We start from the raw sequence: 55489 nt of genomic DNA on the forward strand, positions 1-55489 counted from the left end.
GTTCAACGGGAAACGGGTACTGCTTCTTGGTTTTTGGCTTCTTAGTGGTCATTACGTCGGTCATGGAAAATCCCTTTCGGTATTATTTCATGACCCCGGATTCACACAAAAATTCTGACAGGCTCCGCGCCGGTCCGCTTCGCTGGCGATGCACAGGGCGGAAAAATCCTGCAGGCCGTAGCTGAGGATGGACGTTTGCAGCGCCGGATGACGGCTGAGCAGTGTATCGGCGAGTGCCTGCCGTGTATTCAGCAGATCTTCCAGCGCGCGGGCGATGGCGTTTTTCTGTTGCTGCCGGTTCCACGTGTGGTCGTCTGGCGCTGCGCCATACAGCACGGCCCAGAGATCTGCTGTACTAGTGTTCGCCATCCGTTCTCTCTCCCCGAAACGATGTTGCACCGAGCCAGAGACAGATTATTCGCGTTGTTTCCTCTTTTTAAGTTGTGCTTGCTCAACAAATCAGCTTGCCGCATCAGCGGCGTGCCGTCAGCAGCACCAGTGCAATGCCGCCCAGGATGGCCAGCGAAGCGGCAGTCAGCCGGAAGGTAATGGATTCACCCAGAAACAGGATGCCGCCGGCGGCTGCAATCACCGGTACGCTTAGCTGTACGGTAGCTGCTGTGGTTGACTTCAGAAGCGGCAATGCCGTGTACCAGATGGCGTAGCCGACACCGGACGCTAGCGCACCCGAAAGCAGGGCGTAAGCGTAGCCATCGGCATCGTAGCGGGCATCTTGCAGGAATACCAGACTAAGCAGGAGCGCCATGGGAGCAGCCCGCAGGAAGTTGCCTGCCGTGACTATGAGCGGGTCGCCGCCCCCTTTGCCGCGCAAGGAATACACCCCCCATGCAATGCCGGCGCCCAGCATTAGTAAAGCTTCGCAGAGAGGCGGTGCCGACAGGCCCGGCAGCAGTAGCCCGAGCAGTCCTGCCGCCGCCAGCAGCAGGCCAGCCATCTGGGTTGGGCGCAAGCGCTCACCGCGCCATAGGCCGTAACCGATCATGGTGGTCTGCACGGCGCCGAATAGGATCAGCGCACCGGCAGCAGCAGGCAGCTGGCGATACGAGAAGGAGAAGCCGACGGCGTAGGCAAACAGAGCCAGCGCCGAACGCCAGTTGCCGCGGCCTTGCTGTTGGCCTGCGCGTAGGCGCACCAGCAGCCACAACATGAGGGCACCGGACAACATACGCAGGGTAGTAAAGCTGGCGGCGTCGATCTGGGTACGCGCCAGTGCGGCGCGGCATAACAGGGAATTGCCGGCGAAAGCGGCCAGAGCCAGCAGGGTGAGGATGGCGAGACGGGCAATAGGCATGGGCGAATTCCGGAGTCGGCAATTCGCCCAGTATGGCTTGCCTATTGCGTTAGCACAATAGAGCGCTGCGGGCTTTACTAGCTAGCGGCCAGCACATCATGCGCCTGCACATCAGCGTGATAGGAGCTGCGCACCATGGCGCCCACGGCGGCATGCTTGAAGCCCATCTTGTAAGCCTCTTCTTCGAACATCTTGAACACGTCCGGATGCACATAGCGGCGCACCGGCAGGTGGCTGTTCGATGGCGCCAGATACTGGCCTATGGTCAGCATGTCGATATTGTGCTCGCGCATGTCGCGCATCACCTGCAGGATTTCTTCGTCCGTTTCGCCCAGACCCACCATCAGGCCCGACTTGGTTTTCACGTCCGGATAGCGCTCTTTGAATTCCTTCAGCAGCTGCAGCGAGTGCATGTAGTCGGAACCGGGACGGGCTTCCTTGTACAGACGTGGCACGGTTTCCAGATTGTGGTTCATCACGTCCGGCAGGCCATCGGCGAAGATGGTCAGAGCCTTGTCGAGACGGCCGCGGAAGTCCGGCACCAGCACTTCGATCTGGGTTTTCGGCGACAGCTTGCGCGTCTCGGTGATGCAGGAGACGAAGTGGCCGGCACCGCCGTCGCGCAGGTCGTCGCGGTCCACCGAGGTGATCACCACGTAGTTCAGGCGCAGATCGGCAATGGTTTTGGACAGATTGATAGGCTCGTTCTCATCCAGCGGATCAGGACGGCCATGGCCCACGTCGCAGAACGGGCAGCGGCGGGTGCACTTGTCGCCCATGATCATGAAGGTGGCCGTGCCCTTGCCGAAGCACTCGCCGATGTTGGGGCAGCTGGCTTCTTCGCATACGGTGACCAGTTTGTTTTCGCGCAGCACGTCCTTGATTTCGTAGAAGCGCGATGAGGTGGAAGCCGCCTTGACGCGGATCCACTCAGGCTTTTTCAGGCGCTCGACCTGTTCGACCGGCACGATCTTGATGGGAATGCGCGAAGTTTTGCTGGCGCCTTTTTGCTTTTCGCTCGGGTTGTAAGCGGGGGCAATCTTGGTATCGGTCTCAGAGGTCATAAGCTGCGTGCCCTCGCGGGCAAAGTGGGGTTATTCGGTTGCTGCGGGTTGCGTAGGCTGGGCCAGTACGCGGATTAATTCTTCGGCCAGTTGCTGCTGGACGTCGGCCAGTTGCGCCGTCACGCCGACGCTGCGCATATCGACCGTTTCCAGCCCGGCATAGCCGCACGGGTTGATCCAGCTGAATGGCGCCAGATCCATGGCCACATTCAGCGACAGGCCGTGATAGGTGCAGCCGTTGCCGCGCACCTTCAGGCCCAGCGCGGCAATCTTGGCGCCCTTTTTGGCACCGTCGGCCATGTAGATGCCGGGCGCGCCTTCGACGCGCATACCGTGCAGATTATACGCCGCCAGCACATTGATGATGGCTTGCTCGATGCGGTAGACAAACTGGCGCGCATACAGCTTGCCGCCCGGTTTGTTGCGGCGCAGGTCCATCAGCATGTAGATCACCACCTGGCCGGGGCCGTGATAAGTCACTTCGCCGCCGCGATCGGTCTGCACCACGGGGATGGCGCTGGCGCCGGCCAGCAAATGGCCCCGGTCGGCGCCCAGCCCCAGCGTGAAGACGGGCGGGTGCTCGACTATCCACAGTTCGTCGCGGGTGTCCGGCGTGCGGGCATCCGTGAAGCTGCGCATGGCGGCAAACGTGCTGTCGTAATCGGCTAGGCCGAGGTGGCGTATCAGTGCCGGCTCGGTGGAGGTTGGAGACGTCATCCCGCCATTATAAATCACGGGGCCGCAAAACGCCCCGCAGGGCGCAGCCTGTCTGGCTTTGCGGTCGGGCGCGACCAGCTGCTCAAAAAAGCAACGGGAACGGCGCAAAGTGAAATTTATTCACAAGCGTTAACTTGCTGTTTACCTGAGTATAGAAGTATATTCGGACGTCTTTTGCTAATTTTATTCACAAAGTTATCCACAGCATGCCAGCCTGATGAGCGCCTCCCGCTTGCCTAATTTTTCCGCACTGCGCGCCTTCGAGGCGGCGGCCCGGCACGAGAATTTCTCGCGGGCGGCGGAGGAATTGCATCTGACCCATGGCGCTATCAGCCATCAGGTGCGGGCGCTGGAGCGCGAGCTGGGGCTGGCCCTGTTCGAGCGCTACGGCAAGCAGGTGCGGATTACCCCGGAGGGCGCGCAGTACGCGCGCCAGTTGGCCAAGGCCTTCGCCGACATAGCGGCGGCCAGTGCGGCACTACGCCGCAGCCCCCTTCATCAGCGGCTGACGATTGCGGCGGTGCCGGTGTTCGCAGCACGCTGGCTGACGCCGCGGCTGGGGAGCTTCATTGAACGCCATCCGGCTATCAATGTGGTGCTGCAGACGGGCGAGCAATGGTTGGCTGACGGGGTTGATGTGGCAATACGGCGCGCGGAAGGCGCCTATCCGGGCTGGCTAGTGGTGCCGCTGACGGTCAAGCTGGAGGGGCGGAAAGTGAGTCCCCACTACCACGGTGATGACTCAGGATATGCGGTATTGCTGCCCGCCGTTGCAGAGCAGCGACCGCAAGTGCAAGCTTTTCGTGACTGGTTGCAGGAACAGGTGGCGCAGACCGGGGCGTAGCCTGCGCCTGCGGCAGAATTACATGACGATTTTGACCATAGGGTGACCGGACAGCTCGGTGTACAGCGCATCGAGCTGTTCGCGGCTGGTGGCGCGCACGACCACGGTGAGACCGGTGTAATTGCCTTTGGCCGATGGACGGACTTCCATCTTGCCTTCGTGGAAGCCCGTGTCGTGTTTCTGTACTACCTGCACGATGGTGGCGGCGAAATCGATATGAGTCGGCCCCATCACCTTGATCGGGAAGTCGCTCGGGTATTCGATGAGGGACTCTGACGGCGGGATCGCTTGCATAGGTATTCCAATCAATAAAAAACCGGCCACACCAACGCGGTGCCGCCAGCCTCTATTGTAGCCAATTCGGCGTAAGCGTTATTGCTGGATCTGATTTCGCTTTTCGCCCCGCTCGCGCCCCTCTTCCTTGCGTCTTTCCTCGCGCTGGTGCTGGCCGTTTTCCTTGGGCGCGGCAGCCGGTGCCGGTGGCGGCGTAAAGACCGGACGTGCCGGCGCGGGGGCTGCCGTAAGTGGCGGGCTAAAACTTGGCCGTACCGGAGTCTGCGCAGGCGCAGGCTGGGCCTGCACCGCCACGGGCGCATCGCGCCGCTCGTCCTGCTGGCGCTGCGCGCGGCGGGCCTCATCCTGCTGGCGGGCGTCACGGTTAAAGTTGTCGATCCGATTGATCCTTTCGTTGCGCTGGAAGCTGTCGGCCCTGTCGTTGCGTTCGTTGAGGTCCGTGCCGTAACGTCGTTCGCGCTCATTGCCGCTGCCGGACAGCTGGGACGGCGGCTGGCCAGCCTGATTCGACGGGCCGCCCACGCCTGTGGCTGGCCGGCTCACCCCTGCTGGCGGGTTGATGGCAGGGGCCGACGGCGTTGCCAGCGGAATAGCCGGTATGGCCGGCGCTGGTCCGGTGGCGGGACCGATGTTGCCGCGGTTGCGGCCATCGTCGCGATAATCGGTCCGGACACCTCGGTTATCCGGCCCTCGCTCCGGCCAGTGGTTACGGCCATAGTCGGGCGCGCGCGGCGGCAGGCCATTCGCCGGCTGGGTGCTGGCGGGGCCGCCGGCATTGGCTGGCAGAGCATGATTGCCCGGCTGATTCAGTGGCAAGCCCGGTGCAGCGCGCGGCGGCACCGCATGGGGCACCTGCCGTTCAAATTGTTCGCGTGGCAGTACGCTTAAGCCATCGCGCCTTGGCGGCATGCCATTATTGATGGACAGTGGCGCTAGCGGGCGGCCGTTGCGCAACCAGCTCAGGCGCTGCTCCCGTTCCGCCGAGATGCGGTAGCCGGGCACATAATGATCGCGCGGCGTCAGCGGATACCAGCCTATGCCGGGCCGGTGGTTGGGGCCGGGCCCGTGGCCGTCCACCCAGCCCACCAGTGCCGGCGCCCACACCGGGCGGCCGTGCAGCTGGCCCGGGGCCCAGCACCAGCGCCGGTTGACCATGACCCAGCGGCCATAATGGGAGGGTGCATAGCCCCAGGGCGCATTGTCGATCCAGGTCCAGCCCCATGGCGCCAGCCAGATCCAGCGGCCATCGCGGTACGGCGCCCAGTCGGCGGCCACATTGCGCGGCGTCCACAGGGGGCCGTATTCCACGCTTTCCGTCCAGCTGCCGTTGCGGTCCAGCTCTTCGTAGCCTGTGATGCCGCTCGATACAAAGCGCGTGCTGACACTGCCGTCGCCGCTGCGTTCGCGTTCATCGGCCCAGCGGTCGAAGCCGTCCGTCTGTGCCAGCAGGGTACGCACATCGTTGCTGTTGATTTCTGCGGCGCGGCCGCTATTGAGCGTGAGCGACGCGCCGGCGCCATTGACGCGGGCGCTGCCGGCCAGCACGCGGATCTGGCTGGTGTCGGCCTGGCGCTCCGCGTCCACCCGCAGCAGCCCCGGCTCCAGCAAGGTGATGCGGGCCTGCGGCGTCACCAGTTCGAAATTGCGCACCTGCTCGGGACTGCGCAGGCGGATGCTGACGCTGCCGTAATTCAGCCGCAGCCGCAGAATGTCGTCATCGAGATCGAGAATTTCTACATCGGAATCGCCATCCACCCGTATGGCGGTGGAACCTGCGCGCACATCGCTACGGGCGCCGCTGGCAGTGTGGATATGGTTGCCGGCCACTACCGGCCAGTTCAGTCCGGCTGGTACGGCGTCGTCATCGCCCGTCAGGGTGACCAGACCCTGCACGGCGGCGACCCGGCCCACCAGCGCGGGCAGGTCGTCCTGGGCGTAGACGGGGCTGGCCAGCGCGGCCAGCAGCAGAGTGGGGATGATGCGACGGTTCATGACAGCGCTCCTGGGTAATATCGGGATTAAACGCTGCGGCAGGAATTCCGCCTACTGCGATTACAAGGCCTTACAAATTTGCCATGGCCTCAGGCGCTGGCGCCGCCCCGCTTGACGAAAAACAGCGCCGTGCCCACGGCCATCAGCAGGCCGCCGAACACGCGGTTCTGCTTTTTCACAGCATGGGCGTCGCGGAAGAAGCGCTGCATGGACGAGGCCAGAAAGGCGTAGCTGTGCATCACGATCAGATCGATGCAGCACATGGTCACGGCCAGTATCAGCAGCTGCGGCAGCAGCGGCGCTTCGCGGGTAATGAACTGCGGCAGCACGGCCACCATGAAGATGATGCCTTTGGGGTTGGTGGCGTTGGTCAGAAAACCCGTCAGCAGGCGCTGCTTCACCGACGGTATGCGCAGTTCCGCATGGGCGGCCTCGCCGCTAATGCTGACTTTGGCGCGCCACTGGCTCAGGCCAAGATAGATCAGGTATAGCGCACCCACAGTCTTGACGATATTGAACGCCACTTCGGAGGCCAGCAGCAGCGAACCGACGCCCGCGCCGGCAATGAACAGCACCATCAGCAGGCCGGCCTGCAGCCCCAGGATAGTGACGCTGGCGCGTTTCAGGCCATACGACAGGCCGTGCGACATCGACAGCACGGCACCGGAACCGGGCGAGATGGCGATAATCCAGGCAGCAACGAAGAAAGTGAACCAGGTAGTAAAACTCATGTCATGTCCATAGCGTCAGGGCAGCCGGCGGCCGCAGCAAGTGGTCCTATTTTAGCGGTCTGCACGCCAGCCTGCTTCGGTTAATATGTGGTGATCTGGGCAAGCTGTTAGGCATGCTGTAACTTTATTCAATTGATAATAAGGAGCCTCTATGGCCGCAAGCAGTCTGCTGGCGCTGATCGACGATATTGCCAGCATCCTCGATGATGTGGCGCTGATGAGCAAAGTCGCGGCCAAGAAAACCGCCGGTGTGCTGGGCGATGATCTGGCGCTTAATGCCCAGCAGGTGGCGGGGGTGCAGGCCGAGCGCGAACTGCCGGTGGTGTGGGCGGTGGCCGTGGGCTCGCTGAAGAACAAGGCCATCCTGGTGCCGGCGGCGCTGGGCATCAGCGCGCTGGCGCCGTGGGCCATCGCTCCGCTGCTGATGCTGGGCGGCTTGTACCTGTGCTTCGAAGGCTGCGAAAAAATTGTGCATACGCTGCTGCATCGGGCGCCGGAGGCGCCGGCCGGCACGCTGGCGGCCGTGCTGGCCGAGCCGGAGACGGATCTGGTGGCGCTTGAACGCGACAAGATCCGCGGCGCCATCCGTACCGATTTCATTCTGTCCGCAGAAATCATCGTGATTGCACTGGGCACGGTGGCCTCGGCGCCGTTTGCCCAGCAGGTGACGGTGGTGATAGGCATTGCGCTGGCCATGACGGTGGGCGTGTACGGCATTGTCGCTGCCATCGTCAAGCTCGACGATGCCGGTCTGTACCTGAGCCGGCGCGCCGGTGCCCTGTGGCAGGCGCTGGGGCGGATACTGCTGGCGGCAGCGCCCAAGCTGATGAAGCTGCTCTCGGTGCTGGGGACGGTGGCCATGTTCATGGTGGGCGGTGGCATCCTCACCCACGGGATTACCCCTGTGCATGAACTGATCGAGCATGCGGGCAGTGCCGCCGCTGCATGGCCGGCACCGGCCTCCTGGCTGGCTGCGCTGCTGCCCTCCGCCCTGAATGCGCTGGCGGGACTGGTGGCGGGCGGCGTCGCGCTGGGGCTGCTGACGCTGGTGGGTAAGTTGCGCGGCAGCAACAATTCATAAACACAAACCCCCACAACCCTGGGCACTCGCGCTATAAATTCGGGGCTGCTTCTGTCCGCAGAGTATCTATACTGAACTCATGAAGGGCGCGGGTGGCGGTTTTACTCCCCTTATTTGTCCATGTCAAGAAACTAGCCACGGCCTGCCGTGACCGAGCGGTTTATTGAAAGGGAGTAACACAAGCAATCTGGGGAACTTTGATCTAAATCAATCAAATATCTGGGCAATTTCCGTAAACTGACAGGACTATAATTGCGGTAGAGCAATATATCCATCTGGAGAGACAATATGCGCAATAACCAACCGGTGACCAACCGCGAAGTGGAAGTACAGGAAGATCAGGCGATCGTATCGAAAACCGACTTGAACGGTAACATCGTCTATGTAAATCCGTATTTCTGCCATGTGAGCGGTTACAGTGAAGCCGAGTTGATGGGCGCTCCCCAGAATATTGTGCGCCACCCTGAAATGCCGGCCGAAGCATTTGCCGACATGTGGCGCTCCATCCAGTCCGGCACGCCGTGGACGGGCATCGTCAAGAACCGCGCCAAGAGCGGCGACTTTTACTGGGTCAAGGCCAACGTCACGCCCATCCGCGAAGCGGGCAAGACCATCGGCTATATGTCGGTACGCACCAAGGCCGAGCGCAGCCAGATCAACCGTGCCGAAGAAGCGTATCGCGCCATCCGCTCCGGCGGCAAACATAACATCCGCATCAAGAACGGCCAGCTGATTCATGGCCGCAGCGGTTCGCTGGCCGCCCGCCTGACGCGCCGTCTGATCCACTCCTCGCTGGCGCTGCGCATCTGGGCCTCGACCAGTCTGGTTAATACCCTGCTGGCCGGCGTGGGCGCAGCAGCCCTGCTGGGCGGCGGCAGCGGCCATAATTACGTCATCTTTGCCGCCACCGTGATTGGTCTGCTGATCAACGTCTTCCTCTGGTACACCCTGCGTGTCTCGGTGCTGCAGCCGCTCGGTCAGGCCGTGCTGGGCGCGCGCGCGATTGCCGCCGGCGACCTGTCGGGCAGCTTCGAAACGGAAGCCACCGATGAAGTGGGCCAGCTGTTGCGTGCGTTGCAGCAGATGAACAGCAACCTGATCGCCACCATCCGCGATGTGCGCACCAACGTGGAGACCATGGCTGTGGCTACCCGCCAGATCGCGGCCGGCAATGCCGACCTGTCGGGCCGTACCGAAGCCCAGGCCGCCAGTCTGGAAGAAACCGCCTCCAGCGTGGAGCAGTTCTCCTCCACCGTGAAACAGAATGCCGATAACTCGGCGCAAGCCAACCAGCTGGCGCTGAACGCTTCCAACGTGGCCGTGCACGGCGGTGAAATCGTCGCTGACGTTATCGCTACCATGGACGAGATTAATACTTCCTCGCACAAGATCGTCGACATCATCGGCCTGATCGAAGGCATCGCTTTCCAGACCAATATTCTGGCGCTCAACGCTGCGGTGGAAGCGGCCCGCGCCGGCGAACAGGGCCGCGGCTTCGCCGTGGTGGCCGGCGAGGTACGCAATCTGGCCCAGCGCAGCGCAACGGCGGCCAAGGACATCAAGAATCTGATTAACGTGTCGGTGGGCAAAGTCAGCGCCGGCATGGAGCAAGTCGGCCGCGCCGGGGCCACCATGAAGGAAGTGGTGGCCTCGGTGCAGCAGGTGACGTCGATCATGCAGGAAATTACCGTCGCTTCGCAGGAGCAGAGCATCGGTGTGGATCAGGTCAATGCGGCCATTGCCCATATGGATACTGTGACCCAGCAAAATGCCGCGCTGGTGGAACAGGCCGCTGCGGCGACCGCCAGTCTGGCGATCGAAGCAGGTAACCTGACTCAAGCGGTAAGTCTGTTCAAATTCGGCAGCGCACGCACTTCGCGCGCGGCACTGGCCGTCCGTAAACCCCAGTCTATGAAGCGCATTGCAGCCTGATTATGTATAACCACGCAAGTAGCACCGGCTCTGCTTTTCCAGCCGTAGAATTTGATGCCGAAATTATTGGCAAGCTGAGCCAGTCGGGCCCGCGCTATACCTCCTACCCGACGGCCGACCGCTTCCAGTCCGAATTCGGCTATGGCCAGTTCCTCGAAGCCGTGGCGGGTCTGCGCATGCGGCGCAGCTCGCGCCCGCTGTCGCTGTACATCCATATTCCGTTCTGCGATACCGTGTGCTACTACTGCGGCTGCAACAAGATCGTTACCAAAGACCATAGCAAGGCGGCCACCTACCTCGATTATCTGAAACAGGAAATCGATATGCAGGGCCGTCTGTTTGCCGGCATGGGCAAGCTCGAACAGCTGCACTTCGGCGGCGGCACGCCCACCTATCTGAGCGACCGCCAGATGGGCGACCTGATGGCCCACCTGCACGCCAGCTTCGATTTTGCGCCCGACCAGCAGGGCGAATATTCGATCGAGATCGATCCCCGCACGGTCAGCGTGGAGCGCGTGCATTCGCTGCGCAAGCAGGGCTTCAACCGCATCAGTCTGGGTGTGCAGGACTTCGATCCGGACGTGCAGAAAGCCGTCAACCGCATCCAGCCGGAAGCGGAAACCCGCGCCGTGATCGATGCCGCCCGCGAGGCCGGTTTCCGTTCCATCAGCATCGATCTGATCTACGGCCTGCCCAAGCAGAGCATGACCAGCATGGAGCAGACGCTGGACAAGGTGATCGCTGCTAATCCCGACCGTATCGCACTGTACAACTACGCCCACCTGCCGCACCTGTTCAAGCCGCAGCGCCGCATCAGCGAAGATGATCTGCCGACCCCGGCCGTCAAGCTCGATCTGCTGGCGCTGTGCATCCGCCGCCTGTGCGCGGCCGGCTACGTCTACATCGGCATGGACCACTTCGCCAAACCCGATGACGAACTGGCTGTGGCCCAGCGTCAGGGCCGCTTGCAGCGTAACTTCCAGGGCTATTCCACCCGCGCCGAATCGGAGCTGATTTCGTGCGGCGTGTCGGCCATCAGCGCCGTCGGCGCCACCTACAGCCAGAACGAGAAGACGCTGGAAGGCTATTACGAAAAACTCGACGAAGGCCGGCTGCCGGTGGTACGCGGCATCAAGCTGGAAAACGACGATCTGCTGCGCCGGATTCTGATCCAGAAGCTGATGTGCAATTTCGAACTGTCGATAGGCTCGATCGAGCAGTCCTTCCCTATCCGCTTCGGCGAATACTTCGCCACCGAACTGCAGAAGCTCAAGGCGTTCGAAGCAGATGGCCTGCTGATCGTGGAGCCGGACTGGATTACCGTCACGCCGAAAGGCCGTCTGCTGATCCGTAACATCTGCATGGTATTCGACCGCTACCTGAGTCAGCCGCGTCTGGGCGAAGCGCAACCGCTGCGCTACTCCAAGACCATCTGAGCCCGCCATGAACGCATTGCAGCTGCTGCCAGTACTGGTAGTTGGACTGGCCGGCAGCGTGCATTGCATCGGCATGTGCGGCGGCATCGTGGGCGCACTGTCGAGTGCCACTGCTGCGCCCGCGCGCGCCGTGATTCCCATCGCCGTGGCCCAGCCGGCCCGCCCTCTTACCCGCGTCCTCGCCTATAACGCTGGCCGCATCAGCAGCTATATGGTGGCGGGCGCGCTGGCGGGCGGACTGGCCAGCGGCGCGCAGAGCCTGAGCGCACTGGCCGGTGTACAGCTGGGCTTCTACTGGCTGGCCAACCTGATGCTGGTGGCGCTGGGGCTATACCTGATGAATGCGTGGCAGGGACTGGCCCTGCTGGAACAGGGCGGCCGCGTGCTGTGGCAGGCGGCCCAGCCAGCCATCGCTCCCGTGATGAAAGCGCTGATGCCGGCCACCCGCCCCCATCAGGCCTATATACTGGGTGCACTGTGGGGCTGGCTGCCTTGCGGTATGGTGTACAGCGTGCTGCTGACAGCCATGCTGAGCGGTTCGGCCAGCAATGGCGCTGCCGTGATGCTGGCCTTCGGGCTGGGCACGCTGCCCATGCTGACGGGGCTGGGACTGGTCGGTGCGCGCCTGCAGCGCGCCCTGCAGCGTCCGCCCGTGCGGCTCGCTTGCGGCCTGCTGGTGCTGGCCTTCGGCCTGCTCGGCCTGTACCGCGCCGTAGGCGGCTTCACGCCTGACTGGATGAACACCTTATGCCTGACACCACAACACTGACCCCGCCGCCCGTACTGGGTACGACCAGCCCGGCCGACGCGAGCCCCGCTGCTGCGCCTGCGGCTGTACAGCCGGCCGGCTGCTACCACTGCGGCCTGCCGATACCGGCCAACGCCAGGCCGGAATGGCAGGTGCACATTGCCGGTGCCGATCAGGCCATGTGCTGCCCCGGCTGTACGGCAGTGGCGCAGACCATCATGGATCTGGGGCAGGAAGCGTATTATCTGAACCGTTCGGCCTATGCCGCCACGGCCGAAGGCGCGCAGGTGCTGCCGCCCGAGCTGCAACTGTACGACAATGCCGACCCGCGCTTTGTCTGCCGCGACAGTGAGAGCGAACGCGAAACCACGCTGGCCGTGGACGGCATCCGCTGCGCTGCCTGCGTGTGGCTGATCGAGCAGCGGCTGAACCAGCTGCCCGGTGTAGCCAGTGCCCAGCTCAACGTGGCTACCGAGCGGCTGTATGTGCGCTGGCGTTCGGACGACTGCCGGCCCGGCGATATTCTGGCCGCTCTGCATACCATAGGCTACACGGCCTACCCCTACGATGCGGCGCGCCACAGCGTGCAGCAGCAGCAGGCCCAGCGCACGCTGGGCCGCCAGCTGTTCGTGGCCGGTTTATCGATGATGCAGGTGATGATGTATGTGGCGCCGGCCTACATGGCCGAAGACGGTACGCTCGATGCCAATATGGCGCAGCTGTTCCGCTGGGCCAGCCTGCTGCTGACGGCGCCGGCTATCTTCTATTCCGCCCTGCCGTTCTGGCGCGGCGCGTGGTCCAGCCTGCGCGCGCGCGCGCTGGGCATGGATGTGCCGGTGGCGCTCGGCATCGCGGCGGCCTTCGGCGCCAGCGTGCTGTCCACCTTCCAGGGCGGCGGCGAAGTGTATTACGACTCCGTCACCATGTTTATTTTCCTGCTGCTGTGCAGCCGCTATCTGGAACTGCGCGCACGGCGCAAGGCCGGCGCCGCGCTGGAGCGCTTGCAGCACGGTCTGCCCGCCTCGGCCACGGTGCTGGCCGATTATCCGGCCAGCCAGCAGGGCACGCTGGTCAAGGCGGCGGCACTGGAAATCGATCAGGTCATCATGATCAAGCCGGGCGAAGCGGTGGCGGCCGATTGCGTGATCCTGGAAGGACGCACCGCGCTTGATCTGTCGCTGCTGAGCGGCGAGAGCGCGCCCATCGCCAAGCAGGTGGGCGATGAATTGCCGGGCGGCGCCATCAATGCCAGCAATATGATCATCGCCCGCGTCACCCAGCGCGTGCAGGACAGCACGCTGTCGAATCTGGTCAAGCTGATCGACCGCGCCGGCCGCGACAAGCCGCGCATCGCCCAGTGGGCCGACGATGTGGCCGCATGGTTCGTGCTGGCGCTGCTGCTGTTTGCCGTGGCTACCTTCGGTTTCTGGTTCTGGCTTGATGGCTACAGCGCCGCGCGCGCGTGGCCGATCGCCATTGCCGTGCTGGTGGTGTCCTGCCCTTGCGCCCTGTCGCTGGCCACGCCGACCGCGCTGGCAGCGGGCACCGACCGGCTGCTGCGCGAGGGCGTGCTGGTCACGGGGGCGCAAACGCTGGAAACCCTGCACCGCGCTAGCCACATCGTGTTCGACAAGACCGGTACGCTGACTTATGGCCGTCCCGTGCTGCAGCAGACCACCGCGCTGGGGCTGATGCAGGAAGAATTCTGCCTGCAGGTGGCCGCGGCGCTCGATGCTGCCAGCGCTCATCCGCTGGCGCGCGCCATCGTGCAGGCTGCCGCCGAAGCCGGTGCAGCCGATGGCGCGCTGCGCCCCGACTGGCATCCGGCCTCGCTGCAGGAACTGGCCGGGCGCGGTGTGGAAGGGGTGCTGCATCACCGCCGCTACCGGCTGGGCAATGCCAGCTTTGTGGCGGAACTGAGCGGCAGCATGCCGGCCCATACGGTGGCCGACGGCGTCACCCCCGTGTATCTGGGCGCAGAAGGCCAGTGGCTGGCCTGCTTTGCCCTGCATGACGGCATCCGCGCCGAAGCCGCCGGCACCATCGATTACTTCCGCAAGGCCGGCAAGACGGTGGTGCTGCTCAGCGGCGACCACGATGCGCTGGCGCGCAAGGTGGGCGATCAGCTGGGCATCAGCACCACCATAGGCGGCTACCTGCCCGACGAAAAACTGGCATTTGTGAAGAAACTGCAGGAAGGCGGCGCCGTGGTGGCCATGGTGGGCGACGGCATCAATGATGCCGCCGTGCTCAGCGCCGCCGACGTCTCCTTCGCCATGGGCGCCGGTGCCGCGCTGGCGCAAGCCCATGCCGATGCCGTGCTGCTCAGCGGCCGTATCGATTCCGTGGTCGACAGTGCCGTCGTGGCGGGCCGCACCATGGGCGTGATCCGGCAGAACCTGTGGTGGGCTAGCCTGTACAATGGCGTGGCCATCCCCGCTGCGGCGCTGGGCTGGCTCAATCCATGGCTGTCCGGGGTGGGCATGGCGCTCAGCTCGGCCGTGGTGGTGGCAAATGCCTTACGACTCAGAAAGGGAGCGTGATGGAAGCGTTGTTTCTGCTCATACCGCTGAGCGTACTGCTGGTATTTGTGGCGCTGTGGGTGTTCTTCCGCGCCTCGGACGATGGCCAGTTCGAAGATCTGGTCGGTCCCGGCCTGCGCATTTTGCAGGATGATGACAAGCCGGCCGCGCCGGATACATCAGAAACTGACTAGCACCCTGCTAGCAGTCGGGCGAGGCAGCTGTCTCCCGGCCGCGCCCTGCGGCCCGCCATGATGGGGGCGAAATGTCTCAGCGCAATGATTCATGAGAGATATTTTGATCTGTATCAAGGTTTTTTAAGTCCCACCTAAGTAACCTTTGACCCACATCATCAAAGCGTTCTTGGGAGAACATCAAGTGGACCTTGCACAGAACTACAACTACAAGATTGTGAAGCAATTCGCAGTCGCCACCGTGGTCTGGGGGATCATCGGCATGCTGGTCGGCGTTATTATCGCTGCCCAATTGGCATGGCCGGCATTGAACCTGGACATTCCATGGTTAACTTATGGCCGTCTGCGGCCATTGCACACCAACGCGGTGATTTTCGCGTTCGGTATTTGCGGCCTGTTCGCAACGTCGTACTACGTGGTACAGCGTACCTGCCAGGTACGTCTGTTCTCGGACAAGCTGGCTGCCTTCACCTTCTGGGGCTGGCAAGCCGTCATTCTGAGCGCCGTCGTTACGCTGCCACTGGGTCTGACCCGCGGTAAAGAGTACGCCGAGCTGGAATGGCCTATCACTCTGCTGATCGCTGTCGTGTGGATCGCCTACGCGGTAGTGTTCTTCGGCACCATCCTGACCCGCAAAGTTAAGCACATCTACGTGGCTAACTGGTTCTTCGCTGCCTTCATTCTGGCCGTGACGATCCTGCACGTGGTCAACGGTGCTTCGATGCCTGCAACCCTGTTCAAATCCTACTCCGCTTACGCAGGTGTACAGGACGCGATGATCCAGTGGTGGTACGGCCACAATGCGGTGGGCTTCATCCTGACCGCCGGCTACCTGGGCATGGTGTACTACTTCATTCCTAAGCAAGCTGAACGTCCTGTGTACTCGTATCGCCTGTCGATCGTGCACTTCTGGGCGCTGATCTTCACCTACATGTGGGCGGGTCCTCACCACCTGCACTACACCGCACTGCCAGACTGGACCCAGTCGCTCGGTATGGTGTTCTCGCTGATTCTGCTGGCACCATCGTGGGGCGGTATGATCAACGGTATCATGACGCTGTCGGGCGCATGGCACAAACTGCGTACCGATCCTATCCTGAAATTCATGATCGTGTCGCTGTCGTTCTACGGTATCGCCACCTTCGAAGGCCCGATGATGTCGATCAAGACCGTCAACGCGCTGTCGCACTACACCGACTGGAGCATTGCTCACGTTCACGGTGGCGCTCTGGGCTGGGTTGGTTTCATCACCATGGGTTCGATCTACTACCTGCTGCCACGTATGGCTGGCTCGCAGAAAATGTATAGCACCAAGCTGATCGACCTGCACTTCTGGGTAGCCACCATCGGTATCGTTCTGTACATCGCCGCAATGTGGATCGCCGGTGTGATGCAAGGTCTGATGTGGCGCGCAGTCAATCCAGACGGCACCCTGACCTACACCTTCGTTGAAGGCGTCAAAGCGACCTATCCGTACTACGTTGTGCGCTTCACCGGCGGCCTGCTGTATCTGACCGGCATGTGCGTGATGGGCTACAACACCTGGATGACCTTGCGTAACCGCGAGACCGCCGTAGCGCGTATTCCTGCGCTGACCAGCGGCCACGCTTGATATCGGAGCACCTATGAAATTTTCACATGACTGGATTGAAAGAAATCCCTGGCTGCTGATCGCGCTGGTAGTGCTGGTAATCAGCGTCGGCGGCGCCGTAGAAATCTTGCCGCTGTTCTTCCAGAAGTCGACTACCGAACCGGTAGCTGGCCTGAAGCCTTACTCGGCACTGCGTCTGACCGGCCGCGACATCTACATCCGCGAAGGCTGCTACAACTGCCACTCGCAGATGGTGCGTCCGTTCCGTGCAGAGACCGAGCGCTATGGTCACTACTCGGTAGCTGGCGAGTTCGTCTATGACCGTCCGTTCCAGTGGGGTTCGAAACGTACCGGTCCGGATCTGGCCCGTGTCGGCGGCCGTTACAGCGATGAATGGCACCGTACCCACCTGAACAACCCACGTGACGTGGTGCCAGAGTCGAACATGCCTAACTACCCATGGCTGGCGAAAACCAAGCTGGACCCACAGGGCGTGATTCCGAAAATGCGCGCACTGCAACGTCTGGGCCATCCGTACAGCGACGCTGAAATTGCCGCCGGTCCGGAAGAGCTGAAAGATAAAACCGAAGAAGATGCTCTGATCGCCTATCTGCAAGGCCTGGGCACGTTAATTAAATCGAGGAACTAACATGGCAATCGATTCCCTGTTGGACCGTGCCAGCAGCGTGATGACGGTGATTTCTTTCATCACGTTTGCCGGAATCCTGTGGTGGGCACTGGTCCACAATAAAGAAGCTGATTTCGCTCAGGCGGCACATCTGCCGTTCGACGACGAAGATTTGGAGGCGCAACATGGCTGATTTTACTAATAGCTTCTGGGACCTGTACATTGTTGTACTGACCATCCTGGGCATCGTCGGCTGTGCCGTACTGCTGTACTCGCAATCGAAAGTCACCAGCAAACCCGGTGAAACCACCGGCCACGTCTGGGACGAAGACCTGTCGGAACTGAATACGCCTATGCCGCGCTGGTGGATGTGGCTGTTCTACATCACCATCGTGTTCGGTGTGGTGTATCTGGTGCTGTACCCTGGTCTGGGTAGCTTCGCTGGCAAACTGGGCTGGAAATCTTCGGGCCAGTACCAGGCGGAAGTGCAGGCCGCCGACGCTGAATACGGTCCGCTGTTCGCCCAGTTCCAGAAACAGGACCTGAAGGCAGTGGCTGCCGATCCGAAAGCCCATGCTATCGGTGAGCGCCTGTTCCTGACCTACTGCGCCCAGTGCCACGGTTCGGATGCCCGCGGTAACAAAGGCTTCCCTAACCTGACCGACAAAGACTGGCTGTTCGGCGGTGCGCCGGAAACCATCAAGGAAACCATCCTGCACGGCCGTAATGGCGTGATGCCGCCGATGGGTGCCGCAGTGGGTACCGACAAAGATGTGGAAAACGTTGCGCACTACGTACTGAGCCTGTCCGGTTCGACCGCTGATCCGATCAAGGCATCGTTCGGTAAAGAGAAGTTCGCTGCCTGTATGGCTTGCCACGGCGCGGACGGCAAAGGCAACCAGGCCATCGGTGCACCGAATCTGACCGATAAGATCTGGCTGTTTGGCGGCAGTGCTGATACCATCATGGAGACCATCCGCGGTGGCCGCAACACGACCATGCCAGCGTTTGCCGAGTTCCTCGGTGATGCTAAGGTGCATGTCCTGGCGGCCTATGTGTGGAGCCTTTCCAACGACGTTAATCAACCGGCCGCTCCGGCTCAAGAAGTCGCCCCGGCAGCACAATGAATGAATCTGCACCACAAGTAATCAAGATGTACGCGGCTCGCGAGGAGATCTATCCTCGCGAGATCAAGGGCAAATATGTCAGTCTGCGCTGGCTGTTTGTCTGGCTCACGCAACTGGTGTTCTACTGCGGCCCGTGGCTGCAGTGGAACGGCCGCCAGGCCGTGCTGTTCGATCTGGGCGCGCGTAAGTTCTACATCTTCGGGATTGTCTTGTGGCCGCAGGACTTCATCTATCTGGCTGCACTGTTAATCATCAGCGCCTACCTGCTATTTCTGGCCACAGCAGTAGCAGGGCGGGTGTGGTGCGGCTTTGCCTGTCCGCAGACGGTGTACACCGAAATCTTCCTGTGGATAGAGCGCAAATTCGAAGGTAACCGCAGCGCCCGCATGGCGCTCGACAAACAACCGCCTTCGTTCAAGAAATTCGCCAAGAAAACCGGCAAGCATCTGACCTGGGCCGCACTGGCCCTGTGGACGGGCTATACCTTTGTTGGCTACTTTACCCCGATCAAAGTACTGGGCAGCGAAGCGTTCACGCTGAGCTTCGGCCCATGGGAATGGTTCTGGGTGGTGTTCTATGCCTTTGCCACCTACGGCAATGCCGGCTGGATGCGCGAGCAGGTGTGCAAATACATGTGCCCTTACGCCCGCTTCCAGAGCTCGATGTTCGACAAGGACACCCTGATCATTTCCTACGATAAGGAGCGCGGCGAACCGCGTGCTCCTATCTCCAAATCGAAACAGACTACCGGCAACGGTTCCTGCATCGATTGCTCGCTGTGCGTGCAGGTCTGCCCTACCGGCATCGATATCCGCAACGGCCTGCAATATGAATGCATAGGCTGCGCATCCTGTGTCGATGCCTGCAACAGCGTGATGGACAAGATAGGCCAGCCGCGCGGTCTGGTGCGTTACACCACCGAGCATGGTCTGGTAAACAAATACACCCCGGCCCAGATCCGCGAGCGCACCTTGCGTCCGCGCGTGCGTATCTACACGGCGATACTGGGCCTGATCATCTGTGCGGCGGCGGCGTCGCTGTACCTGCGTACGCCGCTCAAGATGGATGTGATCCGCGACCGCGGTTCGATGGGCCGCGAAGTGGAAGATGGCATGATAGAAAATGTCTACCGTCTGCAGATCATGAATACCTCGGAACGCGGCCATACCTATCAGATCCGCGTCAGCGGCTTGGATACGCTGAAGCAGGTAACGGCCGATCAGGTAGTGGTCGCGGCCACTGAAACCAAGGCTTATCCTATCCGTCTGCGCGTGGCCCATGGCGTGGGCAAAGCCGGATCCAACAAGATCGATGTGGAACTGACGGCCATCGACGAGCCGTCGCTGCATGTGAAAGAACACGCGGTGTTCATCGTCCCGCGCTAAGGAGCTAACATGACCGTCTCGATACTGGAACAAACGCCTGCCGCACCCTGGTATAAACACCGCTGGCCGTGGTTCCTAATGCTGGGCCCGGCTACCGCCGTGGTGGTGGGCAGCTATTTCGGCTATCTGGCCTACACCCAGCAGGATGCACTGGTGGTGGGCGACTACTACAAGAAGGGCAAGACGATTAATCAGGATCTGCGGCGTGACCACCGCGCGGCCGATCTGGGCTTGTCCGCCCAGCTGTCGTATGACGCAGCGCGCGGGGTACTGGTGGGTCAGTTGACCCGCGCTACGGCCACCGCCCAGCAGGAAAAGCTGTTCGTCCACCTGTCGCACGCTACCCTGCCGGAAAAAGACATCAATCTGGTGGTGCAGCCTGATGCCAACGGCGCGTTCGAGCTGAACCTGCCCATGCTGGAGCAGAGCCGCTGGGTGGTGCTGGTGGAAGGCGAACAGCGCGACTGGCGTCTGGCCGGCAGCTGGAGCTGGCCTAAACAGCGTGCCGTGTCGCTACAGGCCGATCTGGCCAAACCGGTGGACGACTGATCAGCCGCGCAGAAAGCAATGGTGCCCAGCTTTTCTCAAGCAGATCACTCAGGCTGATTGGCCAATTCGATAGCCGTGTCGCCTTTAGAAGTGCTGTCCAGCGCAGTGATAAAGCGCTGGTTGACATTGCTTTTCAAGGTCCATAGGTCGTTTACTTGGCACCATTTGTCACTCTCCGCCGGGCGTAACATCATGTACTGTGCGTCGAACAGGGTGCCATTCGTTGTTTTCAGCAGTCGCTTGGCCTGGTTATCGTTCTTCACAAATCCCAGTGCTTCATAGGCTGGCATTGCGTCCTCGTAGGAAAACAGCGCCAGCTCACCGTTCCAGCCACAGCTGGCGGAATGCGCCACTGCAGCCTGGAACAATGCGCCAGCTGCGTTCTGAGTTGCTGGGTGGGAGCAGGCATAGCGGACGACCGGCATGGCCGGATCCATGGCCAGCAAACCGACCATACCCTGACCAAGCTGGTATCCAAACACCGCGCCTGCCTCTCCTTTGCTGCAATATGTTGCCATGTCCCTGGCGACGTCTATGGTGTTGGCAATACGGTCATCCCATAGTTCGCCGTAGCTGCGGTGATCGCCGTATAGCATCAGTCCAAGCTGGTCCGACGGATCAGGCTCGCAGGCGGTTTGCGTAATCTGGTCGATCACATCGAATCGGGCTGGTACGGCAGCCGCCTCGTCAGCTTTCATTGCTGCGATCGGTTTCCAATGATGCTGAATCGACTGGGCAAGGGCAGATGCGGCGCTGGCCGCATCCGCGGCTGACAGGCTGACCACTGGCGCCGCACCGGATCGCAAAAGGGTCTGCGGTTGCTCCACTGCTGCGCTGGTTTCTGCTTCGGCAGGTAATGGCGGGCAGGTCAAACTGCGATGCATGAAGCTTGAGGAATCAGGCGTTACCAGTGGGGGATTTACCGAAGGAAATCTTGGGCCGGTGTTGGCGCCGTGCACTGGGGTGGCATGAAACAAAGTGGATGAAGGCACCGCCAAGGTGATGGCAGGGTTTTGTGCTGTTGCTGGGATCATAAGTATGTCACTGAATTAATGATGCCAACTGAGTAACATTATCCGCACAAAACTCCTTCCATCCCGACTCTATAGCCAAGGGGCGGGAGCATAGACTAGGCGGAAAGGATGATTCTTGGATGGCTGACGCCATGTCCAGCGGTGTCTTACAGCAAGACCTAATGCAGCGATCAGGCGCCGCTATCGGGAATTTTTCCCGATGGGACAGGCATCATCCGCTTCGCTGGCGCTAGGCTGCATGGTGGTTGCAGCATGCCAGATGCGGCATCGCACTAGCCGGCATTAGCCGCAGGAGTGGGTACCGGCCGTAATGGCTTTCAGGCGCACGGGATCGAGCAGTTCGATTTCGCGGTTGCTCACGCGCAGCAGGCCTTCCTTCTTGAACTTGGACAGCAGGCGGCTGATACTTTCGATGGTCAGGCCCAGATAGTTGCCGATTTCCTCGCGCGACATGCGCAGCTGGAAGGTATGCGGCGAATAGCCACGCGCTTCGTAGCGGGACGACAGGTTGACCAGGAAGGCGGCAAAACGCTGGGTGGCCTGCATATTCCCCAGCAGCAGCATGACGCTCTGCTCGCGGGTAATTTCCTGACTCATCATGCGGTGGAAGTGGCGCAGCAGGGCCGGCATATCGGCCAGCAGTTGCTGCAGGCTGCTGAACGGTACTTCGCAAACTTCGCTATCTTCCAGTGCCACGGCGGTGCAGTGGTGCAGATCGGTGCTGATGGCGTCCATGCCCAGCAGTTCACCGGCCATCTGGAAGCCGGTAATCTGTTCGACCCCGTCGCGGTTAACCTGATAGGCCTTGAAGTGGCCCAGGCGGATGGCGTACAGGTTCTGGAACGGGTCGCCGATACGGAACAGGGTACTGCCGCGCGCCACCTTGCGGCGGCGGCCGATAATCTGATCCAGCCTATCCATATCGTCATTATCGAGGCCCATAGGCAGGCACAGCTGGTGCATGCTGCACGTTGCGCACTTGGCTTTGAGCACTTCGAGCGGGGTGCTGGGACTGACCAGCGAGTCAAATTCTCGTATCATCCCGCCAGTTTAGACCATTTGTAGTCCTTTTGGGCTATGTCATAGTTACTATCTCGGGTATTCCAGTAAGTATTTTGCCTCTAAAGCCGTAGTGCTGCAGTGCCGCATGGTAAAACTACTGTGGCAGATTCAGCACACCATGTTGCACGGGCGAATTTGTGCTGCGCTGCTCCTTGCGGCCAGCCGTGAATTGTATTGCTAAAAACTAGCTTTAATAGCAAAATTTACTCACCTCCCACGAGGTCCCGCCCGGTTTTCTGCAGGTTCTACGTTCACAGGGAACACATGACCTCATTAGGTATCAAGGCAAAAGTTGCGCTGGCCACCAGCCTGACATCGATCCTGATGCTGGCGCTGGTTACCGCAATGCAGATGCACCGGCTGCAGGACGACTTCAGCAAAGTGCTGTTTGCCCAGCAGACGGCGCTGATCAACCGTACGGCCGAGGAGCTGGACGACAAGCTGCTAATGCTGCGCGATATTATTGCCCAGTCGGCGAAACAGCAGCCGCCCGAACTGGCCGCCTCGCCGGCCCGCCTGCGCGAATACTATCGCGACCGTGCCGTACTGGCGCTGTTCGACGATGTGCTGATTCTGAATCCTGCAGGCCGCGTCATTGCCGACCTGCCCGAGCAGGCTGGCCGGGTCGGCATCGATGCATCCGACCGGGCCTATTTCAAGACCGTGCTGCATACCCGCATGCCGGTGATTTCCGAACCCGTCATCGGGCGTGCCCAGGGCCAGCCCATAGTACAGATGGTGGCACCGGTGCTGAATGCGCGCGGCGAAGTGGTGTGCGTGCTGATCGGCGTACTGCGGCTCTACAAGGACAATCTGCTCGGGCATTTGCGCAACGCCAAAGTGGGCCGCACCGGCTATTATTTTGCGCTCACGCGGGAAGCGGTGCCGCGCTATGTACTGCATCCGGATGCCAAGCGGCTATTGCAGCCGCGCCAGCCGCATGCCAATCCGGCCACCACCCGTGCGCTGGAACAGGGCTTCGAAGGCAGCATAGAGGGCGTCAACAGCAGCGGCCAGAACACCATCAACAGCTACAAGGCCTTGCGCGCAGTAGACTGGGTGCTGGCGGCCTCGCTGCCGGCGCAGGAGGCATTCGAACCTTTCCATGGCGCGGTGGAGCGTCTGATGTGGTGGAGCGGACTGGCAGGTTTGCTGGCAGCGCTGCTGATCGGCTGGCTGACCATGCATTTGCTGGCGCCGCTGGTGCGCCTGCGTGACACCATCGTTGCCCTGCATGCCGCACCGGCCGGCTACACCCCGCTGCCGGTGGCGACGGCCGATGAAGTGGGCCAGCTCACCAGCGCCTTCAACGCGCTGATGCAGCAGCGGCTGGCGGCCGATGCCCGCCTGCAGAATCTGGTGGAATATGCGCCCATTGTGATACTGGTGGTAGATGCTGCTGGCCGGATCGAAACCATGAACCGTGAAGCGGAGCGCTGCTTCGGCTACGCCCGTGGGGAAATTCTGGGCCGCCCGCTGACCATGCTGGTGCCGCCGCGTCTGCACGAGCGCTACGTCGATATCCAGCAGCGCTTCTTCAGCCAGAGCATGGGGGCAGCACCGGTGCGCATCGGTCCCGAGCAGGTGCTGTACGGCTTGCGCCGCGACAGCAGCGAGTTCCCGCTGGAGCTCAATCTGAGTGCCGTGCGTACCGATCAGGGCGTGAAGATGCTGGCCATGATTGCCGACATCACCGAGCGCCACCGCCTGCAGCAGGATGTGGAAGCGCGCGCAGCGGAACTGGAGCGCGAGCGCGACCGCGCCGAAGCGGCCAACCGCGCCAAGAGTGATTTTGTGGCGAATATGAGCCACGAAATCCGCACGCCGATGAATGCGGTGCTGGGCATGGTCTACCTGCTCGGTAATACGCCGCTGACGCCGCAGCAGCGCAAATATCTGAACATGGTGCGCGAATCGGGCCAGTCGCTGCTGGGCATCCTTAACGACGTGCTGGATTTCTCCAAGATCGAAGCGCGCCACATGGAATTATCGCCGGTCGATTTTGCGCTCGATGATGTGGTCAATGCGCTGGCCACGCTGATGACACTCAATAGCGGCGAAAAGCCGCTCGAACTGGCCATCCGCGTCGATCCTGCCATTCCGCGCCAGCTGCATGGCGATGCACTGCGCCTGCAGCAGATACTGGTCAATCTGGTGGGCAATGCCATCAAGTTCACCGAGCAGGGCGAAGTCGCGGTGAATATCGAACTGATTGCGGCGGACGCGCGGCAGATATTGCTGCGTTTCGAAGTGCGCGATTCCGGCATGGGCATGAACGAGGCCCAGCTGACCCAGCTGTTCAACGCCTTTACCCAGGGTGACCAGAGCATTACCCGGCGCTTTGGCGGCACGGGTCTGGGGCTGGCCATCAGCAAGCGGCTGATCGAGCTGATGGGCGGAGAAATTGCCGTGGCCAGCGCACCCGGCCAGGGTTCGCGTTTCTGGTTCAGTCTGGCATTCGGGGTGGCCAGCAGCGCTGCCGAGGAACGCCGCCATCCCGTGCCCGGTCCGCTCACCGTGCTGGCGGCGGTAGCCCACGATAGTTGCCGCGCCATTATCGCGGAGCTGTTGCGCGGCTATGGCTGGCAGGTGGATGAAGCGGCCACGGATCTGGCGGCACGCCAGTGCTACGAACAGCGTCAGGCGGGCGGCCAGCAGTACGATCTGCTGCTGCTGGACTGGCAGATGCAGGGAGCCGACGGCCGTAGCACGCTGCAGGCCTTGCGCGCGCAGCAGGGCGCTGCTGCCCTGCCGCTGGTGGTGCTGGCCCAGCCAAGCGTGCGCGCCCAGGCCGAGAGCGATGAAAACGCTGTGGTGCTGGTGAAGCCCGTTACCCCGACGAATTTATATGACGCACTCCAGCATGCGCTGGCAGCGTATGGCGAACACGGCCAGCGTGCCACGGCGGAAGCCAGTATCGCCGGCAGTCTGGCCGGTATCCACTTCCTGCTGGTAGAGGACAATCTGCTGAACCAGATGGTGGCGCGCGGCATACTCGAACATGCCGGCGCCACGCTCGATGCGGTGGGCGACGGGCGGCAGGCGGTGGAGCGCCTGCGCGCCGGCCCCGAGGATTACGATATGGTGCTGATGGATATGCAGATGCCCGTCATGGATGGCTACACGGCCACCCGTATCCTGCGCCAGCAACTGGGGCTGAAGCTGCCGATTATTGCCATGACGGCCGGCGTGCTGGGCAGTGAAAGGCACCGCAGCGAGGAAGCCGGCATCAGCGATTTCATACCGAAACCGATCGAGGTGGAGGAAATGCTGGCCGTGTTGCAGCGGCATCTGCCGGCGCGTGCGCAGCGTGCGGCTGCTCCTGCGGCGGCAGTGCAGACGCCAGCCCAGCCAGCCATCGATGACGGCGTGTTCAATATGGATAGCCTGATGCGGGTGATGGGCAAGGACGCGGCAGGGCGTGCCATGATGGAGCGCATGGTGCGCGGCGCCATCGACAGCGGCATGGGCCCGGTCGAAGTGGCTGGCGTGGCACTGCAGGAAGGGCGGCTGCGCGATGCCGCCCATGCTTTCCACGGCCTGCGCGGCGCGGTGGGTGTGCTGGGTGCCAAGCGGCTGGTGCAGGCCACGCTGGATGCGGAGAAAGCCATCAACAACGACGCCGTCAGCAGCGCGGCGGCCGATCTGGCGCCCTACTTCCAGGCCGTACGGCAGGAACTGGCGCAGACGCTGGCGCAGGCGCGCCGGTGGCTGGACGCGCAGGCAGCTGACAAATCGAATTGAGAATAATTCGCATTTACATTTGTATCCTTCCTTGTTACAATCCTGCTACCCCTAGTTGTTTAGCGGCAGCCAGACGCCTTTAGCACGATTGCAACTCTTGCAGCGCAGCCAGCCACCCACTCCCACGGATGAAGGATGCACATGATCAAGAGTCGTAAGCACGCGCCTGCGCGGCGTTCCCCCCTCAACTGCACGCTGGCTGCCTTGCTGCTGCCCGCCAGCGTGGCGGTGCAGGCCGGAGAAACCAGCCAGCCAGCCCAGAAAACGCTGGATGAAGTGAAAGTGATAGCCGATGCCATCAACGATTTCAAGGCCGACAAGGCCAGTTCGCCCAAATACACGGAAAAGCTGGTCGATACGGCGCAGACGGTCACCGTCATCAAGCGCGAACTGGTGGAGCAGCAAGGCGCCGTGACCCTGACGGAAGCGCTGCGCAACACCCCCGGCGTGGGCGCTTTCTTCCTCGGCGAAAATGGCAGCACCACGACGGGCGATGCCATCTATATGCGCGGTTTCGATGCGTCCGGCAGCATCTTTGTCGACGGCGTGCGCGATGTGGGCTCGATCTCGCGCGATACCTTCAACATCGAGCAGATCGATGTGCTGAAGGGACCCGCCGGTACCGACAGCGGGCGCAGCACGCCCACCGGCTCGGTCAATCTGGTCAGCAAACAGGCATTGATGGAAAACGCCAGCAATGCCGCGCTGACGCTGGGCAGCGGCCAGCAGCGCCGCGTCACGGCCGATCTGAACCGCGTGATCAACAGCGATACGGGCACGGCCTTCCGCCTCAATCTGCTCGATCAGGACAGCGGCAATCCGGCCCGCGACGTGGTGCGCAACAAGCGCTGGGGCGTCGCGCCATCGCTGGCCTTCGGCCTGAACGGCACGACCCGCGTCTACCTCAACTATCTGCACGTACAGCAGGACAATATTCCCGATGGCGGCGTGCTGACCATAGGTCTGCCCGGCTGGACGCCACCGGCGCCGATCGCCGCGACCGCCACCAAGCCGGCCCAGAGCTTTGCCTTTATGGCGGGCGCCAGACCGGTTGATCCGAAGAATTTCTACGGCTCCATGCTGGACTTCGACAAGGTGCGCGCCGATATGCTGACCACCCGCATCGAGCACGATTTTGCCGGCGGCGCACGCCTGCAGAACACCACCCGCTATGGGCGCACCAAGCAGGATTATCTGCTGACGTCCTTCATGTCTTCGGGCGCCAACCTGACAGCCAACGTGGCCGGTTCCGATCCGTCCAGCTGGGTGATGGCGCGTACCAATCTGACCTACAAGGATCAGCTCAACGAAATCCTCACCAACCAGAGTACGCTCAGCTTCACTCTGGAAGATGGCGTGTTCAAGCACGCGCTGGTGGCCGGTCTAGAGCTGACCAACGAGAAGCAGACCAACTACACCAACGTCAACGGCGCGGTGTCCGTCAACGGTTCCGTGGTCGGCCTGCCGCCGACCAGCATCTACCATCCGGATCCGTCCATGCCGATCAGCAAGGCACAGGTGAACATGGTGCGTAACGGCGCCCGCGGCGACGGCAGCACCAATACCCAGGCCGTGTATCTGTTCGATACGGCTAAGCTGGGCGAGCGCTGGATATTCAACGGCGGGGTGCGGCTCGATCACTACACCACCAGCTACAACGGCGTGACGGTACAGGGCGCGGCGACGCCGCAGACTATTCCGGTCGGCACCCTGCTGGCGACAGCGTTGAACAGCAGCGATACTCTGCTCAACGGCAAACTGTCGGCGCTATACAAGCCGACTGACAACAGCAGCGTGTATGCGCTGGCGGCCACTTCCAAAGCTCCGCCCGGCGGCAATACCTTCACGCTCAGCAGTGCGGCCAGCAGCGCTACCAACCCCAACTACGATCCGCAGATCACTACCACCTATGAAGTGGGCACCAAGTGGGATCTGCTGAAACAGAAGCTGTCGCTGTCGGCTGCGGCCTACCGCACCGCTGTGCGCAACGAGATCGAAGTCGATCCGACCAACAGCGCGCTGTACTACCAGAGCGGCAAGAAGCGCGTGCAGGGCATAGAGCTGGGCGTGACGGGTGAGCTGATGCGTAACTGGCTGATCAGCGCAGGCTATACGCGCATGGCGTCGGAAGTTGTGTCCGGCAAAATCGTCACCAACAGCGGCGAGAACCGGCTGAGCTACACGCCCAAACAGGCCTTCACGGCATGGACTTCCTACACCCTGCCGGTGGGCTTGCAGATCGGCGGCGGTGCCCGCTTCGTCGACAAGCTGTTGCGCGGCACCGATGGTGCTGTGGGTACGCCGGCCTACGCCGATGCTTACTGGGTGTTCGATGCCATGGCATCCTACCCGGTTAGCAAAAACGTGGACCTGCGCCTGAATGTCTACAACCTCGCCGACCAGCAGTATGTGGCGGCGATTAACAAGTCTGGTTACCGCTACACGCCGGGCGCGCCGCGCTCGGCCAGCCTGACGGCCAGCTTCCACTTCTAATCTGGCGACACGCGGCGTTCCGTTACAGGCGGAATGCCGTTTTTACTTGCGGAGCAAAATCATGATGTTGCATATCCCCGGTGTGCTAAGCCGGGAGCAGGTGGCCGCCATGCGGCGCCGACTCGATGCCTCGAACTGGGTCGATGGGCGTAGCACGGTGGGTGCGCAGGGCGCGCAGGTCAAACAGAACCGTCAGCTGGCGGAAGGCTCGCCACTGGCGCAGGAATTGGGCGCGGAAGTGCTGGCCGCGCTGGCAGCCAGCCCGCTGTTCTTCTCGGCGGCGCTGCCGCTGCGCACCTGCCCGCCCCTGTTCAACTGCTATGCCGGTGGCGAGCATTACGGCGACCATGTGGATGGCGCCATGCGCCGCGTGGCTGCCAGCGGCCAGTGGCTGCGCACCGATGTGTCGTCCACCCTGTTCCTCAGCGATCCCGAGGAATACGAGGGCGGCGAACTGACCGTGGTCGATGCCTATGGCGAGCATGAAGTGAAGCTGCCGGCCGGTGATCTGATCGTCTATCCGTCCACCAGCATCCACCGCGTGGCGCCGGTAACACGCGGCGCGCGCATCTGTTCCTTCTTCTGGACCCAGAGCATGGTGCGCGACGATATGCGCCGCTGCATGCTGCTGGAACTGGACCAGAATATCCAGAGCCTGCGTGCGCGTCTGGGCGACTGTACGGAACTGGTCGGCCTGACGGGCCACTATCACAACCTGCTGCGCCAGTGGAGCGAGGTTTAAGCGGCCTTCTGTGCGCTGCGGCGTTCCGCCCAGCTACCCAGCGGGCGCAGACCGGCCATCAGGAAGAACACCAGATTGGCCTTGCCCGGCATGGTGATGCTGAGGGGGATGGCCGATAGCGCAATGACGATCAGGCCCAGACTGCGCGCCATGACGGCAGCATAGGCCGGTGGATCGAAACTATGGCTGCAAAGCTCGGGGTGGCGATAGATATAGCGCGCCTGTAGCAGGGTGGCACTACCGAGCAGCACCATGACGCCCGAATACACGGCCTGTCCCGTCAGCGAAGCAAACTGGTTGTCGACGGCGGAAGCAAACGGCAGCAGCGATGCGCCGGACAGCACAAGCATGGTCAGCCACAACAGGCTCTGGTCCACCTGCCGCACAAAGCTGTACAGACGATGATTGGCGATCCAGAAGTTGGCCAGCACGAAGAAGCTGATCAGCCACGATATCATATTCGGCAGCAGCTCCAGCAAGGCATTGCGTAATGCGGCTTCGCCCGCGTGGCGGGCTGCTTCGGGGATGCGCAGGTCGATCACCAGCAGCGTCATGGCGACGGCAAAAATGCCATCGGCCAGCGCTTCGATGCGGTGTTTGCTCAGTTGCGGCGAGGTGGTGCTGACAGAGTCGGACATGGGGCGCTTTTTTGAGGACGGGGGAGCGCACATTCTTGCGGAAAATTACCTAAATCGCAATGTTAGGCAGGCCACTGTCGCTTAACGGCACAAATGTGGCAACCGCCCCCACTTTCAATCTACGCTAGCCTGCTAGCCACCAAATGCATCATTCGCGATACGTCGTAAGAATTTGGTCCGCGCGATAGTCTCTTCTTGTACACATTGGGCGATAAATTCAGATACCCAGAGATTGTTCCCGCCTTGCAGGCCGCCAATGAGCGTGCAATTTTCTTCTTTTAATTTCAGCCATGCACGCTGGGACTTGCGCAATTGTTCACGCTCTTTTCTGCTGTCCCACGCGTCTTTCTCAGGGCGCTTGGCGAGAGCCGCCTGATAGGCCTGATTCAATTCCTCATCGAGTTTTTTGTTCAGCTGATTGATGCATTGAACCTCTGAAATATGGTCGGGAAAACTCTTGTCGCACTCGCCAGCGGCGACGGCCAGTTTCAGCGTTAGCGGGTAAAGAATGGAGAAAGCAAGAACGCTGATGCACAGCTTGCGGGAAGGCGAGTTCAATGGCAGAACATTCATAACAAGTCGATTCATAGCCTGCAATGCTGGTGCAGGACTCAGGATATATCTTCGCGCTGTATTGATAATTTCCAGCTTGCATAAAGCGTAGGAAGGCTAAGGAAGCAGGCCATATTGCTCATGAAGAGGGCAAAGGCCACACCCACGATGCGCTCGACCGGCCATGCCTGCAATGCTGCAGACATCAGTAGCACGGGGCCTGCCAGAATATTGGCGAAAGTCAGGAAGGCCAGACAAACGAAGTAGGCGTCTTGACGTAATGCCGTCTCGCGCTCGTTGTCCTTAACGAAGGATTTGCCCAGAGGGCCGTTCATGGCTATGCTTCCAGCCAGCGCGATTGCAGGCCCTGCAACTGCATATACGCCGTGCGGTAATGGCGCTGCGATGGCGAAATAGATCAGGCCTGCTCCTAAGGCCATAGGTAACAGCGGCAGCCAGCGCATAAGCTGGCGCGGTCGTTCGGTAAAATCTGCAGACATATCCTGCCGGACCTGGTCGTCGGCATGGGTCCACCGGACCAATGCATCCAGACGCTGCAATATTGTGTTCGATTTCAGGTTCATTGCGATCTTGCGTCCGCTGCGTGAGTGTGTTTGTAGCGCGGTGCTGCCAGCGTTACTGTACTTTTGCTGTTGCGCTCTGGGAAACGGCCCACGAGAACTTCGTAGCGTTGCCTTGCACGGCCTGTTTCACGTTAGCCAGAATAATGTCAGCTGTCGGGTTTGCTGCTGCGTATTCTTTCGTGCCGGTGATTTTCAATACCGGTTTTGCATCCGCTATTCCAGCGGTTCTTGATTGGTCGATATGGAAGCCTGCATCGGCCAATACTTTTCGCCCCAGATCTATGCTTTGCTGGTCGAGTGACTCCACTTCGATCTTGTATATCAAAACCAGCGCATAGCCATGCGGTAGTGACAGGAATGACAGATCATGCATGACTTCCGACGGCAGTTTTTCATTTTCCGCCGACCAGGCAATCGATGAGGAGAATGCGATCAACAGCGCGAGCAGAATTCGGAAGGACATGGAGTATGCCAAGATTTGTTGTTTATTGAGCATGTCAATTTAGCATATCTCGCTACACGATTACAAATGCAGCTGAAATGCATCCGACCAGACGTCGATCTGGCCGCGATGGTGGCACAATAGGCGCGATCTCATTGTGCAGGAGCTTGCCATGTCGGACCGTATCGCCGCGTTTTTTGCCAAGGCCCAGCCGTGGCAGCAGGAGTTCGCACAGTTACGCACCCTGCTGGGTGAGCTTGGTCTCGAGGAAGGCTTCAAATGGGGCTGGCCCTGCTACATGCACGAGGGCGCCAATATCGTGCTGATGCACGGCTTCAAGGAATACTGCGCGTTGCTGCTGTTCAAGGGCGCCCTGCTCGATGACGCTGACGGCCTGCTGGTGCAGCAGACGGAAAACGTGCAGTCGGCACGCCAGATCCGCTTCACCAGCGTGGCGCAGATACAGCAGCAGAGCGCGGCGATACTGCGTTATGTGCGCGCTGCCATCGTGGCGGAAAAAGCTGGCCTGACCGTGCAGAAAAAGTCCACGGCAGAATTCGACATGCCGGAAGAATTCGCCAGCCGTCTGGCCGAACAGCCCAAGCTGCAGGCTGCTTTCGATGCGCTCACGCCGGGGCGCCAGCGCGCCTACCTGCTGCATTTCGCTCAGGCCAAGCAGTCGGCCACCCGCGCGGCGCGCGTAGAGCGCTGCATCCCCCGCATACTCGAAGGTAAAGGAATGGACGATTGAACGTAGTCTCCCGTCATGCCTGGGCCTGGGTGCCCAGTATCTCGTTCAGTCAGGCCGTGCCCTATGTGGCCGTGATGATGCTGGCCACCGTGATGTACAAGAATCTCGACGTGCCGAATGCCGAACTGGCGTTCTACACGGCGTGGCTGTATCTGCCGTGGGTGATCAAGCCGCTGTGGTCGCCGCTAGTGGAACTGTTCGGCACCAAGCGGCGCTGGATAGTGGGGCTGCAGTGGCTGTCTGCCGTGGCGCTGGCCAGCGTGGCGCTGAGCCTGCATCTGCCGGATTTTTTCCGCATCAGTCTGGCCCTGCTGTGGCTGCTGGCCTTCAGTTCGGCTACCCATGATATTGCCTCCGATGGTTATTACATGCTGGGCCTGCCCGAACGCTCGCAGCAGGCGGCTTTTGTCGGCGTGCGCAGCGCTTTCTACAAGCTGGGCATGATCGCCGGTCAGGGCGGGCTGGTGTATCTGGCCGGTGTGCTGATCGAGCGCCATGGCGATGCGGCGCAGGCATGGGCGGTGGTGTTCGGTCTGCTGGCGCTGCTGCTCCTGCTGCTGGGAGCCTATCACCAGTGGGTGCTGCCGCGTCCGGCTACAGATCAGCCGTATATCAGCGCAAACAATGTGTGGAGCGGTTTTGCCGAGACTTTCCGCAGTTTCTTCCGCAAGCCCGGCATAGGCGTGACGCTGGGTTTTCTGCTGCTGTACCGGCTGGGCGAAGCGCAGTTGCTCAAAATGGCGGCCCCTTTCCTGCTCGACGGGCGGGCGCAGGGCGGGCTGGGGCTGAGCACGGCCACGGTGGGCATCGTGTATGGCACGGTGGGGGTGGCGGCGCTGGTGCTGGGCGGCATAGCCGGCGGGCTGGTCATCGCCCGTTTCGGCCTCAAGCGCAGCCTGTGGCCCATGGTGTGCATCATGCACGTCCCCGATCTGGTGTTCGTGTATCTGGCCGTGGCCCAGCCTAGCGATACCCTGCTGATCGCCGCCGGGCTGGCGGTGGAGCAGTTCGGCTACGGTTTCGGCTTTGCCGCCTTCATGCTGTACATGGTGACGGTGGCCGATGGCGAGCATAAAACCGCCCACTACGCCCTGTGCACGGGTTTTATGGCGCTGGGGATGATGTTGCCGGGCATGGTGGCGGGCTGGTTGCAGCAGCAACTCGGCTATCAGCTGTTCTTCCTGTGGGCCTGTATCGCCACCCTGCCCGCTTTCGGCATGACGCTGCTGGTGCGGCGCACGCTGTAAAACGGCCTACCCCGCTTCCGCTACAATACGGGGGCTAATTTGATTCGGGGAATGGTTGTGGTTTTTAATGCAAAAAAGCGGCTGAGCTTATCGGCCGCTGCCGCAGGGGCAATTTCACTGTTGCTGGAGGCTTGTTCCAGCACGCCGGTGGCGCCGTCTGCCACTCCGGCCGGCCTCAGTGGCGCGCAGCCGCAACCCCAGCCCGCTGGTACCGGCGGGGGCGTCGCTGGCCAGCCTGTCGCGCCGGCAATTACACCACTGGCCGTTGACCCCAACCAGCCGCCCCCGGCACCGCGCGAATTCCGCGCTGCCTGGGTGTCCACCGTGGCGAATATCGACTGGCCGAGCCGGAATAACCTGAGCATGGCCAAGCAGCAGACGGAAGCGCTGGCCATACTCGACCGTGCGCAGGGCGTGGGGCTGAATGCCATTGTGCTGCAGGTGCGCCCCAGTGCCGATGCGATCTACCCTTCGTCGCTGGAGCCATGGTCGGAGTTCCTCACCGGCCAGCAGGGCCGCGCGCCCGCCACGCCGTGGGATCCGCTGCAGTTCTGGATCGAGCAGGCCCATGCCCGCGGCATGGAGCTGCATGCATGGTTCAACCCCTACCGTGCGCGTCACGCTACGGCCAAGTCGCCGCTGGCTGCCAGCCATATCGCCAATACCGACCCGGGCGTAGTGAAATCGTATGGCCGCTATCTGTGGATGGACCCGGGCGAAGCGGCAGCGGCCCAGCGCACGCTGGACGTGGTGCTCGATGTGGTGCGCCGCTACGACGTGGATGGCGTGCATATCGACGATTACTTCTACCCCTATCCGGTCGATGCTAGCGCCAGCACGGCGGGGCCGGAAGGCGTGGCGCTCGATGCGGGCGTGGGCGTCAGGCAGGAACTGGAATTCCCCGACCAGCCTTCGTGGCAGCGCTATCTGCTCGATGGCGGCACGCTGGACCGCGCCGGCTGGCGCCGTCAGAACGTGAACCGCCTGATCGAAGCGCTGTATCAGGGCATCCATAAGGAAAAGAGCTGGGTGCGTTTCGGTATCAGCCCCTTCGGTATCGGCAAGCCTGAGCGTCGCCCGCCCGGCATCGCCGGTTTTAGCCAGTATGACAAGCTGTATGCCGATGCGGAGCTGTGGCTGGCCAACGGCTGGCTCGATTATCTGGCGCCGCAGCTGTACTGGCCCGTAGCGCAGGCGCCGCAGGCTTTCGATGTGCTGCTCGATTACTGGGTGGCGCAGAATACCCGTGCGCGCCACATCTGGCCGGGCCTGTACACCAGCCGCATCGACCGCAGCAGCAAAGCTTTTGCGCCGGAAGAGATCCTCAAGCAGATTGCGGTCACGCGCAGCCGCGCCAGCGTGGGCGGCCATGTGCACTTCAGCATTGCAGCGCTGATGGAAAACCGCAAAGGCATCAGCGAGCAGCTCAAAGCCCAGAGCTACCTGAGCCCTGCGCTGACGCCCGCCACGCCGTGGCTGGGAAATGCCGCACCGGCAGCACCGGCAGTGGCTATGCGGCGCGACGCTGGCGGGCTGACGCTGAAACTGTCGGCAGCGGGCGGTAAGCCGGTGGCGCAGTATGCGATCTGGTCGCGCTACGGCAGCGAATGGCGCTTCACGGTGGCGCCGGCCGCGCGCACGCAGGTGCTGCTGGCCGACGATGCCATGGCCGGTGCAGCGCAGGCAGTAGTGGTCAGCGCCGTGGACCGGCTCGGCAACGAGAGCGAGCGGGTTACCGTTCTGCGTTAGGACTTGCGGCCATGCGTGCTTACGGACTGGGCATCGATGCAGGCGGCACGCAGACCCGCTGGGCACTGGCCGCAGCCGATGGCCAGATCGTCGCTGAGGGCGCGGTAGCCGGCCTGTCCGTCAACCAGATGCAAAGCGAGGCAGGCCGCAGCGCCGTGCAGGGTTTGCTGCAGCAGCTGGCAGCGCAGGTGCTCGCTTATGCTGGCACTTATGGCCGTCCGCAAGGGGTGTGCGCCGGGCTGACCGGTTTCGATGGCGTAGCGGCGCAACCGGCGCAGTGGCTGGCGATGGCGCTGCAACTGCCGCAGACGGCGATACAGGTGCGCAGCGATATCGAAATCGCTTATCTCGATAGTTTTGCGCCGGGCGAGGGGTATCTGGTGTATGCCGGTACCGGTTCCATCGCCGCGTGGATAGACGCGCAAGGCACTTTGCACCGCGCCGGTGGCCGTGGCGTGCTGCTCGATGATGGCGGCGGCGGTTACTGGATCGCGCGCGAAGCGCTGCGCCACATCTGGCGGCAGGAAGATGAAGCGCCCGACAGCTGGCGCCAGTCGGCGCTGGCGCAGGCCGTGTTCGAGCGTATCGGCGGCAGCGACTGGGCGCTGTCGCGCCAGTTCGTGTACGGGCAGGAGCGCGGTGCGCTGGGCGAGCTGGCGCTGGCCGTGGCGGCCAGTGCCGATGCTGATCCCGCGGCGCAGGCGATCCTGCGCGGCGCAGGGCTGGAACTGGCGCGTATCGGGCTGGCGCTGGTGCGCCGCTATGGCGCGCGTCCCATGGTGCTCGGCGGCCGCGCTGCTACACTGCACCCGCTGATCGCCGCCAGCATGCGCGCGGCGCTGCCTGCCGGTCAGGTGCTGCTACAAAAAGCTACACAGGCCCATCACGCAGCGGCCCGCATTGCACTACACTGCCAGAATTGACCGTACGAGAGCATTTATGAGCAAGTTACTCCCGCTGGTGGCTTTGTCCGCCGCTGTTTCCCTGCTGTCCGGCTGTGCCACCGTGGCGCCGCCGGCGGGGCCGCGCATCGATACAAGCCTGAGTTCGCGCGGCCAGAGCGAGCGTATCAAGTACATCATCCTGCACTACACGGTGTCCGATCTGCCCCGCTCCATCAAGATACTCACGCAGCAGGATGTAAGCGCCCACTATCTGCTCACCGACACGGATCAGCCATTCTTCTATGCGCTGGTGGACGAGGCGCGGCAGTCCAACCACGCTGGCCTGAGCAGCTGGAAGATCTATAACCAGCTCAATGCCGCATCGATCGGCATCGAAATCGTCAATCCCGGTTTTACCGAGACGCCGCAGGGGCGCGTGTATGCGCCGTTCAAGCAGGCTCAGATCGACCAGCTGATCCTGCTGCTGAAACAGCTGGTGGCGCGCTACAACATCAAGCCGGAGAATATCCTCGGCCACAACGATATTGCGCCCCAGCGCAAGCAGGATCCGGGGCCGCTGTTCCCGTGGAAGCAGCTGGCCGATGCGGGGCTGGTGGCGTGGCCCGAGCCTAGCCGTGTGGCGGCGCGTCTGCCGATCTACACGGAGCAGCTGCCCGACGTAGCGTGGTTCCAGCGCAAACTGGCGCAAGTGGGCTACGCCACACCGCAGACGGGAGAACTCGATCTGGCCACGCGCAATGTGCTGGTGGTGTTTCAGTCCAAATATCGCCAGTCGCTGTATGACGGCACGCCCGATGCCGAAACGGCAGCGCTGCTCGATGTGCTGACCAGTCCTGTGCCGCAACTGGCGCCGCCAGCTGTGCCTATGCCGGCACCAGTGCCGCTCCCTCTGGCTGCGTCCACCCCGGCCCTGCCACGCAGCACGGCCAGCCCGCGCCATGACCATCCCTAGCGCAAGTACGCTGCCTTGCGAAGCCATCGATGGCCATGCGGCATTCCGCCACCTGAGCAGCATCGAGGGGATAGCGGTGGAGCTGCGCTATGCCACGACGGATAATTTTGTCGGTCGCGACCTGTATAACCCGCTCGATTGCGCGTGGCTGCACCGCGATGCCGCCGCCGCGCTGGAACAGGCGGTAGCATGGCTGGCGCGCCAGCGCCCCGCTTACCGCCTGCTGATCCTCGATGCGTTGCGCCCGCAGCGGGTGCAGGAGCAACTGTGGGAAGCCTTACAGGGTACGGATTTACTCGGCTATATCGCCGAGCCGGTGCGCGGTTCCATCCACTCGTTCGGCATGGCGCTGGACCTGACCATCATCGATGAAGCGGGGCGCGAACTGGATATGGGCACGGCCTTCGATGATCTCTCCGAGCGCTCGCAGCCGGCGCTGGAAACCGTGATGCTGGAACTGGGCGAGCTGACGCTTGCCCAGTGCGATAACCGCCATCTGCTGCGCAATGCCATGCTGCTGGCGGGTTTTTACGGCATTAACAGCGAGTGGTGGCACTTCGATTGCGGCGACCGCCAGCATGTGCGGCGCACCTACACGCGCGTGCTCTAGGCATGGCGCGCAAGATCTAGGGCGCGGAGCGCGCCACCCATTCGATCAGGCCATCGAGCACATTGCGGCCAGCCCCACCGGCCACATGTTCGTCATTGAGGAAAGCTACCACCACGCAGGGCTGGTTGGCGCCATCGTAGACATAGCCGGCAATAGCCGTAATGCCGTTCAGGGTGCCCGTCTTGATGCGGGCGCGGCGCGTGGCCGGGCTATCCTTGAGGCGCTTGCGCATGGTGCCGTCGGTGCCGGCTATGGGCAGCGTGGCGAGGAATTCCGGCATCCACGGGCTGCGCAGGCCAGCTTGCAGCACGGCCGCCATCTGCGCCGGTGTGGCCCGCTCCACCCGCGACAGGCCGGAACCATTGTCCAGCACCAGACCATCCGCGCTGATGCGCTGTGACTGCAGCCAGCTGCGGATGGCCAGATCGGCGCGCATGGCCGTGCTGGCCACGCTGTCATCGGCCGGCAGCGGTTTGCTGCCCAGTGCCGCATCGGCCTGCAGGCTACCCAGCATCAGGTAGACGGTGCGGGCGATGGTGTTATCGGAGTTCTTGTTCACGTCGCGCAGCATTTCCGGCAAAGAGCGTGACTGGTGCTCGGCCAGCAGGCGGCTATCCGGTGCCAGCCCGGCCGTTTCGGCCTCGCGCACGTCGCCACTGAGGCTGCCACCGAGCTTGCGCCACTGGGCGCGCAGTAAGCGCGCCAGAAAATCGTGATGGTCGAGCACATCGAGGCTGGTGGACTTGTTGCAGTTGCGCGGGTAACGGCCATGCAGAACCACCGTCAGCTGTTCGCCGCGTTGCCGCACTTCCGGCGTGCGCCAGTCTTTTTCCCAGCTGGCGCAGGGGGCGTCGATCAGCTGCAGATCGGCCTTGACGCTGACCTGTTCCAGCTCCGGCAGCATCGCCACCGACAGTTCGCTGGCGCTGGCGCGCAGTTCCACCCGCAGCAAATTGCTGTGGGCGAGCAGCGCATCGGGCGTCACGTTGTAGTAAGCCCAGGGGAATTCGTCGAATGGCGGCTGGCCCAGATCGGGGCGGGCCGGCTGGAATAGCTGACGATCGAGGATCACGTCGCCCTTGATCTTGCGGATGCCCTGATTGCGTAGCGCCTGCAGCAGGTGCAGCAGCACATCCTCGTTGAGATCGACGTCGGCACCGCCCCGCACGATCAGATCGCCTTTTAGCACGCCACGTTCGACGTCCGCCGTGGTGCGCAGTTCGGTGCGGGCGCGGAAGGCAGGGCCTAGCTGTTCCAGCGCGGCCAGCGTGGTGAACAGCTTCATGGTGGACGCGGGCTGCATGCTCTGGCTGCTGTTATGGTCGATCAGCGTCTGGTTGCCGCGCATGACCACGATGCCTGCCGCCTGCTGGGGTATTCCTGCGTTGCTGAGCAGCGCGCTGATCGGTTCCGGCAGATCCGCCGCCATGGCGCTGCCAGCCAGCGTTGCAACGGCGGTGAACAGGGCAGCAAGGGCGGTACGGCGTAGCAGCATGGGTCAGTCTCTTTTACAGCAATCAGTGGAAGAACACGTAGGCGACGAAAATCGCCGCAATCACGCCAGCCAGATCGGCGATCAGGCCGCAGGAAATGGCGTAGCGGGTTTTGCGTATGCCCACCGAACCGAAATACAGTGCCACGATGTAGAAGGTGGTATCGGCCGAGCCATTGAACACGCAGGCCAGCCGGCCCACGAAGGAATCCACGCCGTACTGGCGCATGGTGTCTATCATCATGGCTTTGGCTGCGCTGCCGCTCAGAGGTTTCATCAGCGCGGTGGGCAGGGCCGGTACGAAATCGGCGTTCACGCCCAGCTGGGCGAAGATCCAGCTGAAGCCTTCGACGACGAAGTTGAGCACACCGGCATTGCGGATCACGCTGATCGCCACCAGCATCCCCACCAGATAGGGAATCACGGTAATGGAAGTCTGGATGCCGCCCTTGGCCCCTTCGATAAACGCTTCGTACACATTCACCTTGCGCCGCAGTGCGCCGATGATGAAGCCGACGATCACCAGCAGCAGCACCAGATTGCTGAAGACTTTGGACACCAGTTCGATTTCCTGCTTGCTCAGGTAGTGGGTGAAGTACCACACCACGCCCGCAATCGCCGCAGTCATGCCGCCCAGCCAGCCCATCACCACCGTGTTGAACAGGTTGATGCGCTGGCGGATAGATACGGCGATGATGCCCGTGACCGTGGCCACGTAGGTAGCGATCATGCAGGGGATGAAAATGTCGGACGGATCAGCGGCGCCGAGGATGGAGCGCTGCGCCATGATGGCCAGCGGGATCAGCGTCAGGCCCGAGGTGTGCAGCACCAGAAACATGATCTGCGCATCGGTGGGCTCGTCCTTGCTGGGGTTGAGCGTCTGCAGGCTTTCCATCGCCTTCAGGCCGAACGGCGTGGCGGCGTTGTCGAGACCGAGCAGATTGGCCGAGAAGTTCATCACCATGTGGCCGGTGGCCGGATGCTGCGAGGGCACGCCGGGGAAGATGCGCGAGAAGAAAGGCGCGATCAGGCGTGCCAGCAGGTCGATGGCGCCAGCTTTTTCGCCGATATTCATAATGCCCAGCCACAGCGTCATCACGCCGGCCAGCGGCAGAGCGATATCCATCACGCCGGTGCGGGCCGAATCGAAAGTGCCGTCGATGATGCGCTTGAAGATTTCCGTGTCGCCGGAGAGCAGGAACTGGGCTACTGCGGCGATGAAGCCGATCAGGAAAAAGCCGGACCAGATGTAATTGAGCGACATAGCGGCAAAAAAGTGGGAAAAACAAACAAAGTATAGCGGGTAAGGTGGCGAAAAAAGTTATAAGCTGCCGCTTTAGTTCGCTGATGTGGAAATCTGCCTATGTTGAAACGAGTTGCAGCGGTGGGGCTGGCGCTGGTGTGCGCACTGCTGGTGCCTAGGTACGGGCTGGCCCAGACGCCGGACGGCAAGGCCGCAGCGCCATCCTCAGGGCAGGAGAAAGTGCTGCATGCGTTTCTCAGTACGGGCGAGACGGGGCTGGACCCGGCCGTGGCATCCGATATTGCCAGTCTTAGCCTGCTGGAAAACCTGTTCGATCCTATGCTGCGCTACGACTATCTGGCCCGCCCCGTGCAGTTGCAGCCGAATACGCTCACGGCCATGCCGCAAGTGACGGATCAGGGGCTGACCTACACCTTTCATCTGCGCCAGGACGTGTACTTCACGCCCGATGCGGCGTTGCAGGGGCAGCGGCGGCAGGTAACGGCACAGGATTATGTGTATAGCCTGAAGCGCTTGTACGATCCGGTGCTGAAGTCGCCGTGGCTGTTTCTGCTCGATGGCAAACTGGCCGGTGACGCGGCGCTTAAGCAGCAGTTCAGCTACGAGCGCGAGATTGCCGGTCTGCAGGCGCTCGACCGTTTTACTTTGCGCATCCGTCTGAATGCGCCCGACCCGAATTTCCTGTTCTATCTGGCCACGCCTGCTACGGCAGTGGTAGCGCGCGAAGTGATGCAGGCTTACGGCGCACAGGCCGGCAATCATCCGGTGGGAACCGGGCCGTTTGTGCTGGGCCAGTGGAAGCATAGTGACCGCATCACTTTGCTGGCCAACCGCCAGTTCCGGCCCGTCAGTTTTCAAGGCCGGCGCGTGCCGCTGCTGGACCGCGTCGAAGTGCGCATCGTCGAGGAATACCAGTCGCGCGTGCTGGGCTTTCTGAATGGCGAATTCGATTTCCTCGAACAGCTGCCGGAATCGATGAAGGACATGGTGCTGACCAATGACGCCCAGCCCACGCTGCAAGCGGCGCTGGCGGCGCGCGGCATCGTGCTGTCGCCCTTCCCTGTGCTGCAGACCTACTACATGTGGATGAATATGGAAGACCCGCTGATCGGCGGCTACAGCAAGGACAGGCTGGCGCTGCGGCGCGCCATTGCCATGTCCTACAACAGCGCGGAAGACGTGGCGCTGCTGAAGAAGGGGCTGGCGGTAGCGGCGCAATCGCCGTTGCCGCCGAATGTGCGCGGCTACGATCCCGCCTACCGCAGCCCTGTGCCCTACGATCCGGCGCTGGCGCAGGCGCTGCTTGATCGCTATGGCTATCGCAAGGGCGCGGACGGTTTCCGCATGCAGCCAGACGGCAAGCCGCTGACGCTGGTGATGCACAGCGAAGCTTCGACGGTGGGGCGGCTGCGCGATGAACTATGGCGCAAGAATCTGAATGCGATCGGCTTGCGGGTGGTGTTCAAGAGTGACAAGAAGACGGAGATCATCAAGGCTTCGCGGCTGGGTTCGGTGATGATGTTCGAGACCAACTGGGTGGCCGACTTCCCCGATGGCGACAACTTCTACCAGCTGCTGTATGGCGCCAACCGTGGCCGCGCCAACTACGCCCGTTTCAACCTGCCCGCCTACAACCAGCGCTATGAAGAAAGCCGCCTGCTAGGCGACACGCCACGCCGCACGGCGCTGTACCGCGATCTGGCCGATATCGTGCATGCCTATACGCCGTGGGTGCTGCTGACCCATCCTGTGTCGGCCGATCTGCAGCAGCCGTGGCTCAAGCATTACCAGCGCCATCCCGTCGAGCTGACCAACTGGCGATATCTGGATATTGTGCGACCAGACTAGAACCGGCCCTGGAGCTAACTCTAGGGCGCTTGATCTTCGTCTGGTGTGACAAATCCAATAGGTCGCTTTTTGACAGGTTCGGTTGGAGTGACTAAGGCACGAAGGGAAGCAAAGATCTGCCTCACCTTGTCGCGGGTCTCGGCTTCGAAACTTTCCTGACTATGCGAGAGCCGGTAAAGCTGGCTTTCCATTAAGTCCAGACGCTGGGTCAGATCCTTCTGTGAACTATCGGCCAGCCTAATCCGTACAAAAGTACGCATGATCTCGATGTTGACGGTGATGGCCTGTGCGCTGGTGAGGATGGACGACAGCATTGCCACGCCTTGCTCGGTAAAAGCATAAGGTGGGTAGCGGCGGCCTCCGCGCACCGGATTTGAGGTCACAAATTGTGACCTCAAAGATGCCCATTCTGCGCTATCAAGTTGGAACATGAAGTCACCAGGAAAGCGTGCAGGATTGCGCTTGACTGCCTGCACAAGCACTTTAGTTTGCACTCCGTAAAGATCTGCAAGGTCTGCATCAAGCATCACTTTCTGTTCGCGCAAGTGCATGATGCGAGCCGCCAGCGGCATCGACGCAGGAGAATGCGTTGTGATTACGCTATGTTGCGTCGCCATATTTTCCTCGCGTCAAGTACCATCTATCGCATATTCATCACGATGATGGTTGACCAATTCAGTAATGCGGCTATTGACTCCCCTCTAAGCAGTGGAAGATAGACTAAAAATAATTTGTGCGCCGCACAAATATTGTGCTATAGTTCGTCCGTGGTTGAGGTTTGCAGTGCAGACAGTCCCACGCCCGAGGCAAGCGCCGCGGTCCGATTGGTGTAAGAGCGGATTGCAGTTGACGCGAAGTAAGGGCTTGTAATTCCGGATACGTTGGTCGATTTACACGCTGGAGGCACCAGGCAGATAGCCTGGGCGTCCAGGAAACCGGTTCACTTTGCAGATAGCACTGGACCCGGCCCCGATTAAAGCATTGGTAATACATTGGAACGAGCCCGCAGCGATGCGGGCTTTTTTTATTCCGGAACGGTTTGTATCTTCATTTCGATAATATTTGAAATATCGAAATGTAAACGCTATCATGGCGCCATGGATACCAAACAAGCATTGTCGGCGCTCGCTTCGCTGGCGCAGGAACACCGGCTGGCCGTCTTCCGTCTGCTGGTGCAGACGGGGCCGGACGGGCTGGCGGCCAGCAAAATCGGCGAACAGCTGGCACTGGCACCCTCGTCCCTCTCGTTTCACCTAAAAGAACTCAGCCACGCGGGCCTGATTGCGGCGCGCCAGCAGGGCCGCTTTCTGATTTACTCGGCCGATATCGGTGCCATGAATGGTCTGATCGGCTTCCTCACTGAAAACTGCTGCGGCGGCCAGCCGTGCAGCCCCACTTCCTCACTCTGCCAACCATGAACGTACTCTTTCTTTGCACGGGCAACTCCTGCCGTTCGCTGATCAGCGAAGCCGTCTTCAACCATCTGGCGCCGGCTGGCTGGCATGGGCTCAGTGCCGGCAGCCAGCCTACCGGCGTGCTCAATGCGCAAGCACTGGCACTGCTGGCCAGTAAAGGCATTCCTACCGATGGCTATTACAGCAAGTCGTGGAACGATCTGCCGCTCACGCCCGATATCGTGATCACCGTATGCGGTAGCGCTGCTGGCGAAGCCTGCCCCGCTTATCTGGGCCCCGTGCTGCGCGCCCACTGGGGCGTGGATGATCCCAGCCATGTGGTGGGCACTCAGGCCGAAATCGACGCCGCGTTCGAGCGCGCCTACACCCTGCTGCGTGGCCGCATCGAAGCGTTTCTGGCGCTGCCGCTGACCCAGCTGGCAGGTGATCGCGCTGCCTTCAAGGCCGAACTGGACCGCATCGGCCTGCTGGGAGCTGACGCATGCTGAGCGCCCTGCTGATTTTTCTGGCCACCCTGCTGCTGGTGATCTGGCAGCCGCGCGGTCTGGGCATAGGCTGGAGCGCCACGGCGGGCGCCATCGTGGCCCTGCTGGCCGGCGTGATCCATGTCAGCGATATTCCCGTGGTGTGGCACATCGTCTGGAATGCTACCGGCACCTTCGTCGCCATCATCATCATCAGCCTGTTGCTCGATAAGGCCGGCTTTTTTGAATGGGCCGCGCTGCATGTGGCGCGCTGGGGCGGCGGCAGCGGCGTGCGCCTGTTCGCCCTGTTCGTGCTGCTGGGCGCTGCCGTGTCGGCCCTGTTCGCCAATGATGGCGCGGCGCTGATCCTCACGCCTATCGTGATTGCCATGCTGCGCGAGCTGAAATTCTCCGGCAAGGCTACGCTGGCCTTCGTGATGGCAGCCGGCTTTATCGCCGATACGGCCAGTCTGCCGCTGGTGGTATCGAATCTGGTCAACATCGTCTCGGCCGATTATTTCAATGTCAGCTTTGCCCGCTATGCGGCCGTCATGCTGCCGGTGAACGGTGTGGCTGTCGCTGCCACGCTGGGCGCATTGCTACTCTACTTCCGCCGTGATATTCCGGCTAATTACGATGTTGCGCAAATCAAGCTGCCTGCCGAGGCGATTCATGACCGTGCCACCTTTATCACGGGTTGGTGGGTACTGGGCCTGCTGCTGGTGGGCTTCTTCTGGCTGGAAGATCTGGGTGTGCCCATCAGCGCCACGTCGGCGGCCGGTGCTGCCCTGTTGCTGATCGTAGCGGCACGCGGCCACCGCATCTCGACGCGCGCAGTGCTGGCGAATGCACCATGGCAGATCGTGGTGTTCTCGCTGGGGATGTATCTGGTAGTGTACGGCCTGCGCAACGCCGGCCTGACCGATACCCTGACGGCAGCGCTGAGTGCCTGCGCCAGCTACGGCGTGTGGGGCGCAGCACTGGGCACGGGTTTTATTACGGCGATACTGTCGTCCATCATGAATAATCTGCCCACGGTGCTGGTGGGGGCGCTGTCCATCGATGCCAGCACGGCGCAGGGCGCGGTGCGCGAAGCCATGGTGTTTGCCAATGTGATCGGCAGCGATCTGGGACCGAAGATTACGCCTATCGGCAGTCTGGCCACCCTGCTCTGGCTGCATGTGCTGGACCAGAAAGGCTTGCACATTTCGTGGGGCTATTACTTCCGCGTGGGGATCTGCCTGACGGTACCAGTGCTGCTGGTGACGCTGGCAGCGCTGGCCCTGCGCCTCTCCTGAAAGGACTGTATGGAACTGCCGAATATCAATCACGATCTGCTGCCGATACCGACGCTGGCGCAACTGGAACCAGTGGGCAATTACGACCATCCGCCCCGCTTCCTGCTGCTGTATGGCTCGCTGCGCGAGCGTAGTTTCAGCCGCTTTCTGACGGAAGAAGCGGCGCGCATCCTGCAGCATTTCGGCGGCGAGGTGAAGATTTTCGATCCGGCCGAACTGCCCATGGTGGGCAGTGTCGATGAAAGCCACCCCAAAGTGCAGGAGCTGCGCGCGCTATCGCAGTGGTCGGAAGGCCAGGTGTGGTGCAGCCCCGAACGTCACGGTGCGATTACCGCCGTGATGAAGAACCAGATCGACTGGATACCGCTGGAACAGGGCGCGTTGCGCCCCACGCAGGGCCGCACGCTGGCCGTGATGCAGGTATGCGGCGGCTCGCAATCGTTCAATGTGGTCAACACCATGCGCTTGCTGGGGCGCTGGATGCGCATGTTCACCATCCCCAACCAGTCCTCGGTGCCGATGGCCTACAAGGAATTCGACGAGGCAGGCCGCATGCGCCGCTCGGCCTATTACGAGCGGGTAGTCGATGTGATGGAAGAACTGTTCAAGATGACGCTGCTGATGCGCGGCCGCAGCGACTATCTGACCGACCGTTACAGCGAACGCAACGAGCGGGCGGTCAAAGCCATCAACCGCCAGATCGCCCAGCTCTAAAAGCGCGCTTACAGGGCGCGCGCGATCAGCAGTTTCTGGATGTCGCTAGTGCCTTCATAAATCTGGCACACGCGCACATCGCGGTAGATGCGTTCGACGGGGAAGTCGGACACATAGCCATAGCCGCCATGGATCTGGATAGCGTCCGAGCAGACCTTCTCCGCCATTTCGGAAGCGAACAGCTTGGCCATGGCCGCTTCTTTCAGGCAGGGCAGGCCCGCGTCTTTCATCGAGGCTGCATGCTGGATCAGCTGGCGTGCCGCTTCGATCTGGGTGGCCATATCGGACAGGCGGAACTGCACGGCCTGATGCTCGAAAATCGGTTTGCCGAAGCTCTCGCGTTCGCGCGCATAGCTGAGCGCTGCTTCATACGCAGCGCGTGCCATGCCCACAGCCTGCGAAGCGATGCCGATACGGCCGCCTTCCAGTCCGGACAGGGCGATCTTGTAGCCCTGGCCTTCTTCGCCGATCAGGTTCTCGGCCGGAATGCGGCAGTTCTCGAACAGTATCTGCGCCGTGTCGGACGAGTGCTGGCCCATCTTCTGTTCCAGCCCGGCGACGATGTAGCCGGGCGTATTGGTCGGCACCCAGAAGGCGCTGATGCCCTTCTTGCCAGCCGCCTTGTCCGTCACCGCCATGACGATGGCCACATCGGCATATTTGCCGCTGGTGATGAACTGCTTGGTGCCGTTCAAAACGTAGTGATCCCCATCGCGCGTGGCGGTCGTGCGCAGTGCGGCGGCATCGCTGCCCGTATGCGGTTCGGTCAGGCAGAAGGCGCCCAGCATCTCGCCCTGCGCCAGTGGCCGCAGCCACTGCTGCTTCTGTTGCTCGCTGGCGTACATCATGGCGATGCTGCAGACGGGGCAGTTGTTGACGGAGATAATGGTCGAGGTGCCGCCGTCGCCGGCAGCAATCTCTTCCAGCACCAGAGCCAGCGACACATAATCCATCCCCGCGCCGCCCAGTGCTTCCGGCACGGCCACGCCGAAGGCGCCCAGCGCTGCCAGCTCCTTCAGTTCTTCTTTGGGGAAGTGGTGTTCCTTATCCCAGCGGGCGGCGTTGGGGGCCAGACGTTCCTGCGCAAAGCTGCGCAGGGCGTCACGGATCATCTGATGTTCTTCGCTTAGTATCATGGTGTCTCGTCGTTATTGTATAAATGATTTCAGACTGCCTGCTGTCCTCACCAGCCGATAGTTTTGCCATCGTAGTTAAGGTAGAGCGCACTGGTGGTCGCGGGTAGCGCCGCCAGCGTTGCGCGCATGCCTGCCGCGCTCTGTTCCACTGACAGGTCGGCTTCGCTGCCGCCCATGTCCGTGCGTACCCAGCCCGGATGGAAGGCCACGCAGGTGGCGCCCTGCGGGCCGAAGGTATGGGCCGTGTCGATCAGCACCGAGTTCAGTGCTGCCTTGCTGGCGCGGTACAGCGAACCGCTAGGGTTGTTACGTTCGCTGAGGGAGCCCATGCGCGAGGACAGCACGGCCAGCTTGCCCTGCACTGCGCAGACCAGCGGCGCGAGGATGGGCAGCAAACGCATGGCGGCCAGCACATTGGTGTGCATCACGGCGTCGAAATCCGTCTGCATGGGGAAGCCGTCGTGGCGCGGGCCGTACACACCGGCGTTGAGGAAGGCGACATCAAGCTCTTCGCCGTCGAGCTTCCAGCCCAGCCCTGCTACGGCTTCCACGTTGTTGACGTCCAGCGTGTGCACCTCCGCCCCCAGTGCGTGCAGAGCGTTGGTATCTTCCGGCTTGCGCGCCGTGGCGATCACGCGCCAGCCATCGGCCAGATACTGGCGTGCCAGTTCGTGGCCGATGCCGCGCGAGGCACCGATGATGAGTGCAGTCGCCATGCCTTAGGCCAGTTCGATGGCGATGGCCGTGGCTTCGCCGCCGCCTATGCACAGTGCCGCCACGCCCTTCTTGCCGCCGGTGCGTTTCAGCGCGCCGATCAGGGTGACGATGATACGGGCGCCCGAGGCGCCGATGGGGTGGCCCAGTGCGCAGGCGCCGCCGTGGATGTTGACCTTGTCGTGCGGGATGTCGAGGTCGCGCATGGCAGCCATAGGCACGGCAGCGAAGGCTTCGTTAATCTCGAACAGGTCGACGTCCTTGCTGGTCCAGCCGACTTTTTTGTAGAGTTTTTCCATCGCGCCGATCGGTGCGGTGGTGAACCAGTTCGGTTCCTGGGCAAAGGTGGCGTGGCCGTGGATGGTGGCCAGCACGGTAGCACCCAGCTTTTGCGCGGTCGAGGCGCGCATCAGCACCAGTGCTGCGGCGCCGTCGTTGATGGACGAGGACGAGGCAGCAGTGATGGTGCCGTCTTTCTTGAAGGCGGCGCGCAGGGTAGGAATCTTGTCGACCTTGGCTTTGAGCGGGCCTTCATCCTTGTCGATCACTACATCGCCGGCGCGGCTGCTGACGGTGACAGGCGCGATCTCCCAGTTGAAATAGCCTTCCTTGGTGGCGACCTGTGCGCGCTTGACGGATTCGATGGCGAAGTTGTCCTGCGCTTCGCGGGTAAATTCGTACTTGGCCGAGCACTCTTCAGCGAAAGTGCCCATGGAACGGCCTTCGCCGGTTTTTTCGTTACGCGAGTAGGCGTCTTCCAGACCGTCGTACATCATGTGGTCGAACAGCATGCCGTGGCCGATGCGGTAACCGCCGCGTGCCTTAGGCACCAGATACGGTGCGTTGGTCATGGATTCCATGCCGCCGGCGATCACCACGTCGGCGCTGCCGGCGACCAGCTGGTCGTGCGCGAAGATGGTCGCCTGCATGGCCGAGCCGCACATTTTCGATAGGGTGACGGCGCCGGTGGACATGGGCAGACCCGCTTTCAGCAGGGCCTGACGGGCCGGTGCCTGACCTTGGCCGGCCATCAGGCAGTTACCGAAATAGACGTGCTCGACCAGTTCGCCGGCGATGCCGGAACGTGCTACGGCGGCCTGGATGGCGACGGCGCCCAGGTCGTGTGCGCTCTTGCTGCTGAAATCGCCCTGGAAAGCACCCATAGGGGTACGGGCGGCGCCGACGATAACGATAGGATCATTCATTTTCTAGTGTCTCCATAAATGGCGGTGGGGTCACCGCCGGGGCTGAGGTGTGCTGATTGCAAAAACGGATGTGCTGCGGATACGGGAACACGTCTTCGACGATGCCCTGCTGTATGCGCTGCTTGCGGGCCTGCCACCATGCGGGCGTGAGCAGGTCGGCATGGTGTTTCATGAAGTAGTGGCGGATGCGCGGATTCCCCAGCAGGAAAGCGCCGAACTGTTCGGGGAACACGTCGGATTTGCCGATCGGGTACCACGGCTCGGAAGCCATTTCTTCTTCTTCCGTGCGGGCTTGCGGAATCGCACGGAACTGGCAGTCGGTGATGTATTCGATTTCATCGTAATCGTAGAACACCACGCGCTGGTGACGGGTGACGCCGAAGTTCTTGTACAGCATATCGCCGGGGAAGATGTTGGCCGCCACCAGCTCCTTGATGGCATTGCCGTATTCGATGATGCCGTGTTCGAGCTGGACTTCGTCGTGCTCTTTCTCGGCGTTGCCCAGCCAGATATTCAGCGGCACCATGCGCCGTTCGATGTACAGGTGCTTGATGATCAGCTGTTCGCCATCTTCTTCGACCAGCGATGGGGCGAAATGTTTCAGTTCGTCCACCAGAGCGTCGGTGAAGCGGTGACGGGGGAAGGCCACGTTGGAGTATTCCAGCGTGTCGGCCATGCGGCCCACACGGTCGTGGTGTTTCACCAGCAGGTATTTTTCCTTGATCAGCGCGCGCGAGGTCTCTTTCGGCGGCGGGAAGAAATCCTTGATCACCTTGAACACATACGGGAACGAGGGCAGGGCAAATACCAGCATCACCAGACCGCGGATACCGGGCGCGATTTCGAACTGGTCGGACGAATGCTTGAGGTGCTGCAGGTAGTCGCGGTAGAACAGCGTCTTGCCCTGCTTTTGCAGGCCGAGGATGGTGTAGATCTCGCTGCGCGGCTTGCGCGGCAGCAGCGAGCGCAGGAACTGCACATAGGCCGACGGCACTTCCATATCGACCAGGAAGTAGGCGCGCGTGAACGAGAACAGGATGGTGATCTGTTCATGGTCGAACAGCACCGTATCGAGCACCAGCTGGCCGTGGCGGTTGTGCAGTATCGGCACCACAAACGGGAACTCGCGGTTGCCGTTAATGCCTTTGCCGACGATGTAGGCGCCCTTGTTACGGAAGAACAGGCTAGACAGCACCTGGATCTGGTGATTCGGCTCCAGCCTGGCATTGCCGAAGATGGACTTCAGGCGGGCTTCCACCAGATCGACATCGCGGTTCAGATCGGCGAATTCGGCATTGAGCTGGAAGTTGGTGACGATGCGCTTGAGCGTGTAGTGCAGGCCGTCCGTGGCCGGGTAATACACGCGGTAGGTGGGCGCGATTTCTTCCGTCTCGATGTATTCGGTCGAGACGACAGGGCGGACGAAGATGAATTCGTTGTGGAAGTAGCTGCGGTGCAGGATGTTGCAGCAGACCGAGTTGAAGAAACTCTCGGCCAGCTCCGGCTGCTTGTGGTCGGATAGCATGCCGATAAAGTGCAGCTTGAGCTCGCGCCACACTTCATCCGTCAGTTCCGACTGTTCGTACTCGTCTTCCAGCATCTGCACGCATTCCTGCACGCGCTTGTCATAGAAGCCGATACGCTCGCGCGCGGCCTGTTGCGCCTCGCCCCACGCGCCCTGCTCGAAATGCAGCTTGGCCTGCTGGCTGGTCTGGCGGAACAGGCGGTAGTGCTTGTCGAAACCGTCGCGTATGGTGCGGGCAATGTCGAAAGCGATCTGCGAGCGCAGCAGCTTGGGAAATGCGGCCTGGGTCATAGCTAACCTTTATGTGCGTGTTCTAGTGTGCCGTCCCAGCTCACGCACATCCCCTGCTTACTTGGTTTCTGCGAACAGTTCGCGACCAATCAGCATGCGGCGGATTTCGCTGGTGCCGGCGCCGATCTCATACAATTTGGCGTCGCGCCACAGGCGGCCGACCGGATACTCGTTGATGTAGCCGTTGCCGCCCAGCGTCTGGATGGCTTCACCGGCCATCCAGGTTGCTTTCTCTGCGCTATACAAAATGGCTCCCGCTGCATCTTTACGCAGTTGGCGGACTGCTTCCGGGGTTGTGGCCCGGTCGCAAGCCTGACCGACGGCGTAGACATACGCTTTGCACGCCATCATGGTCGAGTACATATCTGCAATCTTACCCTGCATCAGCTGGAATTCGCCGATAGGCTGACCAAATTGCTGGCGATCGTGGATGTAGGGCACCACACTGTCCATGCAGGCCTGCATGATGCCGAGCGGGCCGCCGGACAGCACGGTGCGTTCGAAATCGAGGCCGGACATCAGCACGTTGACGCCCTTGCCCACTTCGCCCAGCACGTTTTCCAGCGGAACCTCGCAATCTTCGAACACCAGTTCGCCCGTGTGCGAACCGCGCATGCCCAGCTTGTCCAGTTTCTGCGCGATGGAGAAGCCTTTATAGCCTTTCTCGATCAGGAAAGCCGTCATGCCGCGCGGGCCGGCGGCCAGATCGGTTTTGGCGTAGACCACCAGCACATCGGCGTCGGGGCCGTTGGTGATCCACATTTTCGAGCCGTTCAGCACATAGCGGTCGCCCTTCAGGTCGGCACGCAGCTTCATGGAAACCACGTCGGAACCGGCGTTCGGCTCGGACATGGCCAGCGCGCCGATGTATTCGCCCGAAATCAGCTTGGGCAGGTATTTCTGTTTCTGCGCGGCGTTGCCGTTGCGCTTGATCTGGTTGACACACAGATTCGAGTGGGCGCCGTACGACAGGCCGACCGAGGCGGAGGCGCGGGAAATCTCTTCCATGGCGATGATGTGGGCCAGATAGCCCATGTTAGCGCCGCCGTATTCTTCGCCCACGGTAATGCCGAGCACGCCCAGATCGCCCATTTTGCGCCACAGGTCCATGGGGAACTGGTCGCTGCGGTCGATTTCGGCGGCACGTGGCGCGATTTCGGCGGCAGCAAACTGCTGCACTGCTTCGCGCAGGGCGGCGATATCTTCGCCGTGGTCAAAGGTCAGGCCGGGCAGATGGAGCATGTCATCCTCATTCTTCTGGTGGTATGGAACGGCACATGATACGCTCAAGTGACGTTTACGTAAACGTAACTTGCTAGTTTTTTGTGCAGCTTACTCGGGTTTGGCGGCAGGCGCGCCGATGGCGGCCAGCAGGCGCTTGCATTCGTCTTCGTGGGCGGTGATTTCGGCCAGCGACATTTCGATGTCTTCGCGCTGCTGTTCCAGCGTTTCGCGGTGCTGGGCCAGCACGCCGAGGAAGCGGTGCATCTGGGCTGCCGTATCTTTAGGCGTTTCGTACATGTCCACCAGACTCTTGATTTCCGAGAGCGACAGGCCGAGGCGTTTGCCGCGCAGCGTCAGTTTCAGCCGGGTGCGGTCGCGCGGCGTGTAGACGCGGTTGCGCCCGCCTGCGCCTTCGCGCGAGGGGCTGAGCAGGCCCTGGTCTTCGTAGAAGCGGATGGCGCGCGCGGTGATATCGAATTCACGGGCCAGTTCGGTAATGGTGTAGGTAGGCATTGGTCCTGTGCGCTAAAGTCTGATATAGCTGATGGGGTAACTGCGAATGTTTCCGTTTACGTCAACGTCAATCCCATTGTAGCCTGAACTGCAGGCCGAGGAGAAAAATTGAGCACTTCCGCTAGCCGCGCTGCCCTTGCCGCGGCACTGACCTACCCGCTGGGGGATACCGTGCCGGCTACCGGCACCGTGCAATGGCTGGCGCCCGGCGTGGGCTGGCTGCGCATGCCGCTGCCGTTTGCGCTCGACCATATCAATCTGTGGCTGCTGCGCGATGGCGCTGGCTGGACCATCGTCGATAGCGGCGTGGCTACGGCGGCCACGCAGGCGGCGTGGGAGCAGATCTTTGCCGATCAACTGCAAGGCCTGCCGGTGCGGCGCGTGCTGGCCACCCATAGCCATCCCGACCATATCGGTCTGGCCCACTGGCTGTGCCAGCGCTGGCAGGTGGCGCTATGGACCAGCGCGGGCGAATATGCGTTTGCGCGCATGATGTCGGCCGCCTTGCCCGGCGTGGATAATGCCGCCGCGGTGACGCACTTCCAGCGCCATGGCCTGCGCGATCCGGCGCTGCTGGAGCAGATGAGTGCGCGCAAGAATTACTATCCCTCGCTGGTGCCGGCCGTACCGGCCAGCTATACCCGCCTGCAGGATGGCCAGTTGCTGACGATAGGCGAGCGGGTCTGGCAGGTGGTGTGCGGCTATGGCCATTCGCCCGAGCATGTGGCCTTGTATTGCGAGAAAGATAAGCTGCTGATCGCGGGAGATATGCTGCTGCCGCGCATTTCCACCAATGTCTCCGTGTTTGCCGTCGAGCCGGAAGGCAATCCTTTGACCCGCTATCTTGAATCTTTGGATAAATTTGCCAAATGGCCAAATGATGTATTGGTTTTACCGTCGCACGGGCTGCCTTTCCGTGGCATGCCATTACGTATTTTGCAACTGCGCGAGCACCATCGCGAGCGTCTGGCCGAAGTGGTATTGGCCTGTCATACATACCAGTCGGCAGCGAGCATCGTGCCACTGATGTTCCGCCGTCCCCTCGATGCCCACCAGATGAGCTTTGCATTAGGGGAAGCCTTAGCCCACCTGCATGCCTTGTGGTATGACGGGGTGCTGCAGCGCGTCGCCGAAGCCGATGGCAGCCTACTTTTCCGGCTTGCGCAGGACTAGTGTGGCGTAGTGGCTAGCAGATGAAAATTCTTAGCGAATAATTTCTGGTTTTAAACTAAAATAAACCAAGAGCAGATGTTTCCATGAAAAAACATAAACCGAATTTTGTTCAGTTCAGGAATCTGGTGTTGGATTGGTATTAGATTGGGTAAATGTGTCGCTCGAATTCGCCAGATGTCACAAATCAGCCTGTCTCGGCATAGACTGACTTTCATGCCGCAACGTGAAATAGTGCCAATATGAATTCCTCAAATGAACGCGAAAGCTTTAGCCAGCGCCTCCAGCAGGCGCTGAAAAATGCCCACTACTCCCCCGACAGCCCCACCCGGCTCGCTCGGGAATTCAATATCCGTTTTGATGGCCGCCCCATCACGGTACACGCTGCCCGCAAATGGCTGGTCGGCGAAGCCATTCCTACCCAGGAAAAGTTGCGCATGATTGCACAGTGGCTGGGCGTACCGGCCGACTGGCTGCGCTTCGGCGGCGCCGAAAGTGATGCTCCGCAAGGAGATAGCGCTACCGGCCTGTCACGTTTCGAGTCGGCGGACGTCAAATTAATCGCAGATTTACAACGTCTGGACGAACATCATCGCCAGATTGCACGTGAATTTATCCGCATGCTGGTACGGGTTAACTACCAAAAGTAGTAAAAATCCGTAGTAGTACGGAGATAAGTTGACCGTTTGTGACTATTGGATGGCTTGTTCTCTGGTGAAACTAGTTTCACTGGCTAGCCAGTTTTTGTTCGGCATAGGCGCCCACTGTGGCGCCTTTTTTATTTTGTGAACTTCTGCGCAATGTCATGGTTTCGACATGGTTTTGAGGTACAGTGAGGTGTGCAGTCCGAGCAGTGTGTGCACGCAACAACTTCGCATCCACCTTATTCCGGGAGTTACGGTTTTGAGCCATCCGATGAATAGCAATTATAGTAATGTTGCGCAGTTGAAGGATCTGATGACCGCTCCGCCCATGACGGCGGCCCAGCATGCGGAAGTGATGCGCAAACGCATCGCCCATCGCCGCATGGTGGAAGAGGCACGCGAGCTGAAACGGCTCAGCGGCCAGTCGTACGACCAGCGCTAGCCGCCTGGCTGGCGACAGTGCCGGTGCTAGCGGCCTGCATGCCCTGCCAGCGCGGTGCAAGGCCGTGTTCGATCTGGAACAGGTCGAGCACGCGTGCCACCGTGTGGTCCACCATGTCAGCGATGCTGGCAGGCTGGTGATAGAAACTAGGCAGTGGCGGGAAGATGATGCCGCCCATTTCCGTGACGGCTGTCATATTGCGCAGGTGCGCCAGATTGAACGGCGTTTCGCGCACCATCAGCACGAGCCGGCGACGCTCCTTGAGCACCACATCGGCCGCGCGGGCAATCAGGTTATCGGCTAAGCCATGGGCCACGGAGGCCAGGGTTTTCATCGAGCAGGGGGCGATGATCATGCCATCGGACTGGAACGAGCCGCTGGCCACGCTGGCGCCGATGTCGCGCACCTTGTGCACCACATGGGCCAGCGCTTCCACCTCGCGCTTCTGCAGGCCGGTTTCCTGATGCAAAGTCAGGAT

The 55489-nt window shown here is 61.5% G+C and carries 53 protein-coding genes (1 of these 53 cut by a window edge); 30 read left to right on the plus strand and 23 right to left on the minus strand.

The annotated features are described in order from the left end of the window. Positions 1-87: 87 nt before the first annotated feature. From GTP27_RS19175 to lipB, 4 genes are all read right to left on the minus strand, one after another. Positions 88-369 (minus strand): hypothetical protein, encoded by a 282-nt coding sequence (locus GTP27_RS19175; RefSeq protein ID WP_161040746.1) that lies wholly within the window; start codon positions 367-369, stop codon positions 88-90. Positions 370-472: 103 nt separating this feature from the next. Continuing rightward, the gene (locus GTP27_RS19180; RefSeq protein WP_161040747.1) at positions 473-1312 is read right to left on the minus strand and encodes a DMT family transporter; all 840 of its coding nucleotides are present in this window, start codon (positions 1310-1312) and stop codon (positions 473-475) included. 77 nt (positions 1313-1389) lie between these two features. Then, on the minus strand, positions 1390-2376 hold the full coding sequence (gene lipA / locus GTP27_RS19185; RefSeq protein WP_161040748.1) for a lipoyl synthase: 987 nt from the start codon (positions 2374-2376) through the stop codon (positions 1390-1392). Positions 2377-2406: 30 nt separating this feature from the next. After that, on the minus strand, positions 2407-3093 hold the full coding sequence (gene lipB, locus GTP27_RS19190) for a lipoyl(octanoyl) transferase LipB (protein ID WP_161040749.1): 687 nt from the start codon (positions 3091-3093) through the stop codon (positions 2407-2409). 217 nt (positions 3094-3310) lie between these two features. Between lipB and GTP27_RS19195 the strand changes: the two genes are divergently transcribed. After that, positions 3311-3937 (plus strand): LysR family transcriptional regulator, encoded by a 627-nt coding sequence (locus GTP27_RS19195; protein WP_161040750.1) that lies wholly within the window; start codon positions 3311-3313, stop codon positions 3935-3937. A gap of 18 nt (positions 3938-3955) precedes the next feature. Here the strand turns inward: GTP27_RS19195 and GTP27_RS19200 are convergent, their stop codons facing one another. The 3 genes from GTP27_RS19200 to GTP27_RS19210 form a co-directional block, all read right to left on the minus strand. Further along, positions 3956-4231: a DUF493 family protein gene (locus tag GTP27_RS19200; protein WP_161040751.1), complete on the minus strand. Its 276-nt coding sequence runs from the start codon at positions 4229-4231 to the stop codon at positions 3956-3958. A 78-nt stretch (positions 4232-4309) separates the two neighbouring features. Then, complete coding sequence (locus GTP27_RS19205) at positions 4310-6223, minus strand: DUF6600 domain-containing protein (protein ID WP_161040752.1); 1914 nt, start codon at positions 6221-6223, stop codon at positions 4310-4312. An 89-nt stretch (positions 6224-6312) separates the two neighbouring features. Further along, positions 6313-6954 (minus strand): LysE family transporter, encoded by a 642-nt coding sequence (locus tag GTP27_RS19210; RefSeq protein WP_161040753.1) that lies wholly within the window; start codon positions 6952-6954, stop codon positions 6313-6315. Between the two features lie 151 nt (positions 6955-7105). Here GTP27_RS19210 and GTP27_RS19215 point away from each other — a divergent pair, with 151 nt between their 5' ends. The 12 genes from GTP27_RS19215 (at position 7106) to GTP27_RS19270 (ending at position 20147) form a co-directional block, all read left to right on the plus strand. Next, complete coding sequence (locus GTP27_RS19215) at positions 7106-8035, plus strand: DUF808 domain-containing protein (RefSeq protein ID WP_161040754.1); 930 nt, start codon at positions 7106-7108, stop codon at positions 8033-8035. A 288-nt stretch (positions 8036-8323) separates the two neighbouring features. Next, the gene (locus tag GTP27_RS19220; RefSeq protein ID WP_161040755.1) at positions 8324-9967 is read left to right on the plus strand and encodes a methyl-accepting chemotaxis protein; all 1644 of its coding nucleotides are present in this window, start codon (positions 8324-8326) and stop codon (positions 9965-9967) included. Between the two features lie 2 nt (positions 9968-9969). Continuing rightward, a complete protein-coding gene (gene hemN / locus GTP27_RS19225) occupies positions 9970-11403 on the plus strand; it encodes an oxygen-independent coproporphyrinogen III oxidase (protein ID WP_161040756.1) in 1434 nt (477 codons plus the stop codon). Positions 11404-11410: 7 nt separating this feature from the next. Beyond that, complete coding sequence (locus GTP27_RS19230) at positions 11411-12172, plus strand: sulfite exporter TauE/SafE family protein (protein ID WP_161040757.1); 762 nt, start codon at positions 11411-11413, stop codon at positions 12170-12172. Further along, the gene (locus tag GTP27_RS19235) at positions 12151-14694 is read left to right on the plus strand and encodes a heavy metal translocating P-type ATPase (RefSeq protein WP_161040758.1); all 2544 of its coding nucleotides are present in this window, start codon (positions 12151-12153) and stop codon (positions 14692-14694) included. Before GTP27_RS19230 ends, GTP27_RS19235 begins: the two co-directional genes overlap by 22 nt. Beyond that, positions 14694-14867, plus strand: coding sequence for a cbb3-type cytochrome oxidase assembly protein CcoS (gene ccoS / locus GTP27_RS19240; RefSeq protein ID WP_161040759.1), 174 nt, complete (start codon positions 14694-14696; stop codon positions 14865-14867). Before GTP27_RS19235 ends, ccoS begins: the two co-directional genes overlap by 1 nt. A gap of 184 nt (positions 14868-15051) precedes the next feature. Further along, on the plus strand, positions 15052-16479 hold the full coding sequence (ccoN, locus tag GTP27_RS19245; RefSeq protein ID WP_161040760.1) for a cytochrome-c oxidase, cbb3-type subunit I: 1428 nt from the start codon (positions 15052-15054) through the stop codon (positions 16477-16479). Positions 16480-16492: 13 nt separating this feature from the next. Beyond that, complete coding sequence (gene ccoO, locus GTP27_RS19250; protein ID WP_161040761.1) at positions 16493-17107, plus strand: cytochrome-c oxidase, cbb3-type subunit II; 615 nt, start codon at positions 16493-16495, stop codon at positions 17105-17107. A gap of 1 nt (position 17108) precedes the next feature. Continuing rightward, the gene (locus GTP27_RS19255; RefSeq protein ID WP_161040762.1) at positions 17109-17279 is read left to right on the plus strand and encodes a cbb3-type cytochrome oxidase subunit 3; all 171 of its coding nucleotides are present in this window, start codon (positions 17109-17111) and stop codon (positions 17277-17279) included. Beyond that, entirely contained in the window at positions 17272-18213 is a 942-nt protein-coding gene (ccoP, locus tag GTP27_RS19260; protein ID WP_161040763.1) for a cytochrome-c oxidase, cbb3-type subunit III, read from the plus strand. The genes GTP27_RS19255 and ccoP overlap by 8 nt, the downstream gene beginning before the upstream one ends. Beyond that, complete coding sequence (gene ccoG / locus GTP27_RS19265; protein ID WP_161040764.1) at positions 18210-19598, plus strand: cytochrome c oxidase accessory protein CcoG; 1389 nt, start codon at positions 18210-18212, stop codon at positions 19596-19598. The genes ccoP and ccoG overlap by 4 nt, the downstream gene beginning before the upstream one ends. Positions 19599-19607: 9 nt before the next feature. After that, positions 19608-20147 (plus strand): FixH family protein, encoded by a 540-nt coding sequence (locus tag GTP27_RS19270; protein ID WP_161040765.1) that lies wholly within the window; start codon positions 19608-19610, stop codon positions 20145-20147. A 44-nt stretch (positions 20148-20191) separates the two neighbouring features. Here GTP27_RS19270 and GTP27_RS19275 read toward each other — a convergent pair whose 3' ends face one another. Further along, on the minus strand, positions 20192-21181 hold the full coding sequence (locus GTP27_RS19275; RefSeq protein WP_161040766.1) for a hypothetical protein: 990 nt from the start codon (positions 21179-21181) through the stop codon (positions 20192-20194). A 282-nt stretch (positions 21182-21463) separates the two neighbouring features. Next, positions 21464-22222, minus strand: coding sequence for a fumarate/nitrate reduction transcriptional regulator Fnr (gene fnr / locus GTP27_RS19280; RefSeq protein ID WP_161040767.1), 759 nt, complete (start codon positions 22220-22222; stop codon positions 21464-21466). Between the two features lie 285 nt (positions 22223-22507). Between fnr and GTP27_RS19285 the strand changes: the two genes are divergently transcribed. The 3 genes from GTP27_RS19285 (at position 22508) to GTP27_RS19295 (ending at position 29222) form a co-directional block, all read left to right on the plus strand. Then, positions 22508-25987: a PAS domain-containing hybrid sensor histidine kinase/response regulator family protein gene (locus GTP27_RS19285; RefSeq protein WP_161040768.1), complete on the plus strand. Its 3480-nt coding sequence runs from the start codon at positions 22508-22510 to the stop codon at positions 25985-25987. Positions 25988-26122: 135 nt separating this feature from the next. After that, positions 26123-28480: a catecholate siderophore receptor Fiu gene (locus tag GTP27_RS19290; RefSeq protein WP_161040769.1), complete on the plus strand. Its 2358-nt coding sequence runs from the start codon at positions 26123-26125 to the stop codon at positions 28478-28480. 61 nt (positions 28481-28541) lie between these two features. Beyond that, positions 28542-29222 (plus strand): Fe2+-dependent dioxygenase, encoded by a 681-nt coding sequence (locus tag GTP27_RS19295; RefSeq protein ID WP_161040770.1) that lies wholly within the window; start codon positions 28542-28544, stop codon positions 29220-29222. Here GTP27_RS19295 and GTP27_RS19300 read toward each other — a convergent pair. The 4 genes from GTP27_RS19300 to GTP27_RS19315 all read right to left on the minus strand — a co-directional run bounded on the left by GTP27_RS19300 (position 29219) and on the right by GTP27_RS19315 (position 31492). Beyond that, positions 29219-29860 carry a TMEM175 family protein gene (locus tag GTP27_RS19300; protein ID WP_161040771.1) on the minus strand — a complete coding sequence of 214 codons (642 nt, stop codon included), beginning with the start codon at positions 29858-29860 and terminating at the stop codon, positions 29219-29221. The two genes, GTP27_RS19295 and GTP27_RS19300, sit on opposite strands and share 4 nt — an antisense overlap. 132 nt (positions 29861-29992) lie before the next feature. Further along, positions 29993-30433 (minus strand): lysozyme inhibitor LprI family protein, encoded by a 441-nt coding sequence (locus GTP27_RS19305; RefSeq protein ID WP_161040772.1) that lies wholly within the window; start codon positions 30431-30433, stop codon positions 29993-29995. Positions 30434-30471: 38 nt separating this feature from the next. Further along, positions 30472-30996, minus strand: coding sequence for a hypothetical protein (locus tag GTP27_RS19310; RefSeq protein WP_161040773.1), 525 nt, complete (start codon positions 30994-30996; stop codon positions 30472-30474). A gap of 52 nt (positions 30997-31048) precedes the next feature. Then, the gene (locus GTP27_RS19315) at positions 31049-31492 is read right to left on the minus strand and encodes a hypothetical protein (RefSeq protein ID WP_161040774.1); all 444 of its coding nucleotides are present in this window, start codon (positions 31490-31492) and stop codon (positions 31049-31051) included. Positions 31493-31610: 118 nt separating this feature from the next. Here GTP27_RS19315 and GTP27_RS19320 point away from each other — a divergent pair, with 118 nt between their 5' ends. The 6 genes from GTP27_RS19320 to GTP27_RS19345 are packed head-to-tail and all read left to right on the plus strand — an operon-like array spanning position 31611 to position 37652. After that, the gene (locus tag GTP27_RS19320; RefSeq protein ID WP_161040775.1) at positions 31611-32189 is read left to right on the plus strand and encodes a YdeI/OmpD-associated family protein; all 579 of its coding nucleotides are present in this window, start codon (positions 31611-31613) and stop codon (positions 32187-32189) included. Further along, positions 32186-33436 (plus strand): MFS transporter, encoded by a 1251-nt coding sequence (locus tag GTP27_RS19325; RefSeq protein ID WP_308495302.1) that lies wholly within the window; start codon positions 32186-32188, stop codon positions 33434-33436. The genes GTP27_RS19320 and GTP27_RS19325 overlap by 4 nt, the downstream gene beginning before the upstream one ends. A gap of 51 nt (positions 33437-33487) precedes the next feature. Next, positions 33488-35185 (plus strand): glycoside hydrolase family 10-like protein, encoded by a 1698-nt coding sequence (locus GTP27_RS19330; protein WP_161040776.1) that lies wholly within the window; start codon positions 33488-33490, stop codon positions 35183-35185. 11 nt (positions 35186-35196) lie between these two features. Then, positions 35197-36108, plus strand: coding sequence for a BadF/BadG/BcrA/BcrD ATPase family protein (locus GTP27_RS19335; protein ID WP_161040777.1), 912 nt, complete (start codon positions 35197-35199; stop codon positions 36106-36108). A 16-nt stretch (positions 36109-36124) separates the two neighbouring features. Next, positions 36125-37042: an N-acetylmuramoyl-L-alanine amidase gene (locus GTP27_RS19340; RefSeq protein ID WP_161040778.1), complete on the plus strand. Its 918-nt coding sequence runs from the start codon at positions 36125-36127 to the stop codon at positions 37040-37042. Further along, entirely contained in the window at positions 37029-37652 is a 624-nt protein-coding gene (locus GTP27_RS19345; protein WP_161040779.1) for a M15 family metallopeptidase, read from the plus strand. Before GTP27_RS19340 ends, GTP27_RS19345 begins: the two co-directional genes overlap by 14 nt. 16 nt (positions 37653-37668) lie before the next feature. Here GTP27_RS19345 and dacB read toward each other — a convergent pair whose 3' ends face one another. Then, entirely contained in the window at positions 37669-39147 is a 1479-nt protein-coding gene (dacB, locus tag GTP27_RS19350; protein WP_161040780.1) for a D-alanyl-D-alanine carboxypeptidase/D-alanyl-D-alanine endopeptidase, read from the minus strand. 22 nt (positions 39148-39169) lie between these two features. Beyond that, the gene (locus tag GTP27_RS19355; protein WP_161040781.1) at positions 39170-40408 is read right to left on the minus strand and encodes a spore maturation protein; all 1239 of its coding nucleotides are present in this window, start codon (positions 40406-40408) and stop codon (positions 39170-39172) included. A gap of 99 nt (positions 40409-40507) precedes the next feature. Here GTP27_RS19355 and GTP27_RS19360 point away from each other — a divergent pair, with 99 nt between their 5' ends. Next, complete coding sequence (locus GTP27_RS19360; RefSeq protein WP_161040782.1) at positions 40508-42256, plus strand: ABC transporter substrate-binding protein; 1749 nt, start codon at positions 40508-40510, stop codon at positions 42254-42256. Between the two features lie 20 nt (positions 42257-42276). Here the strand turns inward: GTP27_RS19360 and GTP27_RS19365 are convergent, their stop codons facing one another. Then, positions 42277-42873, minus strand: a complete 597-nt coding sequence (locus GTP27_RS19365) for an ORF6N domain-containing protein (protein WP_202416946.1) — start codon at positions 42871-42873, stop codon at positions 42277-42279. Positions 42874-43353: 480 nt separating this feature from the next. On the opposite strand from GTP27_RS19365, the gene GTP27_RS19370 reads away from it, so the two are divergent. From GTP27_RS19370 to arsH, 4 genes are read left to right on the plus strand one after another with little or no spacing between them, the layout of a single operon-like run. Then, positions 43354-43674: an ArsR/SmtB family transcription factor gene (locus tag GTP27_RS19370; RefSeq protein ID WP_161040783.1), complete on the plus strand. Its 321-nt coding sequence runs from the start codon at positions 43354-43356 to the stop codon at positions 43672-43674. Next, positions 43671-44159 carry an arsenate reductase ArsC gene (locus GTP27_RS19375; protein WP_161040784.1) on the plus strand — a complete coding sequence of 163 codons (489 nt, stop codon included), beginning with the start codon at positions 43671-43673 and terminating at the stop codon, positions 44157-44159. The genes GTP27_RS19370 and GTP27_RS19375 overlap by 4 nt, the downstream gene beginning before the upstream one ends. Continuing rightward, positions 44153-45433, plus strand: coding sequence for an arsenic transporter (locus tag GTP27_RS19380; RefSeq protein ID WP_161040785.1), 1281 nt, complete (start codon positions 44153-44155; stop codon positions 45431-45433). The genes GTP27_RS19375 and GTP27_RS19380 overlap by 7 nt, the downstream gene beginning before the upstream one ends. A 9-nt stretch (positions 45434-45442) precedes the next feature. Further along, the gene (gene arsH, locus GTP27_RS19385; protein ID WP_161040786.1) at positions 45443-46147 is read left to right on the plus strand and encodes an arsenical resistance protein ArsH; all 705 of its coding nucleotides are present in this window, start codon (positions 45443-45445) and stop codon (positions 46145-46147) included. An 8-nt stretch (positions 46148-46155) separates the two neighbouring features. On the opposite strand, the gene GTP27_RS19390 is transcribed toward arsH, so the two are convergent. From GTP27_RS19390 to GTP27_RS19415, 6 genes are all read right to left on the minus strand, one after another. Beyond that, complete coding sequence (locus tag GTP27_RS19390) at positions 46156-47283, minus strand: acyl-CoA dehydrogenase family protein (RefSeq protein ID WP_161040787.1); 1128 nt, start codon at positions 47281-47283, stop codon at positions 46156-46158. A 47-nt stretch (positions 47284-47330) separates the two neighbouring features. Next, on the minus strand, positions 47331-47999 hold the full coding sequence (locus tag GTP27_RS19395) for an SDR family oxidoreductase (protein WP_161040788.1): 669 nt from the start codon (positions 47997-47999) through the stop codon (positions 47331-47333). Between the two features lie 3 nt (positions 48000-48002). Continuing rightward, positions 48003-49202: an acetyl-CoA C-acyltransferase gene (locus GTP27_RS19400; protein WP_161040789.1), complete on the minus strand. Its 1200-nt coding sequence runs from the start codon at positions 49200-49202 to the stop codon at positions 48003-48005. Further along, on the minus strand, positions 49195-51018 hold the full coding sequence (gene aceK / locus GTP27_RS19405; RefSeq protein ID WP_161040790.1) for a bifunctional isocitrate dehydrogenase kinase/phosphatase: 1824 nt from the start codon (positions 51016-51018) through the stop codon (positions 49195-49197). The genes GTP27_RS19400 and aceK overlap by 8 nt, the downstream gene beginning before the upstream one ends. Before the next feature lie 57 nt (positions 51019-51075). Then, entirely contained in the window at positions 51076-52260 is a 1185-nt protein-coding gene (locus GTP27_RS19410) for an isovaleryl-CoA dehydrogenase (protein ID WP_161040791.1), read from the minus strand. A gap of 90 nt (positions 52261-52350) precedes the next feature. Further along, positions 52351-52755, minus strand: a complete 405-nt coding sequence (locus GTP27_RS19415) for a MerR family transcriptional regulator (RefSeq protein ID WP_155435718.1) — start codon at positions 52753-52755, stop codon at positions 52351-52353. 108 nt (positions 52756-52863) lie between these two features. Between GTP27_RS19415 and GTP27_RS19420 the strand changes: the two genes are divergently transcribed. The 3 genes from GTP27_RS19420 to GTP27_RS24080 all read left to right on the plus strand — a co-directional run bounded on the left by GTP27_RS19420 (position 52864) and on the right by GTP27_RS24080 (position 55011). Beyond that, positions 52864-53928, plus strand: coding sequence for an MBL fold metallo-hydrolase (locus tag GTP27_RS19420; protein WP_161040792.1), 1065 nt, complete (start codon positions 52864-52866; stop codon positions 53926-53928). A gap of 239 nt (positions 53929-54167) precedes the next feature. Continuing rightward, positions 54168-54575 carry a hypothetical protein gene (locus tag GTP27_RS19425; RefSeq protein WP_161040793.1) on the plus strand — a complete coding sequence of 136 codons (408 nt, stop codon included), beginning with the start codon at positions 54168-54170 and terminating at the stop codon, positions 54573-54575. Positions 54576-54882: 307 nt separating this feature from the next. Continuing rightward, positions 54883-55011 (plus strand): hypothetical protein, encoded by a 129-nt coding sequence (locus GTP27_RS24080; protein ID WP_286173270.1) that lies wholly within the window; start codon positions 54883-54885, stop codon positions 55009-55011. Here GTP27_RS24080 and GTP27_RS19430 read toward each other — a convergent pair. Beyond that, positions 54983-55489, minus strand: the 3' portion of a protein-coding gene (locus GTP27_RS19430; RefSeq protein WP_161040794.1) for a UbiX family flavin prenyltransferase. Its footprint extends 132 nt past the window's final position; the window shows 507 of its 639 coding nt (coding positions 133-639); its start codon lies beyond the right edge, outside the window — the gene reads right to left on this strand; the stop codon is at positions 54983-54985. The two genes, GTP27_RS24080 and GTP27_RS19430, sit on opposite strands and share 29 nt — an antisense overlap.

The organism is Duganella qianjiadongensis, assembly GCF_009857915.1.
In the GTDB taxonomy this organism is placed as follows: domain Bacteria; phylum Pseudomonadota; class Gammaproteobacteria; order Burkholderiales; family Burkholderiaceae_D; genus Rugamonas; species Rugamonas qianjiadongensis.

Excerpts from the sequence above, each read along its gene's own strand:
- GTP27_RS19175 (WP_161040746.1), bottom strand. The coding sequence starts at position 369 with ATGGCGAACACTAGTACAGCAGATCTCTGGGCCGTGCTGTATGGCGCA.
- GTP27_RS19180 (WP_161040747.1), bottom strand. The coding sequence starts at position 1,312 with ATGCCTATTGCCCGTCTCGCCATCCTCACCCTGCTGGCTCTGGCCGCT.
- lipA (WP_161040748.1), bottom strand. The coding sequence starts at position 2,376 with ATGACCTCTGAGACCGATACCAAGATTGCCCCCGCTTACAACCCGAGC.
- lipB (WP_161040749.1), bottom strand. The coding sequence starts at position 3,093 with ATGACGTCTCCAACCTCCACCGAGCCGGCACTGATACGCCACCTCGGC.
- GTP27_RS19195 (WP_161040750.1), top strand. The coding sequence starts at position 3,311 with ATGAGCGCCTCCCGCTTGCCTAATTTTTCCGCACTGCGCGCCTTCGAG.
- GTP27_RS19200 (WP_161040751.1), bottom strand. The coding sequence starts at position 4,231 with ATGCAAGCGATCCCGCCGTCAGAGTCCCTCATCGAATACCCGAGCGAC.
- GTP27_RS19205 (WP_161040752.1), bottom strand. The coding sequence starts at position 6,223 with ATGAACCGTCGCATCATCCCCACTCTGCTGCTGGCCGCGCTGGCCAGC.
- GTP27_RS19210 (WP_161040753.1), bottom strand. The coding sequence starts at position 6,954 with ATGAGTTTTACTACCTGGTTCACTTTCTTCGTTGCTGCCTGGATTATC.
- GTP27_RS19215 (WP_161040754.1), top strand. The coding sequence starts at position 7,106 with ATGGCCGCAAGCAGTCTGCTGGCGCTGATCGACGATATTGCCAGCATC.
- GTP27_RS19220 (WP_161040755.1), top strand. The coding sequence starts at position 8,324 with ATGCGCAATAACCAACCGGTGACCAACCGCGAAGTGGAAGTACAGGAA.
- hemN (WP_161040756.1), top strand. The coding sequence starts at position 9,970 with ATGTATAACCACGCAAGTAGCACCGGCTCTGCTTTTCCAGCCGTAGAA.
- GTP27_RS19230 (WP_161040757.1), top strand. The coding sequence starts at position 11,411 with ATGAACGCATTGCAGCTGCTGCCAGTACTGGTAGTTGGACTGGCCGGC.
- GTP27_RS19235 (WP_161040758.1), top strand. The coding sequence starts at position 12,151 with ATGCCTGACACCACAACACTGACCCCGCCGCCCGTACTGGGTACGACC.
- ccoS (WP_161040759.1), top strand. The coding sequence starts at position 14,694 with ATGGAAGCGTTGTTTCTGCTCATACCGCTGAGCGTACTGCTGGTATTT.
- ccoO (WP_161040761.1), top strand. The coding sequence starts at position 16,493 with ATGAAATTTTCACATGACTGGATTGAAAGAAATCCCTGGCTGCTGATC.
- GTP27_RS19255 (WP_161040762.1), top strand. The coding sequence starts at position 17,109 with ATGGCAATCGATTCCCTGTTGGACCGTGCCAGCAGCGTGATGACGGTG.
- ccoP (WP_161040763.1), top strand. The coding sequence starts at position 17,272 with ATGGCTGATTTTACTAATAGCTTCTGGGACCTGTACATTGTTGTACTG.
- ccoG (WP_161040764.1), top strand. The coding sequence starts at position 18,210 with ATGAATGAATCTGCACCACAAGTAATCAAGATGTACGCGGCTCGCGAG.
- GTP27_RS19270 (WP_161040765.1), top strand. The coding sequence starts at position 19,608 with ATGACCGTCTCGATACTGGAACAAACGCCTGCCGCACCCTGGTATAAA.
- GTP27_RS19275 (WP_161040766.1), bottom strand. The coding sequence starts at position 21,181 with ATGATCCCAGCAACAGCACAAAACCCTGCCATCACCTTGGCGGTGCCT.
- fnr (WP_161040767.1), bottom strand. The coding sequence starts at position 22,222 with ATGATACGAGAATTTGACTCGCTGGTCAGTCCCAGCACCCCGCTCGAA.
- GTP27_RS19285 (WP_161040768.1), top strand. The coding sequence starts at position 22,508 with ATGACCTCATTAGGTATCAAGGCAAAAGTTGCGCTGGCCACCAGCCTG.
- GTP27_RS19290 (WP_161040769.1), top strand. The coding sequence starts at position 26,123 with ATGCACATGATCAAGAGTCGTAAGCACGCGCCTGCGCGGCGTTCCCCC.
- GTP27_RS19295 (WP_161040770.1), top strand. The coding sequence starts at position 28,542 with ATGATGTTGCATATCCCCGGTGTGCTAAGCCGGGAGCAGGTGGCCGCC.
- GTP27_RS19300 (WP_161040771.1), bottom strand. The coding sequence starts at position 29,860 with ATGTCCGACTCTGTCAGCACCACCTCGCCGCAACTGAGCAAACACCGC.
- GTP27_RS19305 (WP_161040772.1), bottom strand. The coding sequence starts at position 30,433 with ATGAATGTTCTGCCATTGAACTCGCCTTCCCGCAAGCTGTGCATCAGC.
- GTP27_RS19310 (WP_161040773.1), bottom strand. The coding sequence starts at position 30,996 with ATGAACCTGAAATCGAACACAATATTGCAGCGTCTGGATGCATTGGTC.
- GTP27_RS19315 (WP_161040774.1), bottom strand. The coding sequence starts at position 31,492 with ATGCTCAATAAACAACAAATCTTGGCATACTCCATGTCCTTCCGAATT.
- GTP27_RS19320 (WP_161040775.1), top strand. The coding sequence starts at position 31,611 with ATGTCGGACCGTATCGCCGCGTTTTTTGCCAAGGCCCAGCCGTGGCAG.
- GTP27_RS19330 (WP_161040776.1), top strand. The coding sequence starts at position 33,488 with ATGGTTGTGGTTTTTAATGCAAAAAAGCGGCTGAGCTTATCGGCCGCT.
- GTP27_RS19335 (WP_161040777.1), top strand. The coding sequence starts at position 35,197 with ATGCGTGCTTACGGACTGGGCATCGATGCAGGCGGCACGCAGACCCGC.
- GTP27_RS19340 (WP_161040778.1), top strand. The coding sequence starts at position 36,125 with ATGAGCAAGTTACTCCCGCTGGTGGCTTTGTCCGCCGCTGTTTCCCTG.
- GTP27_RS19345 (WP_161040779.1), top strand. The coding sequence starts at position 37,029 with ATGACCATCCCTAGCGCAAGTACGCTGCCTTGCGAAGCCATCGATGGC.
- dacB (WP_161040780.1), bottom strand. The coding sequence starts at position 39,147 with ATGCTGCTACGCCGTACCGCCCTTGCTGCCCTGTTCACCGCCGTTGCA.
- GTP27_RS19355 (WP_161040781.1), bottom strand. The coding sequence starts at position 40,408 with ATGTCGCTCAATTACATCTGGTCCGGCTTTTTCCTGATCGGCTTCATC.
- GTP27_RS19360 (WP_161040782.1), top strand. The coding sequence starts at position 40,508 with ATGTTGAAACGAGTTGCAGCGGTGGGGCTGGCGCTGGTGTGCGCACTG.
- GTP27_RS19365 (WP_202416946.1), bottom strand. The coding sequence starts at position 42,873 with ATGGCGACGCAACATAGCGTAATCACAACGCATTCTCCTGCGTCGATG.
- GTP27_RS19370 (WP_161040783.1), top strand. The coding sequence starts at position 43,354 with ATGGATACCAAACAAGCATTGTCGGCGCTCGCTTCGCTGGCGCAGGAA.
- GTP27_RS19375 (WP_161040784.1), top strand. The coding sequence starts at position 43,671 with ATGAACGTACTCTTTCTTTGCACGGGCAACTCCTGCCGTTCGCTGATC.
- GTP27_RS19380 (WP_161040785.1), top strand. The coding sequence starts at position 44,153 with ATGCTGAGCGCCCTGCTGATTTTTCTGGCCACCCTGCTGCTGGTGATC.
- arsH (WP_161040786.1), top strand. The coding sequence starts at position 45,443 with ATGGAACTGCCGAATATCAATCACGATCTGCTGCCGATACCGACGCTG.
- GTP27_RS19390 (WP_161040787.1), bottom strand. The coding sequence starts at position 47,283 with ATGATACTAAGCGAAGAACATCAGATGATCCGTGACGCCCTGCGCAGC.
- GTP27_RS19395 (WP_161040788.1), bottom strand. The coding sequence starts at position 47,999 with ATGGCGACTGCACTCATCATCGGTGCCTCGCGCGGCATCGGCCACGAA.
- GTP27_RS19400 (WP_161040789.1), bottom strand. The coding sequence starts at position 49,202 with ATGAATGATCCTATCGTTATCGTCGGCGCCGCCCGTACCCCTATGGGT.
- aceK (WP_161040790.1), bottom strand. The coding sequence starts at position 51,018 with ATGACCCAGGCCGCATTTCCCAAGCTGCTGCGCTCGCAGATCGCTTTC.
- GTP27_RS19410 (WP_161040791.1), bottom strand. The coding sequence starts at position 52,260 with ATGCTCCATCTGCCCGGCCTGACCTTTGACCACGGCGAAGATATCGCC.
- GTP27_RS19415 (WP_155435718.1), bottom strand. The coding sequence starts at position 52,755 with ATGCCTACCTACACCATTACCGAACTGGCCCGTGAATTCGATATCACC.
- GTP27_RS19425 (WP_161040793.1), top strand. The coding sequence starts at position 54,168 with ATGAATTCCTCAAATGAACGCGAAAGCTTTAGCCAGCGCCTCCAGCAG.
- GTP27_RS24080 (WP_286173270.1), top strand. The coding sequence starts at position 54,883 with ATGACCGCTCCGCCCATGACGGCGGCCCAGCATGCGGAAGTGATGCGC.